The organism is Cyclobacterium lianum (genome assembly GCF_900143075.1).
GTDB lineage: Bacteria > Bacteroidota > Bacteroidia > Cytophagales > Cyclobacteriaceae > Cyclobacterium > Cyclobacterium lianum.
On record NZ_FRCY01000015.1, the window covers coordinates 57,552 to 115,222 of the forward strand.

Here is a 57,671-nt window from a genome sequence, read left to right on the forward strand (position 1 = left end):
AAAAGGCTTCCATCAAAGGCAAAAGGCGCCCCGTATGGACCAATTCCTGCTGTTCTTTCATAATTTTTGATTGAGCGGGTTATTGAACCGCTGGTTTCTAATAAATAAAACGCCTGCCTCAGGAATAAATTTCCCCTTTGGCTGCCTGAAGTGTGTTGTATAGCAGCGAAGCTATGGTCATGGGGCCCACCCCTCCAGGTACCGGTGTAATGGCGGAAGCCTTGTCGGCTACCTCATCGAAAACCACGTCACCTACTAACCGGAAACCACTTTTCTTGCTTTCATCTGCGATGCGGTGAATTCCGACATCAATAACCACCGCACCTTCCTTTACCATATCCCCCGTCACAAATCCCTGCTTTCCTATGGCCACAATCAATATATCTGCACTTCTGGCAATCTCCTTCAGATTTCGGGTACGGCTATGTGTCAGCGTCACGGTACAATTGCCTGGATAGGCATTCCTGCCCATCAAAATACTCATGGGAGAGCCTACGATATGACTGCGACCGATCACCACGCAATGCTTGCCAGAGGTTTCGATCTTGTACCTCTTAAATAACTCCAGAATTCCGTTTGGCGTAGCGGAAATATAGGCCGGCCAACCCAGGGTCATTCTGCCCACATTGGATGGAGTGAATCCGTCTACGTCTTTTTCAGGTCGAATTCTGGCCGTGACCTTTTCAACGGAAATGTGTTTTGGCAAAGGTAATTGCACGATAAGACCGTCGATATCCGGATCTTCGTTGACCCTTTCTACGGCGGCCAGAAGCTCCGCTTCCGAAACGGTGTCCTCCATACGGATCAGGGTAGATTCAAAACCCACCTGTTCGCATGCTTTTACCTTGGCTCCGACGTAGGTCTGACTGGCACCGTCATTACCTACCAAAATGGCTGCGAGGTGAGGTGCACGCATACCCTGCTTTTTCATCGCGGACACTTCCTCGGTAAGTTCCTCCTTTATGGTGGCCGAAACTGCCTTGCCATCTATTTTTAAAAATCCTTTTTTCTGTTCCATTAGTCATATTTTTTGCATCGCTAGGATGGTGTCGCCGCCCCTATGCAGAGCCAGACCAAATCCAACTGCCTATGGGTTTGGTGCTAGTCTAGCTTCAATACGGCCATAAAAGCCTCCTGAGGCACTTCTACGTTCCCAACCTGGCGCATCCGCTTTTTTCCTTTTTTCTGTTTCTCCAGCAATTTTCTCTTTCTGGAGATGTCGCCTCCATAGCATTTGGCCAATACGTTCTTTCGCAGCGCTTTTACGGTTTCCCTTGCAATGATCTTGGTACCTATAGCCGCCTGGATGGCGATTTCGAACATCTGCCGGGGCACCAACTCTTTCAGTTTCTCGCAAAGCCGCTTTCCCCATTCATAGGCCTTGTCCCGATGTACGATGGCAGACAGCGCGTCCACCGGCTCACCATTCAACATCACATCCAGGCGGACCATGTGTGATTGACGGAAGCCGATCAGTTCGTAATCCAGGGAGGCATATCCCCGGGAAATGGTTTTTAGTTTGTCAAAGAAGTCAAAGACTATTTCGACCAGCGGCATGTCGAAAGTAAGCTCAACCCTGTCTGAGGTCAGGTAGACCTGATTTTTTATCTGTCCGCGCTTGTCCATGCAAAGCTGAATGACCGGTCCCACGTAATCAGCAGCGGTGATGATGGCTACTTTTACATACGGTTCTTCGATGTGCTTGAACAAATTGGGTTCGGGCATATCGGAAGGCGCATTTACTGTACGGTATTCGTTATTGTTCATCATGGCCCTGAACTGTACCGAGGGCACTGTGGTGATGACCGTCATGTCGAATTCACGCTCCAGGCGCTCCTGGATGATTTCCATGTGAAGCATTCCGAGAAAGCCACACCTGAAGCCAAAACCCAAAGCTGCGGACGTCTCCGGCTCCCAGACCAGGGAGGCATCGTTTAGCTGCAGTTTCTCCATGGAAGCCCGCAGCTCTTCGAAGTCGGTGGTGTCTACCGGATAAATCCCGGCAAATACCATGGGCTTGACGTTTTCAAAACCTTGTACGGTAGTACTGCAGGGCCGCTTCACATGGGTGATGGTATCCCCGACTTTCACCTCTTTGGCTACTTTGATTCCTGATACCAGATAGCCCACATTACCGGCCTTTAGCTGAGGCTGCGGTTTTTGCTGGATCCCCAGAATACCAATTTCATCTGCCTCGTATTCCCTTCCGGTATTGACAAACTTGATCCGGTCGCCCTTGTTGATGGTCCCGTTGAAAATGCGAAAAAGTACCTCTACGCCGCGAAATGGGTTGTACACCGAATCAAAAATCATGGCCTGCAGGGGTCCTTCTTCGTCACCGGTGGGCGCCGGTATTTTTTCGACCACTGCGTTCAGGATGTCTTCGATGCCGATCCCTTCTTTGCCCGAAGCCAGAATGATGTCTTCCCGCTTACAACCAATCAATTCCATGACCTCGTCTGCCACCACCTCCGGCTGGGCTCCAGGAAGGTCTATCTTATTGAGTACCGGGATAATTTCCAGATCGTGGCCGATGGCCAGGTAAAGATTGGAAATGGTCTGGGCCTCGATGCCTTGTGAGGCATCCACGATCAGCAGCGCCCCTTCGCAGGCAGCAATAGATCGGGACACTTCGTAGGAAAAATCCACGTGGCCCGGGGTATCGATCAGGTTTAGGGTATATTCCTCGCCCTGATAAGGGTATTTCATTTGGATCGCATGGGACTTTATGGTGATGCCCCGCTCCCGTTCCAGATCCATGCTGTCCAGCAGCTGGTCTTGCATTTCCCGCTCGGTCACTGTATTGGTGAATTGCAGGAGCCGGTCTGCAAGGGTACTTTTGCCATGATCAATATGGGCGATTATACAGAAATTTCTTATTTTTTGCATGTTCATACTGGATGCAAAAATAGTAAATCCCCGGCGTTTTTATAGATTTTGCGGATATTAATTAGAAGCAGGCCTTTCCATTGCTTTACTACGGATAGGTGTGGATTTTCAACAATTTTCTCCCCACCGGATCAGTTTGAAACTACATCCCTAATAGATTTACCATATTCCATCCCATGACTTAGCAATGCAGGACCAATCGAAAAACCCTGGAAAATTTTGCTCGATCATATATTTACTTCAAGCCGTTAAAAACCCCTTCCTGGGCGGTCCTTTCTGTTTATGATTTCAAAAATAGCAGGGTTTGGGCACCAAACTTTACCCGCTCCTGATCTTTATATCTGTGCTGATCCGTACAAGCCTTCTCCCACCTTTTCAGGTTGCAATTGTATGCAGAATCGCAGATATTTGAGAAAAATTAATGAACAGATCGGAAAAAAGCGCGCTTTTCGTATTTGTATATTGCACCGAATAAATTGCGTGCGGGTCCGGGGGATCAGCTGCCTCAGGGAGAATCAGGGAATTTTATTGAAATGAATCGAAAAACTTTTCTATACCTGGCTGCAGGGGTTTTCATTTGTGGAGGCCTGCTTTGCGGGCACATTCCGAAAAGCCCACCCAAACGGGGGAAGGTAACGGTGTCGCCAAACCGCACATTGACCTGGGAAGATTTTAAGCAGGTAGATCTCATTCGTGGCAAAAGCAGCATCAATGCCATTTGTTTAAGCACCTGCGAGGTGGAGATTCTGAAGGTACATTCCTATTCGGATCATGTAAAGCTGGAAATCAACGCGAAAATTAACCTCCAAAAGGATCTTACCCAGGTCACTCGGGATTTTCTGGACCGCTCGGACCAGGTCAGAAGGCAACAGGTATTGCACCACGAAAACGGTCATTTTGCCATCGCACAGATCATCGGCTACCGCATAGTACGGGATGTAAATGGGCGGGAATTTGATCCCAGGCAGTACAAAGTCCAACTGAATGGCATCATCCGGGAAAATTTCAAGGATTGGAAAAGGCTGGACTCCCAATACGATGCCCAAACCACAAAGCCCGTAAATGAGGAAATGCAAAATCGATGGGACCACTTTTTCCAGTCGGAAATGGCTGCTGTCAAAAAAGAAATTTATCAATGAAAATATGAAGATCATAGCCGATAAGAAAAAGCAGGAAAATATTGTAGAATATATCCTGTACCTGTACCGCATGGAGGATCTCATCCGGGCTTACCATTTTGATATGCAGGAAGTCGAAAAATATGTGCTCGGCCACCAGAAGGTAGATGCAAGGGACCGATCCGAAAGCCTAAACTGGCTGAAGGGGATGGCCAGGGACATGAAGGAAATCGGTATTCAGGAAAAAGGTCACCTTCCTCATGTGCAGCGTGTTGTAGATCAGTTGGCCAGCATCCATTGGGAATTGATCCGCACAGATCCAACCTACTTTGCCCTATACAAAAAAACCCAGTCTCATTTGCTTTCGCTTATTTCCGAAGCAGGAGATGAGGATCCCGGGCATGAGGTGCAGCTTTATATACATACCTTATATGGCTTGCTGCTGAGCAAATTGAATGGCAGAAAAGCCGCGGAGGAAATTTTGGAAGCGGCAAGCTGCTTTGGTGATGCGCTCGCATACCTTAATGCCGTATATATGAAAGCGAAACCTAATCCCTCATTAAATTAACCCCCTGTGTACAGGTACTCGTATACGCTGTGATAGAGATCTTGTTCCTCCATATGATCCAAAAAGGATTGATAAAACGGGTGATGGCCGATGGTAGCACTGTCTCCGATCACGATTAACTTTTTTCTGGCCCGCGTAAGGGCTACGTTCATTCTCCTGGTATCTTTCAAAAAACCGATTTCACCATTCGGGTTTGACCTGGTCATGCTGATCAGCATGATATCCTTTTCCTGCCCCTGAAACCCATCGACAGTGCTTATGGTAATATGGTCTTTCATTTGCCTCAGGTATACCCAGGCATCGTCCTCCTGCAGCAGTTCCCTGAGCAGGTTTACCTGTGCCCGGTAGGGTGCAATCAGCCCAATCTCCCAGGGCTTTCCCCTTTCCACAACACGCCCTGTTCGCTTGAGCAGATCCTGCAACAGTCGCAGGGCCAATGCAGCTTCTTCTTTATTGCATATGCTCCCGGTTTCCTTCTCCTGATATTCCATAAATCCGCTGCCAGCGGTATCGACATATTCCATTACGCTCTCTGCGGGATTGAGGTAATGGGTCCGGGTATTGGGCGCAGCCAGTAATTTTCCGTGGTAAAAGGCATGGTTTGAAAAACCCATGATCGCTTCGGGCATGCGGTATTGCAAGGTCAGCATGTGTGCACTTGCCGGATTGTTCCTAATGGCCTTTTCAAACAGTGTTACCTGTAAGCCTTTTGCCGCTTCTCTGGATTTAATGGTCGGAGGTAGCTGACAATGATCGCCTGCCATTACCACCTTTTCGGCCTGCAATACTGGTATCCAGGATGCAGGCTCCAGGGCCTGGGCTGCCTCGTCTATATAGACCACCGGAAAAACCCGCCCCTGCAGCAGGGCTGAGGCAGCTCCCACCAGGGTACAGGCGATGACCTGGCTGCTTTCCAGGATGGTCTGAACCATATAATCGTGGAGTTGCCTGGCTTCACCAAAACAACGGTTTGCTTCATTCAGATCCATTTTCCTTTGTTCACGCTCAACGGGACCAAAATTTCTTTTGAACTTTCTTGCCTTTTTTCTGGCTTCTTCTCCGGACTTTTTGAGCTTCTTATAATCTCGGTACGCCGGATGGGCGAGGATTTTTGCATCCAGTGTTTGTTGGAAAATGCCATCATCTACCCGCGCTGGATGCCCCAGTCTCAGTACCTGGAGCCCCGCTGCCGCGAGCTTTTCTACGAGCACATCTACAGCAGCATTGCTGGGTGCGCATACCAGGACCTGAACCTGGGTCTGCAACGCAATCTCAATGGATCGAACAAGTGTGGTAGTCTTGCCCGTCCCGGGGGGGCCATGTACGATAGCAAGATCTTCTGCCCTGTGGATCATTTCCAACGCTTCTTGCTGACTAGCGTTCAATCCTGATGCCGGAAATTGCTGCTCTTCATTAATGATGGCAGCGGTTTTTCCCAGAAACACATTCCGCAGCCTTTCGAGCCGGTTTTTGTCTGCCTGAAGCACCTTCTCCAGGGCTTGGGCCATGGTCTTGTAGGAGGACTCATCAAACATCAGGTCCAGCCCCAGTTTGCCACTGTATATCCAGTCCGGCACCTGGCCAGTGTGCAGACTTACCGTCATTTGGTTTTTATGCACATGGTTGACAACTCCATTTACAAAACTGGCCCGAAGCTTGTTATCGTTACTGTTGGAAAAAAGACAAATGGATTTTCCTGATTGGAATTTGTGGCTATCGGGAGCCTGGTGCACGTTGATTTCGACAATCAACTGTTCGGTAAAGGCCCATTTCACCTTTACCAAATTCACTGGATACCAACACATTCCGGCACTGACTTTCTCATTGATGGATTTGCTATAGGTCAGGCTACGAAATTGTCTTCGATCTTCCTCCCATTCCTGCTGTAAAAGTCTGCTGGTATATGCTATTTCTTCTTCTATATTTGCCATCTGTATTTTCTTTTTCACAGGCCCAAGATTAGGAAAAACATTTCTATTTACTATCAAAACAGCCTAGAGACCGCATGAATTTTCTTGCACATGCTTATTTATCATTTGATCAACCCAAGATACTGGTAGGTAATTTTATCGGAGATTTTGTCCGTGGAGACCTGGAGCAGCAGTTTGAAAAAGAGATCGTAAACGGCATAATGCTACATCGGGAGATCGATGCGTTTACAGACTGCCACCCCCTGGTAAAGGAAGCCCAATCACTGCTCAAACCAATATTCAAACGGTATGCAACAGTAATCACCGACATGTACTTTGATTACTTTCTGGCCAAAAACTGGTGCAACTATGATGAGCGGCCATTGGAAAGCTTTGTTCAATGGGTATACGGTGTACTGAGATCCCACCAGGCCATATTGCCCAAAAAGTTTCTCTATCCCTTCAAATATATGCAACAGGAAAACTGGCTGGTAAATTATGGTACGATGGAGGGGCTTCAGCGCTCATTTACTGGACTATCCTACCGCACCGCATTTGAGTCAAAAATGGAAAAAGCTCCGGAATTTCTTACCTTGCACCATGATGAATTTAAAGATTACTTCCAGCTTTTTTTTGCCGAATTGACTTCCTTTTCAAAAGATACACTGGATCAAATCGCTCTATGAAATGGTAAGCTGTAAACCCAAAAGAAGTACCTATCTGGCCCTGGGGCTGGTAGTCGTCGTTCTCTTTGCCGGACTGAGCTTTCTGCTCTATGATTTCAATACCAGCCGGGAATTCCCATTTCTGTTCTACCTTTTGGGTAGTACCATCGTGACAGTGGTATTGTTGCTGGTACTGGTAAAAATGATGGCAGGCTACAAGTTTCTGGCAGCGGGAAAAGAAAAAATAGAGATATGGCTTCCACTCAAAGCCCAGAGACGAACATACGGGCTAACAGACCTTCTGGCCTGGCAGGAGGAAGAAATAAAAGCCAACCAACGCATATTCAGGCAATTGATACTGGTTTTTTCCGATAAATACTCCTTTACTATCAGTAACCACGAGCACCTGGGTTACGATGGGTTAAAAAAGTATCTGATAAAGAAGGTTCCCAAAAAGCGGGTAAAACCTTAAGGAATGCGTTGTTTCAACCCGTCCAATCAAAGGTATTCATTTCTTCCAGGCATGCTTTTAGCAGCCTGATACTTGCGGCCACATCAGATTTATGCGCCATTTCAATTACCTGATGCAGGTGCCTGGTCGGAATGGAGATGGCGCCTGCTATGGCTCCCTGTTTGCCCATCCTTTGCACCCCGGCTGTATCTGTACCTCCTGCTGTAAGAATCTCAGTCTGATAGGGAATGTTGTTTCTGCTCGCAGTCTGCTTCATGAAGGCTACCATTCGGTAATCGCAGATTGCAGAGGAATCCATAATTTTTATGGCTGTGCCCTTTCCCAGCTCGGTGATTTTTTCGTGAGACGCTGCACCGGGCAAATCGAAGGCGATGGTGGTGTCCAACGCAATCCCGAAGTCGGGATCAATATGATGGGCAGAAACCTGAGCCCCCCGCAAACCCACCTCTTCCTGAACGGTGAAGGTAGCATACAGGTCGAATGCCGGGGACGCCAGTTCTTTGAGCGTTTCAAGCAAAATGAACACTGCTATCCTGTTGTCAATAGACTTGCAATTGACGCAGTCGCCCATTTCTATCAGCTCTCTTTCTCTGGTAATGGGGTCTCCTACCTGAATCCACTTTTCTACCTCCTTTTTTTCCATGCCCAGATCGATGAAATAATCGGTAAGCTTCGGCAATTTGGTTTTTTCTTCCTGAGTCATCACGTGTATCGGCTTGCTGCCCATCACACCGACCAGGTCCTTTTTGCCATGTACGATCACACGCTGCGCCGTGAGCGTTTTGGGATCAAAGCCCCCCAGCGGGTGAAACCTTAAAAATCCATTCTCATCAATATGGGTGACAATAAATCCGATTTCGTCCATATGGGCGGCCACCATTACTCTTTTATTTTCCGGGTTATTTTTCCCCCTCTTGATGGCAATTACGTTTCCAAGGTTATCCACCCGCACCTCATCGGCAAGTTCTCTGGCTTTAACCACCACAAAATCACGGATTTTCTTCTCAAAACCCGGAGCCCCGGGCAATTCACAAATCTGTTTTAATAAATTTATATCAATCATTAATATGCTGTTTCCCAATAGTTACAATTAGTAAGCCCTGATTACTTTTCCTTCCATGTAGTTAACAAAGGCTTTATTGACCACCCTGATACCTCCATCTGTAGGAAAATCTCCGGTAAAATACCAGTCACCTCTATGAGCAGGACAGCTTAGTTGAAGGTTTTGTACCGTCTGGTAAATGACATGTACATGCGCCTCTATCTTTTCAGAAGTGATTATCTGAGCGATCTTATTGGAAATTTCCTGATCCGAAAATGGCGCATAAATTTCGTTGACAAAATTCACCCGTGCATCCGGTTCGGCAATGCATTTATCGTATACATCGTCTAAAACATGCTCCATACCTCTCTCCTTCAGCAGCGCCACCGCGGCCCGGAAAGCAATAAAATCTTTCATCCTGGACATGTCTATGCCGTAACAATCCGGAAACCTGATCTGGGGCGCTGAGGAGACGATAATGATCCGTTTGGGCTTGAGCTTATCCAGAGTGGTCAGAATACTTTTTTCCAGCGTAGTACCCCGCACGATACTGTCATCAATCACTACAATGGTATCTACACCGGAGCGGATCACTTCATAGGTAGTATCATATACATTGGAGACCATCACATCCCTGTCGGAATCGTTGGTGATGAAAGTTCTGAGTTTGACGTCTTTACTCACCAGCTTTTCTACCCTTGGCCTGAAATTCAACAGGTCTTCGAGATCTTCCAGGTGAGGCTTGCCTTCAATCAGAATTTCCCTTCGTTTGGCGCTGAGGTAGTCCTCCAGGCCTTCAATCATGCCATAATAGGCGGTTTCCGCGGTATTTGGAATATACGAAAATACGGTATTCTTCAAGTCAAAATCGATGGCCTTAAGGATCTGAGGCACCAGAGCGCGACCCAGATTTTTCCGCTCTTTGTAGATGTCCGGATCTGTACCTCGGGAGAAATAAATCCTCTCAAAACTGCATGACTTCTTTTCTCTGGGGGGGATGATTTCATGCTCTCCAAATGATCCGTCTTTATTAAAAATCAAGGCATTACCAGGCTGAATTTCTTTAATTTGTTGATAATCAATATTGAATGCCGTTTTAATGGGTGGTTTCTCTGAGGCCACCACGATGATCTCATCATCGGCATAATAATAAGCAGGACGTATGCCTGTAGGATCTCTTACCACAAATCCCGCCCCATTGCCTATCAGCCCGGCCATGGCGTAGCCCCCATCAAAGTCTCTGCAGCTCCTTCTCAATATTCTCGCCACATCCAGTTCCTGTTCAATGACCTCAGTGATCTCTCTGTTGGAAAAATGGCCCTTGTATTTGTCAAAAATCCTTTGGTTTTCCTCATCGAGAAAATGACCGATTTTCTCCATGACCGTAACCGTATCGGTCTCCTCTTTGGGGTGCTGCCCCAGCTTTACCAGATTATCAAAAAGTTCCTCCACATTGGTCATGTTGAAGTTGCCGGCCATCACCAGGTTCCTGCTCCGCCAATTGTTTTGTTTCAAAAATGGGTGGCAGGTCTCAATGCTGTTTTGTCCATGGGTACCGTACCGCAGATGTCCAAGCCAGACTTCTCCGCTGAATGCGGTGTTCTCTTTGATCCATCCGGCATCCATCAGGTCGTCCTCGGAACCCGCCTTTTTTGCCTTTTTGTATTTTTTATTGATTTTCTGAAATATTTTGGTAACTGCCTCTGATTCTACAGACCTGTACCTGCTGATATAGCGGGTTCCGGGAGGGGTGTTGATTTTGATATTGGCCAGACCTGCCCCATCCTGCCCCCTGTTGATCTGCTTTTGCATCAAAACGTAGAGCCTGTTGGCAGCATAAAAAGGTGTTTGATACTTATCGATATAATATTGCAACGGTTTTCTCAGGCGGATTAGCGCAATCCCACATTCGTGTTTGATCTCGTCACTCATAAGTACTAATGGGGTAAATTAAGACACAAAGTTAAGTTTTTTTTTCAGGAATAAACCCCTGAATCCCACCAAACTTAGCGAAGGAAATAAAAAAATCAACAGCCTCTCGGCTGACTATGCACACGATGAAAACCGCCAATCGCTATTCCCATAAGGGGTACTTCTGAAGTTTGATTTGTTTGCCAAAGAATAATTTGGTTGTCTCTTCAAAAGAAACAGTGTAATCGGAAACCAAAAACCGGTCTTCTCTGCCTGGATCTTTCCGGGCCAATAGCTGGTGGTATCCCAAAAAAGAGGCAACAGACCTGGCTACCGTTTCAGAGGCATCAATGAGATCAATTTGGTTTCGGTAAAATGCCTGTATTTGTGTTTTTATCAAGGGGTAATGCGTGCAGCCCAGAACCAATGCCTGAATGTTTTGCAAAATGGGTTGGGAAAGATAAGCAGCAATAATCTCGTGGCTGATATGCTCCCTGTGAAAGCCTTCCTCAATCATCGGAGCCAACAAGGGAGTAGCCAGGGACTTCAAGACAATTCCCACATCCAAATCGTTGATTTTCTGCAAATACACACCTGAGTTTACCGTCTGTTTGGTGCCGATCAACCCCACTTGCTGGCCGGGATGTACTTCCCTGAGGTAGTTTACCACCGGATCAATTACATTGAATACATGGGCTTTGGACGCAACATACGCCTTTACCAACTCAAATGCCGCTGCTGAGGCTGAATTGCAGGCGATCAATATCAGTTTGCAATTCTCCTTAAGCAGTACATCAGCTATTTTGATGGAGTAAGCCTGTATGGCTGCAGTACTTTTATCGCCATAAGGCAAATGCGCGGTATCACCAAAATAAATGATTTGCTCCTCAGGAAGCAATTTTTTTACCTCCCTTGCCACTGTCAGGCCTCCAATGCCGCTGTCAAAAATCCCTATGGGTGCCTGTGCCTTAATTCCCATTGAATACCATTTATATAACAAAGAAAAACCTGTCTACTCAGACAGATAAAAACCCCCGGATTCACGCATCCGGGGGCATGCAAGCGAAGCGTTTGAAGTTATACAATACCGGCAAAGTTAGCAAAGTTTTCTGAAGGTGCAATAGTTACCGATTTTCCGCAACATGGGTATAAAATACCCATTATCGGACCAGAAAGGGCAGCCTGCATCTGTAAAAGAGTGGCACAATTCCTGCAAGAGAAATTACAGATCAGTAAAGATTATGAGACGAAAGTTAACAGCAAAAGCCAGGGTAGGTGGAATTTCCCTACTGGTCATTTTTGGCCTTCTGGTGTATTATGGCACCCGGGTTGAAAAGATTGGTTCGGAATACGACAACCATTTTTTTCAATCCAACGTTAGTGCAGGTATAGAGATTGATACCGTGTCCATTATGGCAACGGAATTGCCTTCAAATGTAAAGCAGGTTATTCAGACAGACAGCCTTTTCAACGATTTGAAGATTACTGCGGTGAAGAAAATATCCAGAAAAGACAATGAATATTACGATGTCAGCTTCCTGGATACCGATGATTTCAGCATCATGGTGATGTATGACAAAAATGGTGGAGTCATCCGTCAGTAAAACAGGTAGAGGAAAATACAGCTAAGCCAACAATTACCGGAAAGCACTGATTGGGAAATCGGTGCTTTTATTTTATATTTAATATCGAACACGCGTTTGGAAAAATATTCATGGCAAAAATTCTCCTGATAGAAGACGATCTTACTTACTCCAAAATCATCAAAAATTTTCTGGAAAAGAATGGATATGAGGTTTTGAGTACCACCAGGGTAAATGATGGGTTGGGTCACTTTGAAAAACACAAAATTGCGCTGACCATCACGGACTACAGGCTTCCTGATGGTACCGGTATGGATGTGCTGGAAAAAATCATCCATCACCATCCCGATTCGCCGGTAATTCTCATCACCAACTATTCGGACATCCGTACTGCCGTCAAGTCCATGAAGATGGGAGCTTTCGAATACATCACGAAACCCATCAACCCGGATGAATTGCTCTTGACTGTGCAGCAGGCACTAAGAAAAGGCAGACCGGACAAGGCGCCTGCTAAAAAAGCGCAAAGGAGTACGGGCCAGGCCAGCGCCTCCTCAGAACTGGACTACCAGATTGGCCAAAGTCTCCAGGCGCAACAGGTAGAAAAACACATTGACCTGGTAGCGCCTACAGACCTGAGTATCATTGTTCTGGGTGAAAGTGGCACCGGCAAGGAGTACATTTCAAAGCGCATTCATCAAAAATCCCAACGTGCCAGCGGACCCTTCGTCGCTGTAGATTGTGGTGCCTTATCCAAGGAATTGGCTGGGAGCGAATTGTTTGGACATGTAAAAGGTGCTTTTACCGGAGCCATAGACCACAAAACGGGACATTTTGAAAATGCGAATGGTGGGACCATATTCCTGGACGAGATTGGTAACCTCAGCTACGACATACAGATCAAATTGCTGCGGGCCATACAGGAAAGAAGGATCCGCAAGATTGGAGGAAATAAAGACATCCCCATAGACGTGCGGATCATCGCCGCCACCAATGATGATTTACAGGAACTCGCCAGATCAGGGCAATTCAGGGAAGATCTCTTTCACCGGCTAAATGAGTTCAGCCTAAAAGCTCAGCCATTGCGGGAAAGGAAAGAAGACCTGATGTTCTTTGCAAAGCTTTTTATGGAAAAAAGCAATGCCGGTCTGGATAAGAATGTAGTAGGTTTCAGTCCTGAAGTGGAAAAAATCCTTCTGCAGTATCATTGGCCGGGAAACCTCCGGGAGCTGAAAAACATCATCCGCAGGGCTGTATTGCTTACCGGCGAAGGCCTGGTGCAGCCCGAGGTGATCCCCATGGAAATACTCGACAGCGAACCTCCTCAGCCGGCAGACATCCATTCTGCTAAGGATCTTAAGTCTTCTTTTGAAGAACAGGAAAAAATGCTGATCATGAAAACACTTGAGGAGCTGAAATTCAATAAATCGAAAACCGCCAAGGTCCTGAATATGGACAGAAAAACCCTTTACAATAAGCTTGAAAAATATGGTTTGGACTAATCGGCAAAGGCATATCCATACCTTTCGCCAAGATCCTCCAGCAAGCCATTTATTTTCTCGGTAAGGGCCCACACCTTTTCCTTCACTCCTTCGGTTTTGCCCTCTTTGAGATCACATTCAATGGCCTTTGCGAGGCTGCGTTCTTTGAACTTGAGCTGGCCCAACCTGCTGGATAGTTGGTGGGCGATGCCCTGTACTTTTTCGTAATCGCCCTCATCTACGGCTTTATTGATCCTTATCAAATCCAACCCCGTCTGGGTATAAAAACCCTCTAGAATTTCTTTCAGCAATGCTTCATCCCCCATACAGAACTTTCTGATTTCGGAGAGATCATATACACCGGGCTTCCTTTCCTCAGGGATGATCTCCCGCGACTCTGCGGAGTGTTCCGGACTCGTCCCGGTATTGACCAGTTTAACGGAGGAGCTGATTTTTTCGATCAAATCATTCTCATTAAATGGCTTTAACAAGAGGCCATCAAATCCAAATTTGATTAAATTTTCCTTTTCATTGGCAAATACATTGGCCGTCATCGCCAGAATAGGAACCTCCCGGTATTTTGGATTTTCTCTCAACAGCTCAAATACCTGGTATCCGTCGATTTCCGGCATCTGGATATCTAATAAAACCAGGTCAAAAAACTCCTCTTTGAAATTCTTTTTGAAGTCTATTCCACCGGAATAAGTCACGATGGTTGCACCCAGCTTATTGAGCATCAGCTCCACAAACTTTAAACCCATTTTGTCGTCATCGATCAGCAATATCTGCAGACCTTCCATCCTTTCGATTCTTGAAGCCGGCAGGGTCTGCTTTTCCTTTTTCTTCAACAATGTAGAAGGCAAACAGACCGTAATCTCTGTACCCTTACCATGTTCGCTATCTACCTTTATCTGCCCGTTTTGCAGGTCCACCAGCCTTTTGATGATGGCCATCCCAAGACCTGTACCTCCAAACCTTCTGGATACGCTTCCATCCCCCTGATTAAACTCTTTAAATAAATTCCGCTGTAAGTCAGCTGTCATCCCCATTCCTGTGTCTTTGACCTGCAATACCAGCGTACCTTTTTCTTCAGGACCGTGTTGTTCAAAATATACCCGAACCAATACCTTCCCCTCTTCTGTAAACTTCACGGCATTGGATAGCAGATTGTTCATGATCTGGTTAATCCTCAAATCATCCCCAAGCAAAAACTTGTTTTCAGGTAAAAGTACAGAAAAGTCCAATTTAAGGCCCTTTTCCTGGGCCTTTTGCTTGTAAAATGAATGCAGGTTTTTAAAAAACAATTCGGGATTGATGATGCCCTTCTGGATCTTTATTTTCCCGGCTTCCAATTTTGAGAAATCGAGAATGTCATTGACTATGCCCAGTAATGTGCCGGAGGCGAGCTGGATCATCCGTACATATTCTCTTTGGTCGGCATCAAGTGAAGTTTTGGCGATGGCATCGTTGTATCCCTTGATTACATGCAGGGGATTTCTGATTTCATGACTCATGCTGGCAAGAAAATTCTGCTTGGTTTTGGCCAGATTATCTGACTTTTTCTTCGCCTCGGCCAGCGTTTTCTGGTAGGACTCTGATTTTTTAATTTCCTTGATGATGCTGAAGATAAATCCTGAAGAACCGATCACCCCTATAATGATCAGCAGGCCGAGCAATAGAGAAAGCTTATAGGTGAGCTGGTAGGCGGAATTGTTTTCTGCTTTGGATTTTTGCAAAGCTTCGTGCTGCAGCGCAGCGACAATTTCCTGAATATTGATAATGAGGTTCCTGTTCTTTTCGTTCAGCTCCTGTTCGAGTGCACTGAGCCGCGAGCGGAGGTATTGCTCCTCATTATTGATATCCAAAACCATTTGCCGAACAGCATAAATAATCGAATCTGAACTGGAGAGCGTATGGGTATCCACCGGGTTGACTCTGTTCAGGTTTAACCGGAGCATGCCCAGGATTTTTTCCATATCCTCTTTACCTGCCCCGGCCAGTACATTCCCAAGGCTTTCCTGGCTGCTTGGCTGTGTGGGTTTTATCTCTGCTCTCGCATTGTTGTCGTTAGATGGGGGGTTTATGCCGATTCGGATCTTGCCCAGACTTTGCAGCCTGCTCAACTCCTCTTTTCTTTTTATCTTTCTTTCAATATTATTGAGCGCTTCTTTACTAAAGTTGCGGTTATACAGATTGGATTTGACGTCATCCAGACCTTTGTACACGACCATCAGTTCGTTGACACTGTAGTTGATGCGTTTAAGCTGACCAAGTTCTGCCGTGTCTGCCGCCATGCGTTCCAGCTTCTTGATCTCCTCCTGGATACGGTTATAAAAATTAAGGTCCTGACTACTGTCTTCCTCCACAAAAACACTACGAGATTTATCCAGTTGATAGATATCAGCCAGCAGCTCGTTGAGATTTCTGAGCTTTTGGTTGGGTTCAGCGAGGGACTCTACGGAATCGAGTAGTTGCGTTACACTGTAGTAAGTAATCACCCCGGCCCCTACAATCAGACATGTTGCCAGAAAAAAACCAAGTATAACTTTAATTCGTGCGTTGAATCTCATTGCTATCGCTATTTTAGATGGTTGGTGTTAACCTTGGTCGGGTTTCAAATGGCAAATGTAACCATAAAATACAGGTTTTTATATTTAACCTGTTGTAAATGAACCATATTTATACATTTACACTTCCTGCGGTCGATATTCAAGAGTAGAATTTACCTGCGAGAAGGTTAGGAGTTCAATCGTTTTCGACTGCCACCTGCCCGGTGATGGATTCAAAAACATGGTAAATTGCATAATAGGTCACTGGTATCGAAATAACCAAACCTATGCCAAAAAGTAAAGCGCCGGCGATATTTATCAAAGCCAGGAAAAATCCAAAAGTAAAGAATTTAAACCATTGCCGGTGGATTATTTTTCTGCTGTATTCCAGTGAGTTCCAGAAATCCAGGCCAAAAAACAGGCTGATCAATATCCCGAACATATAGGCCACCAAAAGGTATATACCAGGTAATACCAGCGCAAAGACACCGATTACGGTCAAAAACTGACCTACGATCCACACCAGTATGACCGGGATGTAATAGCCAAACCCCCTGAAGAAATCGGGGTACTGTATGGGCTCTCCCTGACTCACCTTATTGGCTACCAAATAAAAACCGGCAAAAAGGGGGCCTGCCAGAAACAAGGAAAAAACAAAAAGATATTCGGGCGCATACATCATGAATAAGAACTGGACGGAAATAATCAGTAAAGCGAATGAAACCGAATATATACCCACCTTCCGAAATGTATCCCAACCTTTCCTAAAAGCAGCTTCTATGTCAAAATCGTAATTACCGGCAGTGAGTTGATCCAGGTGTTTTTTGTTCATGTTACTCTCCTAATAAATATCAAGATTACCTGGTAATGGCCGCTAATATGTCGTGTTTGGTGATAATATGTACCCGGTGCATATCATCCCTTACCAATACAGCTTTTTCCTTATCGACCATAGAAGATAGTACGTCTAAAGTACTGTCGAGTGCGACAAAATGCATGGAGTCTTCCATAACCTCCCCCACTGGCCCATCTTTAATTTCAGGGTTTTCAATGATCTTTAACAGCAGTTTATTGTCCGTCAGGCTTCCTACCACCTGACCATCTTCCATAACTGGAATCTGAGAGACGCTCTTTTCGTTCATAAGTGCGATAGCGTCCTTTACCTTATCTGATTTCCGAACCACCACCAGTTGGTATGCTGCATTCCGGCTATTCACAATTTCCCTTGCCGACCCGAAGGTCTTGTTTTCCATAAACCCATGATTTCTCATCCAATCATCATTGTAAACTTTACCCAGGTATCTGGTACCATGATCCGGCAGCAAAATGACCATGCGATCTCCTTGCTTTAAATTTTCTCTGGCATATTCCAATGCACCGTGCACGGCAGATCCGCAGGACCAGCCCACAAATAAGCCTTCCTCTCTGGAAAGCCTGCGTGTCATCACGGCAGCATCTTTGTCCGTGACCTTGATAAAATGGTCAATTACAGAAAAATCAACGTTTCTTGGAAGAATGTCTTCTCCTATCCCTTCGGTCAGGTAGGGATAAATTTCATTCTCGTCAAACTCACCGGTTTCCTTGTATTTTTTAAACACCGAACCGTAGGTATCAATGCCCACCGATACCAGCGTTTCGGATTGCTCTTTCAGATACCTGGCAGTGCCCGACATAGAGCCTCCTGTTCCTACTCCGGCAGCGAAATGGGTAATCTCCCCATCTGTATCCCTCCAGATTTCGGGCCCTGTAGTTTCATAATGGGCTTTCCAATTGGACAGGTTGTCGTATTGGTTGGGGTAAAATGAATTCGGGATCTCCTCATTGAGTTTTCTGGCTACTGCATAGTAGGATCTGGGGTCTTCCGGTGAGACATTGGTGGGACAGACGATCACCTCAGCGCCTACGGCTTTCAGGATATCAATCTTCTCTTTGGATTGCTTATCTGCCATGGTGAAGATACACTTATAGCCTTTCGCTATTCCTGCCAATGCCAGACCCATACCCGTATTACCGCTAGTTCCTTCTATGATCGTACCACCCGGCTTCAAAATCCCGGCTTTTTCTGCATCCTCCACCATCTTTACCGCCATCCGGTCCTTCATGGAATTTCCCGGATTGAAGTATTCAACTTTCACCAGTATTTCACCTGCAATACCCTTATTCAATTTGTTGAGCCTTACTAAAGGTGTATTGCCGATCGTTTCTATTATGGAATTATAAATCATCATTTCTTTTTAAAGCAAGTTAGCAAAAAAGGCAAAAAGGAGGAACAAAAGTGCGCCTCCCTACCAAAAAGCAGGAATCTTCTTAGCCCTCACCGATTCTATCATTTGACGCTGGCCAGCAGGTAAAGCACTGCCATCCTTACTGCTACTCCATTTTCAACCTGTTGTAATATGATGGCGTTTTCAGAATCCGCCACATCAGAATTTAACTCCACACCCCTGTTTATCGGGCCCGGATGCATGATGACAATCTCTTTGTTCAGTCGATTTAACAGCCGTCTGTTGATCCCATAATACAAAGAATACTCCCTGAGAGATGGGAAATATTTGATCTGCTGCCTTTCCATCTGGATCCGCAATACATTGGCTACATCACACCATTGAAGCGCTTTAAACACATCGTGCTCCACTTTAACGCCGAGTGCGGCAACATGCCTGGGCATCAGTGTCAACGGACCACATACCATTACTTCCGCACCAAGTTTCTGCAAACAGAATATATTGGATAGTGCCACCCGGGAGTGAAGAATATCTCCGATAATGGCTACTTTCTTTCCTGCCACATCGCCCAACCGCTCACGAATGGAAAACGCATCGAGCAGGGCCTGGGTAGGGTGCTCGTGCGTACCATCGCCTGCGTTGATGATATTGGCGCGGATATGGCGGGACAGAAAATGAGGTGCTCCGGGGCTGGAGTGCCTCATGACCACCATATCCACTTTCATGGCCAGGATATTATTTACCGTGTCAATCAGGGTTTCTCCCTTCTTTACCGAACTACTTCCTGAAGCAAAATTCACCACATCAGCCGACAAGCGCTTTTCAGCCAGTTCGAAAGACAGCTTGGTTCGCGTGGAGTTTTCAAAAAACACATTGGCTATCGTAATATCTCTGAGGGAAGGCACCTTTTTAATTGGACGGTTCAGTACCTCTTTAAAATTATCTGCGGTTTCAAAGACAAGTTGTATATCTGATTCAGTAAGGCCTTTTATTCCGAGCAAATGTCTGGTGCTGAGCTGCTGCATGGGTATTATTTACTTTCTTTTTCAGTGATCCATATGGCATCCTCAGCGTAGCCCTGAGACTGCCATTCTACACTTACATACTGACTTTCCAGTGTATTGACCTGCCTCCCGTAATAGTTGGGCTTGATGGGGAAATCCCTGGTGTATTTCCGGTCAATTAAAACCATCAGTTCTACCTTCAGTGGTCTGCCATAGGCGATCATTGCGTCCATCGCAGCCCTGACTGACCTGCCTTTGTACAATACATCGTCTACCAATATGACTTTTTTGTTTTCAATCAAAAATTCTATCCTGGTCTCATTTGCTTTGAGCGGAATATCCCTGCGCCGAAAATCGTCTCTGTGAAAAGTAGCATCGAGGTATCCGTACTTCAGGGGAGATGGGTGGATTTCCCGCATGCGCTGTACGATCCGGTCCAGCACCATCGCTCCCCTCGGTTGCAGACCTAAAAGTACGGTGTTTTCAAAATCATCGTGATTCTCTATCAGTTGATGACAAAACCTGCTGATGATGATGGATATTTGCGTCTGATCAAGAACAAGTCTTTTCTGCATGTTTAAAATTTGAGGCAAATATATAAATAATTTATTTGGCCGAAACCGACCTAAATGAAATCGTCGACTTTTATCTTGGTGAAAAAATTTACTTCCCTGCTTTTCGCCCTCCCCTCCTCATCCTGATACCGTATCCGCTGCTTACCACTCAGCAGGTAATAATTATCGTACCACCATAAAAGTTGCAAGCTGTCATCCCGGGTGTCTGCAATCCGCTCATTCTCATTGATGAGTTCTATTTCAAAAGACTCATTTTGCATGACCACCTCTCCCCTCTTGATCTGACTGAGCAGGAGGTCGGATTCATCCAAATACATGTAAAAAAGATTGTCTCCCGTAAAGCTCATTTCCCCGAATTTTACAGGTTGGTCTTTGCTCGCATTGTCCAGGTTCAGGGTGTTGTCCCAGATGATGCTGCCATCTTCATCCAGTAGGATAAATTGTGCGGCCAGATATTTGTATTGGCTGGATACCTGGCTGTTTCTGAATCTGGGATCCATCCATAGCGGGTTATACAGGCCTCCATAGCCCCCCATCATGGGATTTAGCCGGTAAAAATTGCTGGCATACATCCCATCCCTGGGTATAGACCGCGAGCTGGAAGAAATAAAATGATCGTTATAAATCAAATAATAACCATCAGATGCATTGATTTCCCGTGTCACCACCACATTCCTGATGGGAACATTTTTTCCTCTGTTAAGCCTTCTTTCCATTTTTCGCAGCCTCCTTTCCCTGGTCTTGTCGGGGAGGTAGTTGTAAAAATTTTCAAAATCTGACACAGAATAAAATGTATTGTCGTATTCGCCAAACTGGTTGATTTTAGTAAAATACAAACCCTGATATGCTTCCTTTTTTCTGAGACCATAAGGTCCGATAAGGGCCTGTTTGTAATTGTGTGAGGAGGTCAGCAGGCCTTCTACTATCTCCATCGAAGGATCTTCAAGATCATTAATTTTTACTTCTCGCAACTTATCTCCATTGGCGTCAAAAGTCAGTATTGATACGATCTTTTTCTTGTAAAAATCCCTCCGGCTCATCACCACGTCAAAAACATTGAGTTCGGGGTCTTTTCTCATCTGAAGTATTCTGGCATCTTTTTCGAACAGGCCGGGTACCGTCACCACTTCCTTGCTGGGAATATCCAGGATTTGTATGACGGGCCGGAAATCATATTTGCCCATAAATACTGCCTGCTTGTTAAATACCAGAAAATCCTGCAGCTCCATTTCCAGAATGCTGGTGAGCGACATTTCATTCAGGGATTGGGTTTCCAGATTGATTTCAAAAATAGATTTCTCCGGATTGTACTGCGACCCCTTATTGAACAAGATATAAAGAAACTGCCCGTCCAGATCAAATCCGACCAGCTCGTGAAACTCTTCCAGCACAATTTGCCTGGCCGAATCAGCTTCCAACTGAAAATCGGCCTGCACGTATTCGAAAATATTCTTTGTCCCATAGCCGCTCTCAGACCTCATGCGGAAGGCAACCATTCCCCCATCTCTTGGCAGCACAAAAAAATCATCCTCCATCCATTTGGTCTCTAGCTCCAGCCTTTGGGTAAATTGAACCTGACTGTGGCCAAGCACACAAATAAATGACAAAATGAATGACAACAGCAGGGTTCTACAATTCATATCAGATGTATTTTAGTAAGTTCGCTCTTCCTCTTGAAGGAAAGTATGGTGCCGGGTAATCCGCATCAAGACTGTATGCCGTCAGGCATGCAGGTGTCGGGAACAAGACGGGACAGATTAGCTGCACCGACCCTGACACCGCCCCATGTCGGAAAATGTCCTGAATGTTTTTCGAATAGGAGACGCTCACACCGACCATTTTGGTAATAAAGCAAAGAAGCACAGCAGTCTATTCAGACAAACAAAAAACAAAGCGTCTAAATTCAAAGGCCTTCGAAATCTTTTGTTTCACCGATTCGTGCATGTGTCGCCGGCGATCAGGCACCTATCCTCAGAAGATTTGCATTGCCTGCACTGGAAAACAGCTTTTGCATTGCTTGCATAAGATAAGGCGAATGATTTTATTTTAAAACAAATATTATGGACATTTGTCCATTAAATACATCAACGAGACCTACCTTGGATAACAAAGAAATTGTACGTGTATTGAAGCTAACCATGCAGCTTATGGAACTGCATGAGGAAAACACCTTCAAAATTCGAGGCTACCAATCTGCCATCAATAGCATCGAAAGAGAAGGAAAGCCTCTTTCCGGATTGGATCAACGCCAACTGCAGGATTTCCCGGGAATAGGAAAAAGTATTGCTGAGGCCATCAGTACAATACAGGCAAGCGGCACCCATCCTCCCCTGGAAAAATTGCTTCGTGATACACCTGAAGGAATCCTGGAAATAATGGAATTGAAGGGCCTGGGGCCTAAAAAGATCATCACGCTCTGGAAAGAGCTCGATATCACTTCCACCCACGAACTGATGGAAGCTTGCCAGTCCGGCCAGGTAGCGAAAATCAAAGGTTTCGGCAAAAAAACTCAGGATAGCATCATACAGGCATTGGAATACCGCGCATCCAATAAAGGAAAATGGTTGTATGCAGATATAGCTGATCATGGTGAAAATTTGCGACGCGAACTGGCAAAGATTCTCGATGCAGATCATATTGCGGCCGTAGGGCCTTTTGGCAGAATGGCTGAAATAGTAGAAAACGTTTCTTTCCTTCTGAAAACTGATCAGGCGCGGTCTACGCTGGAGAAAGTCAATCGCATTAGCGGGATGAGGCAGGAAGAATCTCTGTCCAGCCCCTTCAGGTGGCAGGGATATTGGCAGGAACAAGACGTTCCGGTAATTATTCACCTGGCATCAGAAGCCAACTTTTTGCGCCAGAAACTCCTCAAAACTTCCAGTCCGGCACATCTTATGGTACCAACTGCCGATGGCACTCAACTGGGACAGCATTTTTACCAGTCAGATTATTTCTCAGAACCTGAAGCCTACGAAAAAGCCGGTTTTCCCTATATACCCACAGATCTGCGGGAAGGCAATGGAGAACTGGAGTGGATGCAGTCCCATTCTATGGAGGAATTATTGACATATGCTGATCTGAAGGGGCCCTTGCACAACCATTCTACCTACAGCGATGGCAGACATACTTTAAAAGAAATGGCCCAACACTGCCAGTCATTGGGTTTTGAATACCTGGGTATTGCAGATCACAGCAAGTCTGCATTTTATGCAAACGGTCTGGATGAAGACAGAATTATACAACAGCACACTGAAATAGACGAACTGAACAAGACACTTGCACCATTTCGCATTTTTAAGGGTATCGAAAGTGACATCCTGATGGATGGCAGCCTGGATTACGCGCCTGATGTACTGGCCTCATTTGACTATATAGTTGCGTCCATTCATTCCGGCCTGAGTATGGATATCCAAAAAGCTACTTCCCGGCTGATCAGGGCCATTCAAAACCCCTACACGACGATTTTGGGACACCCTACCGGAAGGTTGCTGCTACGCAGAGAAGGGTATCCTATAGACCATAGGGCTGTAATTGATGCCTGCGCGGCAAACAAGGTGGTCATTGAAATCAACGCAAATCCCTGGAGACTGGATCTGGACTGGCGCTGGGTACGGTATGCCATAGAAAAGGGGGTATCGCTATCTATCAACCCGGATGCACACGAGAAAAACGCAGTTACAGATATGAAGTACGGCGTGATTGCAGGAAGGAAAGGAGGCCTTACAAAGGCCATGACACTGAATGCAAAAAGCAGCAGTGAGTTGGCCGCTTTTTTTGATTCCCGTAAAAGAAAAGTCCAATGAAGTGGCAGGAAATGAACGTAGACAGCTTGCTCCAAAAATCTTTCCTTTTTGGAATGGCAGGGATCATTAGCTGTATGGTTCCGCTGACAGCCAATGCCCTGCAGTGGAGTGCGTACGGATATCTTTCGTTATTCACGGGTTTAGGACTGGCGTTACAATTGTTTGGGCTGAGTTTGTCCGTACTGGTATTGAGGAGAAGAAAGATCGGAGAAATCCAAAAGGAAAAAGCCAAAAAAATGGTTCTTGTACTTGCTGTAGCACTATTATTTTTTATTCTTGTCTGATGGTAAAAAGTTGGTTGAACGCCGGTCATCTCATTTGCCTGCTCCTGGCGGTCTCCTGCGGGGAAAAAAAAGATAATTTTGAGTGGAAGGAAGGCGACATCTTATTCCAGGATGGCGACTGTGGTACATTCTGTGATGCAATCAGAAAAGTCACCACCGCCTACGAAGGGCGTCATTTTTCCCACAATGGGCTGCTTGTAAAAGAAAATGGAGAATGGATGGTAATGGAAGCCATTACGAAGGGGGTAAGTCTGACTCCTCTGGACACCTTTCTCTACCGTCACGTGACGCCGTCGGGCAATCCGAAAGTACATGTGGGCCGGATCCGGAGGCGCCACCAGGCGCTTATACCCGAGGCAATTGAACAGGGAAAACAACTGCTAGGCAAACCTTACGACATGGCCTTTGATATGGAAAACGATGCCTTTTACTGTGCAGAACTCATTCATTTGATTTTCAAGGAAGCCAATGGAGGCAAGGGAATCTTTAAAACGCCACCAATGACCTTTAAGGATCCGGAAACGGGGCAACTTTTTCCCGCCTGGAAGGAGCATTTTAAAAATTTATCCCTGCCTGTTCCTGAAGGGAAGCCCGGTCTTAACCCGGGAGGCATGACCCGGGAACCGGTGATTGAAATGGTTTTGAATCTGGAAAATCCCTAAATTTCAGGCATTATTGCATAATATTTCCCGAAAATATAAACTTCCCCTCTGAAACGTCAACCAACAAAGAAACCCATTATGAAACGAAGATCGTCGCTAAAAAAAATGCTAACCATGGCAGGCGCGGGATTAGCTGCCCCTGAATTGCTCGCTTTCAATCGGCCTTTCTTTCCGGAGAAAAATGCTGATTCCGGTCCTTTATATCTGTTTACAAAAGTTTTGCAGTGGCTACCCCTTGACGAAATCCCCCAAACCGTAAAGGACCTGGGGTTTGATGGCATTGACCTTCCGGTCCGGAAAAACGGGTTTTTCGACAGAGATGAGATCAGGAGCAAACTTCCGGGCATCATCAGTGCCAGTGAAAATCTCAATCTGAGCCGTCCGGTACTTACTACAGACATGAACGTATATCAGATAGACGAGATGGATGAATATTTACGGATACTGGCGGGAGAAGGTATCCAGGATTACCGGATGGGATATTTGTCATTTAGCTCAAAAGATATCATCGGTGACCTTAATGCCCTGAATGAATCCATGCTAAAACTCGCTGAGCTTCATGAGAAGCATGGCGTAAACGGTCATTACCAAAACCATGCCGGCAAAAGGGTCGGAGGTTCGGTGTGGGAAATCTACCACCTCCTCCATGGTATCGATCCAAAACATGTAGGCGTGCAATTTGATTTGCGGCACGCTACTGTGGAAGGCTACCAATCCCATGAAAATGCCTACCGACTGATTGCCGATAAAATCAGAAGTTTCGATTTGAAGGATTTTGTTTGGGGTAACCCGGATGGAAAAGGCGACAGGCCGGTAAATGTACCTATGGGAGAAGGACATGTCAATTTTGAGCTACTCAAAGACCACCAGGGATTTGCCGGACCGCTCCCTAAAATCCTGCATGTAGAATATGATCTCGGAGGGGCTGAGCATGGAGACCGTCATCCAACCACTTCGGCTGAGGCGATCTTTTCCGCAATTAAAAAGGATGTAAAGGTATGCCGCTCCCTGATGGCCTGAATCACTAGGGGTTTAATGCCATTTGCAGCAGGCGTTTTGCCTGGGAGGAATGCGGCATTGAGAGGGCCAATTGCCTCCCTTTTTCAGACATCTTGTTCCAGGTTTTTTGAAGGATACTCACCAATTTGGTATCCTCATGTTTGTTTATAAAGGGATCGAAGTAATATTTCAAAAATACCAGACAAATGACATCCTCAAGGACCTGTGTGTCAGGTTCGGTTTTTAGCTTCCGTTTGTTTAGCAAATCGACTACTTTCTTTATCTCATCCGCGCCGTAGCCATTTTGCTGCATGATCTCCCCGGCTATTTCTCCATGGTATTGCTTGAGCCTGGTGCGCCATAGCAGGTATCCTTTTCGATCCATGGGATATTCCTCTCTGGGAATGGCCCAGCGCCTGATATGCTGACTCCTGGCAGCCAAACGAAGGAGTTCACCCGAATCCGGATAAGCCTCTTCCAGCATCTCTGACATTCGGATACCGTAGATCAGTTCTTTCGGTACGGGTTGTCCATTTACCAGTTCCTGATTTGGGTCTTCCCCATTTACGGCGTCAAATGCTGCCAGTGTTTTTTTCAGTCTGTCTTTCGTATTGTTGGTCATGATGTTGTGTTTTTTCGCAATTAAATGTACTAAAATTAAGCGGAACTCAAACCTGAAACCATCCGGGTTAAATCCGACTTTATCGTGCATGTTTAAGAAATTTGTTTAATTTTGCACCAATTTAGCCAAATGTAAACCACTTCAAAAAATCACAGCATGCCAAAAGACAGTAGCATCAAACATGTTCTTATCATCGGAAGCGGCCCCATTATCATCGGTCAGGCCTGTGAATTTGATTATGCAGGATCGCAGGCAGCCAGGTCCCTAAGGGAAGAAGGCATCACCGTGACCCTGATCAATTCCAATCCGGCCACCATCATGACCGACCCGGTAACGGCAGACAATGTTTACCTGTTGCCACTCGAAAAAAAATCGATTATTCAGATCTTGAAAGAACATCCGGACATCGACTGTGTGCTACCTACCATGGGAGGACAAACAGCTTTGAATCTCGCCATTGACTGTGACAAAGCTGGAATCTGGAAAAAATTCAATACCAGAATGATCGGTGTAGACATTGATGCCATAGACACGGCGGAAAACAGGGAAAAGTTCAAAGCACTGCTGGACACCCTTGGTATTGATGTGTGCATCGGACGTACTGCCACTTCATTTTTGCAAGGCAAAGAGATCGCTCAGGAAATCGGCTTTCCACTGGTGATCCGGCCTTCCTATACCTTAGGTGGCACTGGGGGAGGATTTGTAGACGGCCCGGAAAATTTTGAAAAAGCCCTGAGCGCAGGATTACAGGCTTCTCCAACCCACGAAGTGCTGATCGAACAAAGCATATTGGGTTGGAAAGAATACGAGCTGGAAGTACTGCGCGACAATATCGGCAATATGGTGGTCATTTGCTCAATAGAAAATTTTGATCCCATGGGGGTCCATACAGGAGATTCTATCACCGTGGCGCCTGCCATGACCCTTCCCGATACCGTCTATCAGAAGATGAGAAATATGGCCATCCGGATGATGAATGGCATTGGGAATTTTGCCGGTGGATGTAATGTGCAATTTGCCGTAAGTCCTGACAATCAGACCATCATCGGTGTGGAGATCAACCCCAGGGTATCCAGATCCTCTGCCCTGGCTTCTAAGGCAACGGGCTACCCCATTGCAAAGGTGGCTGCCAAATTGGCTATTGGATACAATCTGGACGAGCTCAAAAACAGTATCACGGGCAATACTTCTGCCTATTTTGAGCCGGCAATAGATTATGTGATTGTAAAAATTCCCAGGTGGAATTTTGACAAATTTAAAGGTTCTGACCGTAAGCTGGGGCTTTCCATGAAGGCGGTTGGGGAAGTTATGGGGATCGGCAGAAATTTTCAGGAAGCCCTGCAAAAAGCATGTCAATCACTGGAGATCAAAAGAAACGGCCTTGGCGCAGACGGCAAGGAGCTAAAAAACCAGGAAGAAATCCTCTACAGCCTGGCCAACCCTAGTTGGAACAGGCTTTTTCATATTTATGACGCCTTCAAATTGGGCATCTCTTTCCGAACGATTCAGGACCTGACCAAAATCGACAAGTGGTTTCTCAAACAAATCGAGGAATTGGTGCATCTGGACGATGTCATTGCGAATGAAACACTCGACAGCATCAGTTTTGACCTGATGAAAAAAGCCAAACACAAGGGCTATGCAGACCGGCAGATCGCCCACCTTCTGGGTTGCCTGGAAAGTGAAGTATTCCACAAGAGAAGAGAAGAAATGGGTATCAAAAGGGTGTTTAAGCTGGTTGATACCTGTGCGGCTGAATTTGAAGCCCAAACACCATATTTCTATTCCAGCTTTGGCGATGAGAACGAATCCATCGTATCTGAAAGAAAAAAAGTTGTGGTATTGGGCTCGGGGCCGAATCGCGTAGGCCAGGGTATCGAGTTTGATTACTCCTGCGTTCACGGCGTATTGGCCGCCAAAGAATGTGGTTACGAGACCGTCATGATCAACTGTAACCCCGAAACCGTATCTACTGATTTTGATGTGGCGGACAAGCTCTATTTCGAACCCGTTTTCTGGGAACACATTTATGAGATCATCCTGCACGAAAACCCGATAGGCGTGATCGTACAGTTGGGCGGCCAGACGGCCCTGAAGCTTGCCGAAAAGCTGGACAAATACAATATCCCCATTTTGGGAACCAGCTTCAAAGCACTGGATCTGGCGGAAGACAGGGGACGGTTCTCTACCCTGCTGAAAGATAATGAAATCCCCTACCCTGAGTTTGGCACCATTCACAGTACAGATGAAGCCTTGGAGCTTTGTAAACAAATCGGTTTCCCATTGCTGGTAAGACCTTCTTATGTATTAGGCGGGCAGGGAATGAAGATCGTGATCAACGAAAAAGAGCTGGAACAGCATGTAGTGAATGTACTTCGTGACATTCCAAATAACGAAATTTTGCTGGATCACTTTCTGGAAGGTGCCATTGAAGCCGAGGCAGATGCAATATGTGATGGCGAGCAGGTTTACATCATTGGCATCATGCAGCACATAGAACCTGCCGGTATTCACTCCGGAGATTCCTACGCGGTATTGCCTCCCTACAATCTGGGAGACCTGGTCATCCGGCAGATAGAAACGTATACCGAAAAGATTGCCCTGGCCCTGCAGACCAAAGGCCTGATCAACATACAGTTTGCCATCAAAAATGACAAGGTCTACATCATAGAAGCCAATCCGAGGGCGTCCAGAACAGTACCTTTCATCTGCAAAGCATACCAGGAGCCTTATGTCAATTTCGCTACCAAGGTCATGTTGGGCGAAAAGAAAATAAGCGACTTTACGTTTGCACCGGTCAAAAAGGGTTACGCCATAAAAGAACCGGTATTTTCATTTCACAAATTTCCCAACGTAAACAAGGAGCTCGGACCTGAAATGAAATCAACCGGCGAGGCCATTTATTTTATTGATGATCTCATGGACGATTATTTTCTCAAGATTTTTGCTGAGAGAAATCTTTATCTCAGCAAATAATACGGTTTTCATTCCATACACCCGGCCCGGATTAAACGGGCCGGGTAATTTTTCTCCGGACTCTTTTGAATCCCAACCATTGGCTTTACACAATTTTTCCATTAATATTGAATGGTAAAAAGGAAATTTCCGTTAATAGGATAGGCCAGTGATCGTACTCCGGTACGGTATCCGCATATTTTCTAAATTGTCATCATGATTTTAAAAATAATTATCTTCTTTATTGCTTTGGGTTGGATATTTTCCAGTTTGGTGAGGTACTTTTTAAACAGTAAACTTAAAAAGTTTGCTGATCAGGTACAGCAAGCCCAAAGAGAAGAAGCACGGAAAAAAAACAAACCCAGGGATGGAAATGTAAACGTGGACTTTGTACCCGATAAAGGCAAAAAGGGATCCTCAGGCAATATTTCCGGAGGAGACTATATCGATTATGAAGAAATAAAAGATTAATTTTTATGGCGGAACATTATTTTTAGAAATTTGCCCGAATCCATTTTACCAGATCGTTATTTTTATTAATTTCAGGAATTCATCCTGAAAATGCGGGCTTTTCTTTCCATACTGTTATTATCTTGCTTCCTGGTCTACCACTTTGGGTTCTATGTCTTTCACCGGGTGTATCAATTCAAAATAGAACAGGATTGGGCGGAAAGGGTATACCAGGAAGATTTTCCCAATAAAAAAATACTGAAAATCCCCATGAAGCTGCCCTACGCTTTCGAAGAAGAAGGTTTTCAACTGACCAATATTCCGTTCTCTAAAGAGGGAAAAGCATACCGGGCCATTCAGAAGCGGTTTAAGGACGATACCTTTGAGTTGGTCTACGTGCCCGATATGGCAAAAATCAAATTGGAAATCAAAACCAGAAATTGGGTGCTTTCACTTATTCCGGAAAACCGGTCTGATAGTCAAAACGACCAAATCATCTCGCAGGCCACAGTAAAGGATTATATCAAGCCTAATTTTCAATTTGAGTTTCTGCAGGCATTTTCTAAGCAGAAAAAATGGAAACCAGCCATTCCTCTTGCTTTAGAAGAAATGCTTCTTCCCAATCCCTCCCCACCCCCCAGATGGGCTTAACTTTTCGAACAACATCAGGAATATCGTCCAATTGGATGCCTGAACACCTATCTGCAATTTCCTGATTTATCTTGTACGGCATGCTCTGTCGATCATACCGCATTGCTGCGAGTATATTAAAAGGTCGCTATAGCATATCGTGTAGAAATGGCAATGTCTCATCATCAGGATATGGCTACCTGCGTGAATCACCCTGAGTACGATCCGGTATAAGGATGCACCTTATCCGGACAAATACCACCGGTGACTTTTCACTGCACCAGCATAACTGGTGTAAGCCAGGCTCTACCTGATGATCACTTGCAGGAAAGTTAAGAATGGATAAATAAAAGCGTAAAAAACACAAATATCTGACCGATGAATAACAAATACATAATATATCTAATAGTTGCATGTCTTTACTGCTTTGTGGCAGTAAACCAACTTATGGCACAAGGATGTGTGGCCATCAGACAGTTTTCCGGAGTAGGGAATGCCCTGAATCAGGGTGAGTTGCTCCAGAAAGGGGACTGGAATATTGTAAGCAATTACCGGTATTTCCGCTCGTTCCGGCATTTTAAAGGAACCCACGAAGAACCGGACCGAGTAGCCAACAATACCGAGGTGATCAATTGGTCTCACGCAGTAGACCTCAACCTCAGCTATGCTTTCAGCAATCAATTGTATGGGGTCGTTTCCCTGCCATTTGTTTACAATGAGCGGAGTTCTCTCTACGAACATGGCAGGTCCGAAAGACACGTTAGCTATTCCCAGGGGTTGGCAGACATGAGATTGGGTTTGGGTTATTGGCTGTTTAAAGGTGAAAAGGCCCGGAATGGAAATATGGCTTTCGGTCTCAATCTTAAACTCCCCACAGGCAAATATGATGCGCGCAGCACCTTTTACAACGTAGGACCGGAGGGAGCTCCCGAAAGGCGGCCGGTTGATCAATCCATACAACCTGGCGACGGGGGAGTCGGCCTTATTGCAGACATGCAGGGACTGCGATTTCTTGGAAATGAATTTGTATTCTTCTACGATGGATTTTACCTGATCAACCCGAGAGAGACAAATGGCACCAGGACCTTCCGGGAGACATTGAACCCCATACTCTCCAATGAGTCCATCATGGCCGTACCCGACCAGTATGCGCTGCGGGCAGGTGTCTTCAAGTCTATGTTTGTACATGGGTTAGGTTTTTCCCTTGGCGGCAGAGTAGAGGGAATACCGGTACGAGATCTCGTAGGAGGAAATACAGGATTCAGGCGTCCCGGCTATGTGGTTTCTATTGAACCGGGAATCAGCTACATGATCAATAATTTTACGTTGAATGTAAATGTTCCGGTAGCGCTGCATCGCAACCGGACAAGGAGCGTGACCGACATCGCGGCAAGCACTCCTCAGAACTACCGCCATGGGGATGCGGCGTTTGCGGACTACCTGTTGAATGTAGGTCTGGCCTGGAGAATCGTGAAGAAAGAACCTGCAGTATTCGGAGAGTTTTAATCCATTCCTGCCCCGACCATTACCGGGGCAGGAAATTTACCTTCCCCCATTTGCCCTGAGATCATTCCTGCAATTGTCGTCCAACTCAGGCACATCGTTTTGCATGAAGTTGAGAATATTGCTGGTCTCCACTGCCCAATACATCAGGCAATCTTCATTGTCACAGTGGTATTTATGGTCCTCGTCCGGATCTTCATGCGGAACGACCATATCCGTTCCAATATTTACCAGGCCAAGCAGATGTCCCAGTTCGTGCAGCGCCACGGTAGCTTCCAGATTTCCCCTTCCCGGCCTCCTGAACCCTCCGGTATTCTCTGCGATTCTTTTTCCAAAAAGCACCATACTTGTGTTTCTGTAGGCTGCTCCTATGGTAAAATATTCCTCTTCATTTTGCATAAAATATCCGTCCACCACCAGCAAAAATACAGATACGGTGTCACCCTCATTGTAACTTTCACGGTACTGATCCTCCAGTTCTGCGATGGCTGAGGTGGTATAAAACTCTTCGCCTCCCGCAGGAATTTCCTTTTCAACGATCCGGACCCCAGCTGGTTTCAGGGCTACTTCTCCAAGGAAGTTTGTCATCTCGCTCATCATGAAATTGGTAGGCCTGAACCCCTCCATGTATGCGATTTCAAGTTCCAATGCAGTGAAACGATCATCCGAAAGTATAAAATTGGCAGATTTGCCCACATCCCAGCGGGCCGCCCCCAATCCGACAAAGGGATCCTCACGAACAGGTTCCTCGCAGCCATGTAAAAGGATAATCAGAAAAAATATACCCGTAATTCTAAATAATCTCATTTACCCTGTTATTTTTCATATTTTGGTGAAAATTATCAAGACAAGTGGCCCCGATTTTTGTACCTCCTGGCTTACAACTTTTTATACCTGGCTGAACTTCAAAAATAATCAATACTCCGGTTACCCTGCAGGTCCAGGCTTTACCTGGTAAAGATAAGTCAAAAACCATGAGGAAACACAGAAAGTTTATCCTGTCCTGACACTTCTCACCTTTCCCGCTATACTGTGGAATAAAAAATGCACTGCAGCGTTTACTACTGTGGTACAAATCTTGTTAACCAAGTAGAAATTTTAAGTTCTCAATTTAATTTACAGCACATGAAAAAACTACTGATCATCGTATTTCTGTTGGGGTTTGGACAGCTAAACGCCCAGGTTTTGTCAATCGGTCCCAAATTTGGAATCTCCCAGGGGGACGTAAAGGTAATGGAGGGATTTAAGGGGGAGGATTCCAAAATGGGCTATCATCTTGGTGCCTTTGCCAGAATTAATCTACCTATTATATATTTGCAGCCGGAGGTTCTGTACACCAACACGGGTGGATCATTCTCGGACAACACTTTCAATTACGATGTCAGTTTTGACCGCTTAGATGTTCCCTTGATGGTCGGCATGAAACTGGGAGGAATCTTCAGAATACAGGCGGGACCGATAGCGAGCTACCTGATCAATGGTGACATGACTGCCGACAATGGGAGCGTTCAAAAAATAATCCCCCCAAAAGAAGAATTTACTTTCGGCTACCAGGCAGGCGTGGGACTGGATATCGGTAATTTCCTGATGGACCTGAAATACGAAGGAGGGCTAACTAACTCAGTGAACAATTTCGGTCAGGTGCCCACCGATCAGCGGCAAAACCAGCTTGTCCTGTCTCTGGGATTCAATCTCTTCTGATAACCATAAACCGGCATCAATCCACCGTTAATTGCCTACAGCCAATTAACGGTGGGACCGGTCTTTCATACCACAGCTTTTTCTTCCTTTTCTTTGATCAGACTTTTTCTGGCCAAAACGATCAAGGCAATCGACAGCAAAAACAAAATGGCAGCTATTACAGACAAGACATAGGCATCTTTCTGGAAATTTTGCCATGCAAAAAGGCCCAGAGAACTTAGCGTCACGGTAAACATAAAAAACATGGGTATGGTAACGAAAGTTGGGTTAATTTTTTTCCTGATCAGCCAAACAGAGATGGTCAGTAAGGCAAGGGCTGCCAGAAGTTGGTTGGCAGATCCAAAAATCGGCCACAATGTAGCAAAGCCTCCACTGCCCAATAGCAGGACCGAAAGCACCACCACCACAGTGGTGGACAGGTACCTGTTTTGAGAGATCTTATTCCCAATAGGCTGCTCCACATCCTCAAAATATTCCTGGAGGGTAAATCTGGCCAGACGGGTACAGGTATCCAGCGTAGTCAGCGCAAATGCTGATACGGTCAGCGCCACAAAGCCTATTGCAAATGGACCGGATACGCCCATAGAGGCGATGATATTTCCCAGGCCATCGGCAAACAAGGGCACGGGCCCTTCTTCTCCCAGCCGGGACAAATAATCGGTCCTGCTCAGCACCACTACAGCTCCTACTGAAATAATTGCTAAAAAAGACTCGATCAGCATACCTCCAAAACCCACTATCTTTGCATCTCCCTCCCTGTCAATTTGTTTGGAAGTGGTACCGGATGCCACCAGGGAATGAAAACCACTGATAGCTCCACAGGCGATGGTGACAAAAAGTACAGGAAACAAATAACCGAGATTTTCATCCGTAACATGCATTTGCGTATCCATCACTATGGTGGGATTGGCTACAAAAACTCCGACAATAGCCGCCAGGATCAAGCCATACAACAGAAAGGAATTGAGGTAATCCCTTGGCTGCAGCAGCATGGAGACAGGAGTGACGGAGGCAATGAAGGCGTAGATAAGCAAGATGTATATCCAGGTCTGGTAGTTCAGCACAAAAGGCAACTGCATGCCGAGATATACAAAATAATACATAACCGCAATACCTATGATCGAAGCTATCAGAAAAGCACTTTTTTTATTTCTGGTAAATTTTGTAACAAAACCAAAGGCGACAGCAAGCCCGATAAACAATATTGACGCCGAGGCTACCCCCGGGTTGCTGACAAATGTTTTGGCAATGATGTCCGCAAAAACAGCAATGATCAGAATTAGCGTGGAAAAACTAAATAAAATGAACAGCCGCTTGCCCTTTTTTCCAATATTGTTTTGAATGATCACGCCGATAGATTTGCCATCGTTGCGCAAGGAGGCTACCATACTTCCCAGATCATGGACAGCACCAAAGAATATCCCACCAATCAGAATCCAGATCACGGCAGGGACCCAACCAAAGGTGATGGCAATAATGGGTCCCACGATTGGACCTGCCCCTGCGATGGAGGCAAAGTGATGCCCGAGGACGACGATCGGTTTGCTCGGAACATAATCTACCCCATCGTTTAGCCGGTGGGAAGGCGTTAGATTGTCATTATTAATTCTGAATTTCTTAAATACATATTTGCCATAAATAAAATAGGCAGCAGTGAGTATGACGGCAGAAAATACAAACAGGTAGGTGAGTTGCATGACGTTGTTTTAAATTAAGATCAAACCAGAAAGAGGCATCAGGAGTTCTTATTCAAACTGATATTGTTTCAAAATCAGTCACTTCGACGTAGATCTTCATCGCACCATAATGGTAGCTTTCAGATATGCCTGACATTGATACAAATTCTGCCTTTCCCGATGACCGGGAAAAGTGCTTTAGAAACCTAATGGATAATCCGGGTTAAAGTTAATGAGAATATTGATTTTATGTTTCAATAATTTGTCTTTAAGTGGCCACATATCCGTCGGGAAGATGCCAATCGGACGAAAAATCTTCGCCTGTTTGATTATAGTCGCCCGATGTGATGTACCCTTCATGTCCTTCTGAGTCTGGACAGGCCCGATTTCATCAGAATTAAACCCTAATTTATAATTTAAGGAAGTTTTGCCCTAATTTTCATGCTTTTTGTCAGGTAAAAAACTTAATTTAGCTTCCTTTACTCCAACACCCTCATCAAATTTAAGGCATGGAAAGAGAAAACCTTATTTTTATTGGTATCGCACTTGGGCTTTTGGTTTTCAGTCACGTTTTTCTCTGGCTCCTGTTCCCCAGGCTGGCAAACCTCGTGTACAAACCCAGGTCTGAAAAAGGCAAAAGATCAATACGGAAGTTTTCAAATGCATTAAAATGGGGTCTTTTCTTTGCGATATTTCCCATTATCGAACCGTTTTTTTCTCCTCCTGACCTGGATTACCTTGGTCAAAAGCCTTTCTTTATTGTGTTGGCAATCATTACCATCTCCTGGATCATCATTGAGTTTTCCAATGTGCTCAGGCATGCATTTCTGGAAAATTTCAGTTCAAACAAGGAGGACAATCTCAGAGAAAGGCGAATGCTCACTCAGGTAGCCTTTATCAGGAAACTTTTTATCATTCTGGTGGTCATTGTAGCAATCTCCGCGATACTGATGAATTTTGAATCTGCACGCAAGCTGGGCGCCGGTCTGCTTACTTCAGCCGGAATTGTGGGCATCATTGTGGGCCTGGCAGCGCAGAAGTCCATTGCCAACCTCCTTGCAGGCTTTCAAATCGCTTTCACCCAACCCATCAGAATTGACGATGTGGTAGTAGTCGAAAATGAATGGGGGAAAATTGAAGAAATCAACCTTACCTACGTGGTCGTGAAGATATGGGACCAGAGAAGGCTGGTGCTGCCCATAAACTACTTTATTGAACAACCTTTTCAGAACTGGACCAGGACCACTGCTGATATATGGGGGACGGTCTTCATGTATGTGGACCATACGGTCCCGGTAGAAAATTTAAAAGTAAAGCTCAAAGAGATATTGGAAGGTAGTCCGCTGTGGGATAAAAAAGTCCAGGTGCTCCAGGTAACGGATTATACGGAAAAAACAGTGGAAATACGTTGTCTGATGAGTGCAAGAGACAGCCCTACTGCCTTTGACCTCAGGTGTTTGGTCAGGGAAAAAATGCTGGAGCACCTACAGCAACAATATCCTGAATCATTGCCCAAATCTCGCGTATTACTGACCCGGGAGGAAGAAAAAACCGCGGAGGAAAACCGGTAATCGGCAGGAGAATGCAGATTTTGGTTTTATTTGCCGGATAATACCCATAAATTTGAAATCTCAAATTACCTTTGGGATAATTTAAACAAAACTTTATGGCTTGGTTTAAAAGGAAAGATGCCGGGATCAAAACCTCCACAGAGGAAAAGAAAGACACCCCAGACGGATTATGGTACAAAACCCCAAAAGGAAACATTATCCATACCCGGGAATTGAAAAACAACTCCTATGTCTGTCCTGATGATGATTACCACGTAAAAATCGGATCAAAGGAGTATTTTGAAATTCTATTTGATGACAACCAGTTTACAGAGCTGGACAAGGACATGACCTCAGGAGATCCGCTTAATTTTGTGGACAGCAAACCCTATACTACCAGAATAAAAGATACCATAGCAAAGACCAAACTTAAGGATGCCGCCCGCACCGGCGTGGGCAAGCTCAATGGACTGGACATTGTAATTACCTGCATGGACTTCAATTTTATTGGTGGATCAATGGGATCAGTAGTGGGAGAAAAAATATCCCGGGCGATTGACTACGCATTGAAAAATAAGATCCCATTCCTGATGATTTCCAAATCCGGCGGAGCCAGAATGATGGAGGCCGGATTCAGTTTGATGCAAATGGCAAAAACCTCCGCGAAACTCTCCCTTCTGGATGAGGCAGGGATTCCTTACATTTCCCTGATGACCGATCCTACCACCGGAGGAGTCACTGCTTCCTACGCCATGCTGGGGGATTTTAATATTGCGGAACCAGGAGCACTGATAGGATTTGCCGGCCCCAGGGTAATTCGGGAAACAATCGGTAAAGACCTGCCGAAAGGTTTCCAGAGTGCCGAATTTGTATTGGAACATGGATTTCTAGACTTTATCATCGACCGGAGACAGTTGAAAAACAGATTGTATACTTTGCTAAACTTATTGCGAAGCTAGGCAGTTGTAATGGTAGATCTGTTGGATTAAAATACTTCCACATTGCGGTGGATTTGCCGAAATATAATATATTTGTGGCAATCATTTACCGGTCAAAACATACTGATAAAATAAAATTTCATTAAATGAGTTCAGTAATCATCACTTCGATAGTAGCATTCACCTTTATTATTTTGCTGCTGGTTTTCATACTTCTTTTTGCCCAATCCAAGTTAGTGGCCTCCGGGGACGTTAAGATCATTATCAATGGAGATGAAAAAAATCCGCTGACTGCATCTGCAGGATCCACTTTACTGTCTACCCTGGGAAACAAGAAAATCTTCCTTCCCTCTGCCTGTGGAGGCGGTGGTACCTGCGCCATGTGCAAATGTACGATCGAAGAAGGAGGAGGTGAGGTCCTACCCACAGAGGAGGGACATCTCAGCAGGGCAGAAAAGCAAAACAATGTCCGACTTTCCTGCCAGGTGAAAGTAAAAAACGACATGAGAATCCGCATTCCTGAAGAGATTTTTGGCATCAAAAAGTGGGAATGCGAAGTGATTTCCAATTACAACGTATCGACATTTATCAAGGAGTTTAAGGTAAAACTTCCTGAAGGAGAAATATTGGACTTCGAGCCGGGAGGATACATTCAAATTGATGTCCCGCAGGTGGTTGTCAACTTTAAAGATATGGACATCACTCCCCACCCTGAGCTGGGTCACCCCGAAGATGTATACCAAAGCGATTGGGATAAGTTTGGCTTGTGGGACCTTGTGATGAAGAATGACGAGGAACTGTTCCGTGCCTATTCCATGGCTAACCATCCGGCAGAGGGAAATATCGTCATGCTTACTATCAGGATTGCCACTCCTCCCTGGGATAGGGCGAATAACAAATGGATGGATGTAAATCCCGGGGTCTGCTCTTCTTATGTATTCTCCCGTAAGCCAGGCGACAAGGTGACCATCTCGGGCCCTTACGGTGAATTCCACATCAACCCTACGCAGCGGGAGATGATATACATTGGTGGTGGTGCAGGTATGGCCCCATTGCGATCCCATCTGTTTCACTTGTTTCACACAGAGAAAACCGATCGCAAAGTCTCCTATTGGTATGGCGGAAGATCCAAAAAAGAACTGTTTTACACCCCTCATTTCAGAGATATAGAAAAAGACTTTCCCAACTTCAGCTTCCACATCGGCCTATCGGAGCCGCTTCCTGAAGACAATTGGAAAGTGAAGAAATCACTGGACGATAAGGAAGGGGATGGATATGTCGGCTTCATTCACCAGGTACTTTATGACAACTACCTGAAAGATATCGAAGAGCCGGATGAAATTGAATATTACCTCTGCGGACCTCCATTGATGAACTCAGCAGTACTCAAAATGCTGGACGATATGGGAGTGCCCAGCGAAAACATTAGGTTTGATGATTTCGGCGGCTGATGCGAAAGAAAAATTGTCCCGTTACATGTTAACGGGACTTTTTTTATGCATGCATTTTAGGTAACTTTGGTATTGAATTTTAACGTTTATCCATGGATCTTGAGGCATTTTTCGAACCCATTTCGCCAGAAATCTTAACTGAAGCCTATGGTCACAATGCATTTTTTCATCACATCCATTGCCACGGGGAGAAATTTCCGGATATCAATGGCATTCAGATAGCTCTGATCGGCTTAGAAGAATACCGGGGCAGTGCAGATCCGGAATTGCCAAACAACGCGCACACAAGCAGTGAGATAAGAAAGAAGCTTTACCCGCTGAAAAAGGGTCAAAACAATTATAATATAGCTGACCTGGGCAATCTAAAATTGGGCGTTACCAGGGAGGAGACACTTTCGCTGGTCAGTTCCATTGGGGAAATACTGCTTAAAATGGAGGTGCTCCCAATCTTCTTCGGCGGCAGCCATGACCTGGATATGGGACAGTACCTCTCCTATCAACACATGAAAAAACTGGTCAGCCTGCTTACGGTAGACGCCAGAATGGACATGGAGGACCAGGGCAAGCCCGCTGATATTCATTCCAGGGACATCATATTGAACAAACCAAATTACATGTTCAATTATTGCCACCTTGCCTACCAGAGCTTTCTGACAGACCAGGAACTGGTGACTACATTGGAAAAGTTATATTTCGACCATGTACGCCTGGGGAAATTAAGAGATAATTTTAAGGAGGTAGAGCCGCTGATCAGGAACACTGATCTGCTGAGTTTTGACCTTTGTGCCATACACTCCTCAGATGCCCCCGGATCCATAGAGGCCCAGCCCTTTGGCCTTACCGCAGAGGAGGCCTGCCAGATTTGCTGGTTTGCCGGAATGAATGAAAAATTAAGTTCTCTGGGTCTGTATGGATACCATGCCATACTGGATGATAGCCGGTTTAAGACAGCTTCGATTATCGCCACTATGATCTGGTATTTTATCGAAGGCTTTTACCAGAGAAAAGATAGTTTATCTTTTAAAAGCACCGATTACATCAAATATACTGTATCTTTAGACTCCAAGCCCTCAATTTTACATTTTTACAAGAGCAAGTTAAGCGGTAAGTGGTGGATGGAAATCCCAAGTAACAAAAATGAAAAATTTAAACGAGATACCATTATCCCCTGCAGTTACCAGGATTACCTTACCGCCCAGCAAGGGGAAATTCCCGAACGATGGGTCAACTCGCAATTAAAGCTATATTGATTTGATGCAGGTTTGGAATCAAGGCAAGATAAATTTGTAAGCTGGAAAATCATGATTCAAATTTCCAAAAACCAATTGGCGCTGAGAAATGGCCAGGACAAACCCGAAGTATGGATCGCTTTCCGAGGCAAAATCTACGACCTCTCCAGCTCCCGACTCTGGAGATCCGGCAGACATTACGAGCATTGGGCAGGCCAGGACCTCACAGCAGAGTTGGAAAACGCCCCCCACACGGCACATGTTTTTGATAAATTTGAACCAATTGGCTATCTTAAATAAATGATTCTAATCGCAGACAGTGGTTCAAGCAAAACCGACTGGAGGGTAATCCGAAATGACGGAAACATCTCTCAGTTCAGAACAATTGGTTTCAACCCCTACTATCAGACCCAAGAAGATATGATTTCAGGGCTGAATACCCCTTATCTGCTTGAGTTGAAAGCTGAGATCAGGGAGGTATATTTTTACGGGGCGGGTTGTACTTCCACAGCCAACAAGGAGGCCGTAAAGCAAGCCATTCAAAGCATCTTCCCAATCGATGCGATCTATGTGGATCACGACCTGATGGCTTCGGCGCGGGCCACCTGCGGGCACCAGGCGGGAATCGCCTGTATTCTGGGTACAGGCTCAAACAGTGGGGACTATGATGGAGAGCGCATTATTTCCAGCAGGCCCTCACCTGGATATCTGCTGGGCGATGAGGGAGGCGGCGCCTATATTGGGAAGCACTTTCTCCAGGATTTTATTTATGACGACATGCCCCCGGAGATACGTACAGCAGTCCTCCGCATTTATAACCTCTCCATCTTTGAAATTCAGGATAACGTTTACAAAAAACCCTTTCCCAACCGCTACATGGCGGGGTTTTGTCAGTTTATTTCCCAGCACAAATCCGATCCTTACTGCTACAATCTGATATATAATGCTTTCAGGGATTTCTTCCACCGGCATGTGATGCGTTATGAAAATTATCAGGACAAAAACGTTAATTTTGTTGGGTCCATCGCCTTTTACAACAACGATATCCTCAGAAAGGCAGGGGCGGATTTCAACATTCAAATCAATACCATCATTGAAACCCCGATTGCGGGGTTGACGCTCTATCACCAACAGAAAATATGAGTACTACCGAAAGCGCATCCTATTACGACCACCTGGAAAAAATGTCGGTACGCGAATTACTGACCAATATGAATAAGGAGGACCAAAGTGTCCCCCTCTCGGTAAATAAAGCCTTGCCCCAACTGGAGGCTTTGGTAGCTGCCATCGTGCCACGAATGGAAAAAGGAGGGCGCCTTTTTTATATTGGCGCTGGTACCAGTGGGCGCCTGGGGATCCTGGATGCTTCGGAATGTCCTCCTACCTATGGTGTCCCACACAATATGGTGGTTGGCATCATTGCCGGAGGAGACATGGCCATCAGAAAAGCTGTAGAAAATGCGGAAGACGATCAGCAGCAGGCCTGGAAGGATATTCAGGCCCATGGATTCAACGCCTGGGATACCGTAATTGGTATCGCTGCATCGGGCACTACTCCCTATGTCATTGGGGGGGTCAAATCTGCCGGATCGGCGGGTTTGCTCACTGGCTGTATTACCTGTAATAAAGATAGTCCCCTGGCTGCGGCCAGTCAATTTCCGGTGGAAGTGGTGGTCGGGCCCGAATTCGTCACGGGAAGTACCCGAATGAAATCCGGTACTGCCCAAAAATTATGTCTGAACATGATCTCTACAAGTGTGATGATCAAACTGGGAAAGGTCAAGGGAAATAAGATGGTCGACATGCAACTATCCAACAAAAAACTGGTCAACAGAGGTACAAAAATGATCATGGAGGCGACCGGGCTGGACGAGACTGCAGCCAACGACCTGCTGATCAGGTATGGATCCGTAAGAAGTGCGGTTGCTGCCCACGAACAAAACCGCGATAGCTGAGTCACTTACACATAATCTTCGTCTATTTTTTTGGCATCGGTGACGTAATTCCTAAACTTCTCTTCCTCACCAAGTTTACATATCAAGAGCACATTGTTGCTATCACTGATAAGGTAATCCGTCAAACCCTGGATGACCACGAGTTTGTCCTGAGGAAGATGAATATAACAATTTTCGGTATCATAGAGCAGCGCTTTGCCTTTTATGGTATTTTTTTCGCCGTCCTTTTCCGATATGTCGTATAGGTTTTGCCAGGAGCCCAGGTCTGACCAGCCAAAATCGCCCAACACCATAAATACCTTGTCTGATCTTTCCAAAATCCCATGGTCAATGGAGGTGTTTTTGATGAGGCTATAGGCCTTATTGAGAAATTCCCGCTCCTTGGCGGTACAAAAATATATTTCTCCTTCTTCAAATACCTCGGCCATTTCAGGCATGTATTCCTCAAAAGCTGAAATAATGCTTTCATTTTTCCAGACAAAAGTACCTGAATTCCAAACGAAATCGCCGCTTTCCAGAAAAGTGTTTGCTAGAGACAAATCGGGCTTTTCAGTGAAGGTTTTTACCTTTTTTACCGGATTTCCGTTTTCGTGGAAATACTGGATATACCCATAACTGGTATCCGCTCTGTTTGGTCTGATCCCAATCGTCACCAGGTTACCTGTCTGGCTGGCACCTTCCATAGCCAGGTCCAAGGCCTCAAAAAACGCCTTTTCGTTAAAAATCAACTGGTCTGAAGGACTGATCAAAACTTTGGCATTGGGGTTCAGTTTTTTGATCTTGTAGCTGGCGAGGGCAATAGAAGCCGCCGTATTTCGTCGGAGCGGTTCCACCAGTATTTGATGGTCTGGGATCTCAGGCAATTGTTCTTTTACCAAACCATGGTATTTTTTATTGGTCACTACTATAAACTGGTAGGCCTCAAAAATATTTTTAAACCTGTCGAAAGTCATCTGCAGCAATGTTCTGCCCGTACCAAGCAAATCCAGAAACTGCTTGGGCTTGTGGTGTCGGCTGACAGGCCAGAATTTGATACCGATACCCCCGGCAAGTATCACGACATATTTGTCTTTAACATCCATATTAAACAATACCTTCTTTCATCAAATCATGAATATGAATAAAGCCTACTACTGTTCCTGCCGCCAGCACTACCAATTGGGTAATGTTATGTGCTCTCATCAAACCCAAGGCGCTAACGGCATAATCATCCACTTTTATTACTTTTGGCTTGGGCGTCATGATGTCCCGCGCTTTTATCGTGGAGAGATCTGCTGCCCGTTGAAGCATTCGTCTGAGATCCCCATCAGTAATGATCCCTTTCAGTTTTCCTCTCGGATCCACTACTGCTGTGGCACCCAGTCTTTTGCTGCTGATTTCTATGATCGCATCTTTCAAAGTGGCGTCCTCTGACACGATGGGAAGCAGGGAACTGTCCATTACATCTCCTACCCTCATGTAGAGCTTTTTGCCCAGCGCCCCACCGGGATGAAACCTGGCAAAAGATTCTGCCGAAAACCCCCTGGCACTGAGCAGGCACACGGCAAGGGCATCACCCATGGCCATTTGGGCCGTAGTACTGGTAGTAGGCGCCAGGTTATTGGGACAAGCCTCTTCTTTAATCCCGGCATACAATACATAATCTGCCTGCTTGCCCAGGTAACTTGTTTCATCTCCGACAATCGCGATCAGCTTGCTGCCCAACTGTTTGACAAGAGGGATAAGCACCTTGATTTCCGGTGTATTGCCGCTTTTAGACACGCATATTACAAAATCTTCTTCTTTAATCATACCCAAATCTCCATGAATAGCATCGGCGGCATGCATAAACAAAGAAGGAGTACCTGTAGAATTGAGTGTAGCCACAATTTTATTGGATACGATTGCACTTTTTCCAATTCCCGTGACTACCAGACGGCCTGAGTTCTGTAAAATATCTTCCACACAAGCCTCGAAATCTGCTCCTATATGGGGTATTAAGTCAATCAGCGCATCGGCTTCGTTTTGAAGAACATTTCTTGCCGTGGTTTTAATATTTTTTAGTAAATTCAATTTTACAGTTGTTAATTGTTAATTTTGTATAAAGGTAGGAAAGTTTTACCTTAAACTTTAATGATTGACGAAGAGCAACTCATTAAACTATTTGTCTGGTGGATAACGCAGTAAAAGATAATCTGAAAAATATTTTTGGTTTCAATCAGTTTAGAGGAAACCAACAGTTCATAGTAGAAAACATACTCAAAGGGAAAAACACATTTGTGATCATGCCTACCGGTGCAGGCAAATCACTTTGTTACCAGCTTCCCGCGGTGTCGAAGGAGGGGACAGCAATCGTCATTTCGCCATTGATCGCCTTGATGAAAAACCAGGTTGACCAACTGAACAGCTTCGGGATCAATGCTCATTTTCTCAATTCAACGCTCAGCAAAGCTGAATCCAACAGGGTAAAAGCGGAGGTCACTTCAGGCCTTACCAAACTGCTGTACGTGGCGCCTGAGTCATTGACCAAGGAGGAAAACGTGCAGTTCCTGAAAAAAGCTGACATCAGTTTTGTGGCCATTGATGAGGCACACTGTATCTCTGAGTGGGGGCATGATTTCCGGCCGGAGTACCGCAAAATAAAATCTATCATTGCTCAGATCGGCGACAAGCTCCCGGTAATTGCCCTGACCGCCACAGCTACACCCAAAGTCCAGCAGGACATACAGAGAAACCTCCAGATGGAGGAGGCCGACCTGTATAAATCTTCCTTTAACCGAACCAACCTTTACTATGAAGTTCGCCCCAAGGTAAAAAATGAAACCAAAAAGGAGATCATCAAATACATCAAGGCCCATAAAGGAAAGTCCGGTATCATCTACTGCCTCAGCAGGAAGAAGGTGACGGAAATAGCAGACCTTTTAAAAGTAAACGGGATCAATGCAGCCCCCTACCACGCAGGACTTGACGGACATGTTCGGGTAAAAAATCAGGATGATTTTCTTAATGAGGAAGTGGATGTAATTGTAGCTACCATCGCATTTGGTATGGGTATAGACAAACCGGATGTCAGGTATGTGATTCATTACGATGTACCCAAGTCACTCGAAGGCTACTATCAGGAGACCGGCAGGGCGGGGCGGGATGGCCTGGAAGGACACTGCCTGATGTTTTACCGTTATGAGGATATCGTAAAGTTGGAAAAGTTCAATAAGGACAAACCTGTCAACGAACGCGAAAATGCCAAAGTACTGCTGCAGGAGATGGCAGCCTATGCGGAAAGCTCCGTCTGCAGGAGAAGGTTTTTACTACACTATTTCGGAGAAAACCTGGGCAAAGATTGTGGGTATTGTGACAACTGTAAAAAAACAAAAGAAACCTTCGATGGACAGGAGGATATCGTTACTGTGATCAAAGCGGTCAGGGAGACCAATCAGAGGTTCAGCATGGATCATATCGTCAGCATGATCCGGGGGGAAAGAGATGAATACATAGAAAGCTACGATCACGACAAGCTCTCCACCTTCGGTTTAGGAAAAGACAAAGATGCAGTACACTGGAAGACGGTAATTCGTCAAACCATGATCTATGGCTTGTTGGATAAGGATATTGAAAATTATGGTGTCCTTTTATTGTCCGATAAAAGTGAATCTTACCTCAAGGACCCTTATCCTGTCAAGATCAGTAAGAATCATAATTTTGAAGAAATGGCTGAAAATATATCTTCCGAAGAGCTAAGCAACATGGGCACGGCTTACGATGAGAAGCTTTTTGAATTACTGAAGGCAGAAAGAAAGAAAGTAGCAAAGGCCAAAAACCTCCCTCCTTACGTCATCTTTCAGGATCCCTCGCTGGAGGAAATGGCCACTGTCTATCCCACGACCAGGGAAGAACTCGCTCAGATTAATGGAGTTGGTCTTGGCAAAGTGAACAAATTTGGCGGCTCTTTCCTGCGCCTGATCGAAAATTATGTAGAAGAAAACGAGATCATTACCGCCTCTGATGTAGTTGTAAAAACGGCAGGCACCCGGTCCAAGGTAAAGATTACTATCATTCAGCAGATCGACAGAAAAATTGACCTGGATGAAATCGCCAATAACCTGAATATCAGCATGGGTGAACTGCTGCATGAAATAGAACAAATCATCTACAGCGGAACAAAATTAAATATCAACTATTACATTCAAAATATCATGGATGACGAAAGAGAAGAAATTCTCCATGACTATTTTATGACGGCCGATACTGACAAAATCCGGGAAGCCATGGCGGAATTGGAAGATGAAGATTTTTCTGAGGAAGAAATAAGGGTGTACAGGATTAAGTTTATTTCAGATCACGCCAACTAAAAGAAAAACAACAAATGAACATATTGCTCATTGGAAGCGGTGGCAGAGAACACGCATTTGCCTGGAAAATAAATCAAAGTCAACATTGTGAGAAGTTATGGATCGCACCGGGAAATGCCGGAACAGAAGCTTTAGGGGAAAATGTTGCCCTATCCGTAAATGATTTTGAGGGAATAAAACAGTTTTGCCTGGACCATGAAGTTCACCTGCTTGTAGTAGGTCCGGAAGAGCCCCTGGTCAAAGGTTTGAGAGATTTTTTGGCACTGGATCCGAAAACTGCTCAACTACCGATAGTTGGGCCCGGTATGGCAGGTGCCCGCATGGAAGGTAGTAAAGATTTTTCCAAGGCCTTCATGAATCAGTATGGCATCCCGACTGCCTCACATGCCACCTTCACACAAGCCAGCATACAGGAAGGCATGGCTTATCTAAAGAAGCAAAAATTGCCTATCGTGCTGAAAGCAGACGGATTGGCGGCAGGCAAAGGTGTTTTGATCTGCAACAGTATTGCCGATGCTGAAAAGAACTTTTCAGACATGCTGGAAGGCGAAAAATTCGGGGCAGCCTCTTCAAAAGTAGTAATCGAAACATTCCTTGATGGGATAGAACTGTCTGTATTTGTGGCCACAGATGGAGAAAGCTACAAAATCCTCCCCGAGGCAAAGGACTATAAGCGGATAGGTGAACAGGATACAGGACCAAACACCGGCGGCATGGGTGCCATCAGTCCGGTACCCTTTGCTGACCCGGCCTTCATGAAAAAAGTAGAAGAAAAAATCATTCAACCCACGGTTTCAGGACTGAAAGATTCCGGTATCGATTTCAGAGGCTTCCTGTTTATCGGCCTCATGAACATGGACGGAGAGCCTTTCGTGATCGAATACAACGTACGGATGGGCGATCCGGAAACTCAGGCTGTCCTGCCACGGATTGAAAGTGATTTTCTGGAATTGCTGCAGGCAATCGCCGACAAAAAATTAAACCAATATGAACTAAAAACCGCAGCAACAAGTACTGCTACTGTAGTGATGGTGGCAGGTGGGTATCCGGAGGCCTACGAAAAAGGAAAGATCATATCAGGATTGGAAAAAAATTCCGATGGGCAGGCCATCACTTTTCATGCAGGCACGAAATTATCAGCCCCGAAGACCGTTGTCACCAATGGTGGCAGGGTATTGGGGATCACAGGATTGGGAAACACCGTGGAGGATGCGATAAAGCATGCCTACGAAAGAGTAAACCAGATCAATTGGGAAAAAGTAAATTACCGAAGGGATATCGGGCAGGATATCCTCCAATTTGGAAATTGAAAAACCCTTTTCACGAGGAGGAAACTCCCTAAAATATAGATGGAATATGTCAGGATGTACAAATTGTAGCACCGGGACAAGCGCCGTAGGTGGCTGCCAGAACAATGGCAGTTGCGGGACTAGCGATTGCAACAAAATGAATGCCTTTGATTGGTTATCCCACATGGGCATTCCCGAAGTAGATAAATTTGATATAGTAGAAATAAAATTCAAGGGCGGCAGAAAAGATTATTTCAGGAATACGGGACTTTTACCCCTCACTACCGGAGATCCGGTAGTGGTAGACGTGCCCAATGGACACCACATCGGATATGTGTCCCTGCAGGGTGAACTGGTACGATTGCAAATGCAAAAAAGGAAAATCAAAAATGATGACAATATCCTGGGCATTTACCGGATCGCCACCGAAAAAGACCTGGAAAAATGGCAGGAAGCTAAAAACCGGGAAATCCCTACCCTATACAGAAGCAAGCAAATCATAGAAGAACTGAAATTGGGGATGAAGCTTTCTGATGTGGAATACCAGGCGGATAATTCCAAGGCCACCTTTTATTATTCTGCAGATGACAGGGTCGACTTCCGCGAATTGATCAAGGTACTGGCATCGGAGTTTAAGATACGGGTGGAAATGAGGCAGATCAGCCTCAGGCAGGAAGCTGGCCGCCTCGGTGGCATTGGTGTCTGCGGCAGAGAGCTTTGTTGCTCCACCTGGATCCATGACTTTAAGTCCGTGACCACCTCCGCTGCGAGGTATCAAAACCTATCCCTGAACCCGAGCAAATTATCCGGTCAATGCGGGCGCCTGAAATGCTGCCTAAATTTTGAACTGGATAGTTACCTGAGTGCACTGGAAGACATTCCCAATGTAGAGAAACCGCTGCTTACCGAGGCAGGCTCCGCCAAGCTTCAGAAAACGGACATATTCAGGCGCCTCATGTGGTTTAGCTACAACGATGATAACAACTGGCACTCCATCGATTGTGACCGGGTCAAAATGATCTTAGACCAAAATGCGAAGGGCATAACGCCATACAATTTACAGCAAGACAAGCCATTCGAGGGCGAGTTTGACCAGAATAAAAACAATCAGGACCTCGAGCTTTTAGATAAAAAATTTGCGCAGGGTAAACGAAAGAAAAAACGGAAACCCAAATCTAAAAAGCCCTACGCGGCCTCAAGAGAAGGTGGAGCACCAAACCAGGAGCCACACGATAAAAGAAACAGAAATCAAAAAAACAACAGGAACCCGAAAAAGGGCAACAGAAACCAGAACCCGCAGGAAAATCCTGCTCAGGCACAGGGCAGGGCTGGTCAGCAAGCCCCAAAAGGTAAAAACAAGGGCCAGTCGAATAAAAGAAGAAGGCCAAATCGAAACCGAAATCCAAAGAACGATCCTAACAAAGGGAAATCTGATGGCCAGTAAACCAATGACAGCAATCCGGTGCCTGGTCATTTCTTTGATTTTGCTCTCAGGTTGTAATGGAAACAGGATTTATGAGTCGTTTGAAGAGTTTCCTGACCAACACTGGTTAGTGGCAGACACGGTCTCATTTACGGTAGACTCCTTACCAGCAGCAGGTCCCAAATTGCTTTCGGTAGGGATCAGGTACAATGACAGCTACGAATACCACAACCTATACATGCGTTTCCTGCTCAGAGATAGCCTGAACAACATCCAGCTGGACTCCCTTATAAACCTGCAATTGTTTGACCCCAAGACCGGTCAACCTCTTGGTTCAGGCTTTGGTAACAGGCGGGTACTCTATGACACCCTACCTTCCAGCCAGTTACCAGTTTCTGCCAGAGTACAATTTATTCATTACATGAGAAAAGACACCCTAATGGGTATTGAGTCTGTGGGATTTAAAATTGCTGCCCTCGAAGAATAGCGTTCTTGAAAGGAATCCGGGTTTTCAGACAGGCGGCTAATTTTTCTCGGATTGGTTAAAATTTGCCTGGGCAATTTTGGTTTGGAGCAGATCCTCCCGGTCCAGCCAATATTGCCTGCTAAATAAGAAAACCATGTTCCAGTTTCTAGCAGTCAATAGCTGAGGATGATATACAAAGGCCTCCTTCGCCGTTTTGCTTGCAAAAAACCGTTGATCGTCTGTGAGTATCGCCGCGAGGGCCTTGTCGTTTTCCTTTACCTCCAGATCCATCACTTTCACATATGGATTCTCTGTCACTTCATGGTTGCCATAGTTACCCATTAAACGGTCCTTTAATGACCAGGAATTGTGAAAACCTGCTACATGCAATTCGGATTTAACGGGATTGTTGCCGTTTTCGATGTCGGAAGCATAGGCAATGTACTTGCTCAATAAGCTGATTCCCGGATTTTTCTGATGCCTTTCCCTGAAGTCCGCTGTGCTAAGGCTGGTAATCAAAATATTTTCTTTCCTGGCTCTCGTCACTGCTACATTCAAACGGTTTTCACCTCCCTTGCGGGACAGCAATCCAAAATTTGCAGTAAACTTGCCATCCTGATTCTTTGCATAACCTACAGAAAAGATTACCCGGTCATACTCATCTCCCTGCACATTCTCAATGTTTTTTACTTTGATGTATGCATCGGTTCTCAGAGATTCATCCTCTTCTATCAAGGTAATGATCAGGATCATCTGGTGATAGTTGAAAGTAATAACCCCCAGGGAATCTCCGGGATGCTGGGCCCTTAGCTTGACCAATTGCGTCAACACCTCCCGGGCCTCAACAGGGTTGGTTTGGTTTTGCCAAATCCCATCTGTGGCAATCAGTTTGATGCCCGGGTCACGGCTATTCAATACCTTCCTGTCTGGCAACATGTATAGTCGCTCTTCGTAGAAGTGGACATTCGAAAAATGAATCAGTGGCAAAGTAGCGCTCCGATAATGGGTACTGAGATGAAAAGTGGGAAAAAACTTGCTCGCCATATCCAGAAGCGCGTCAATTTCCAGCTCTATAGCTTCTTCCTCAGATTGAATTCTTGTCTGATAAAGATCGTAAGGTTGGAGTTGCTGAGAATCACCGGCGATGACGACCTGTTTTCCCCTCAGCATCATGGGCAACCCTCTCTCAAAATAGCATTGGCTGGCCTCGTCAAAGATCACCAGATCAAAATCCTGCTCCAGCGGAAAAAGAGCAGAGGCAGTCTCCGGAGATGCCAGCCAGCAGGGTACCAACCGAAACAATTCCTCTTTGTAAAAGGCAATCAGTTTTTTAACGGACCATATCTGCTTTTTTTTGCCCACCTGATGGGCCAGTTCCCGATAAGTGATGAGGTTGTTCAATCTATTGTATTCGAGGTCCTGACAAACCCTCTCGCGAAGCCGCATTTCTACAATGAAGCGCGCCGTCTTTAATTTCTCCTCCACCGACAATTCGAAATCTGCAATATAACTTTTGATCTGCGGACCGTAAATCTCTTTCAACACCGGAAACTTTGCTTCCAGATGTCCTACCCAACTAACCTTTAAACTGGATAGAAAAATTTGCTTTAACTCAGAAAAGTCCTTTTCGGGAAATGCATCCATCATCTTCTCAGCTACTTTTCTTTCAATCTCATGCATATGATTTCTGAGCCTGTCAAACCGTATCAACTCATCTACATCCCTGGAAAGATTTTTACTTACACCCTGTAACTTTTCTTCATCAGAGGAGCTTAACAAATGTTTGATCTGGATCTCACTGAGATATTTCCTCCAATTGCCAAAATGATCTTCTACCCAATCATTGATTACGGTGACGCCCTCTAAAAGTGTCTGAAAGTGTTGGTAGGAAAATTGAGGCTTATAGAAGTAAGATGCCAGAACACCCAGGTCCCGCATGATAAACCGGGCTTTTAGAGCCTTGATCAAAATGCCTGATATTTGGTTGAAAGTTTGGATCGTAAAGGGCTTTTCCGGCATTTCTATCCAGGATTTTTGAGCCAATAATGTGTACTGGTGGTTGAGGTTCATCCTGTTTTCCAGTTTCTGGATCAATACCCGGACATCTTCCTTGCTCTTCTTGAATCCGTTCCTTTCCAATAGTGAAATGATTTCACCATATTTATTACTGTCAAGACTTACTGCAACCTTACCATACCAGGATTCCATTTTCTTTGCGGCTTGTACCGCCTTCTTCAGTACGCCCTCTACTTCAGTATCGCCTATATTCCATTCTACGCCCTCATCCGCAAATAATTTCCGGACCATATCCACTTTGCTTTCCAGCCACAAATGGTCCAGTGTGGCCGCGTCATGGGCCATAAAAGTTTTGAATTTCTCGTATATTTCCGGACTATTGATGGTTTGCACCAACTCCTCTATCTTTTCCTTTTGCTGGAAGGATTGATAAATCAACCCATACTCAAACGTGTCTGCCAGCATGGTATCCAGATCCTTTTTGGCCGTCAATTTCACAGAAGAAAGTTCCTGAAAAGTGGCTTGGACCCCATTTAAGGCTTCTGGTCCAAAGGCCGAAAAGTCCACCCTATGCAGCCAGAAAGAAGAAGAAACCTGAAACTTGTTATAGAAAAACTGATACTGTTCAAAATTCGAGATAAATCCATCCAATTCGTCCAGCCTGAAATGCCGGTAAAATTGAGTCATATCCACTCCTTCCTCGCCGTAATCTGAAGTGAGGTATAGCTCCTTTGCGGGAACGCCACAATCGCTTACATCGTATAGCGCTTCCTTATATTCATCAAAAAAATCAGTATACTTTTCTATATTTCTGCACATTTGCCCGAATGTCCGCTCGAGTTGAATGGCATCTAAAGAATTGTTCAGGCTTTGGTAATTTTCCAAAGAGCTGATCTGGTGATCGATTTTTTTATACAACTCCTTCCTGTCGCCCCGGTAATCATGCACAAGAGCAGAGAAATTAGCCATTCCCTGTCCCGCCAGACGGCTGTACACCACGTCCAGGGCTGCCCGTTTTTGGGAGACGACCAATACTTTCTTTCCCCGCGAAGTAAAATCTGCCACCAAATTGCAGATGAGCTGGGATTTGCCTGTTCCCGGAGGTCCCTGCACCACACAGGATTGGCCCGCCTTCACCTGCCTGATCACTTCCTCCTGGCTGGCATCCATCGGAAACGTATTGTACAGGTTACTTTCCAGGCTGAGTTTGTTGGTTTCCGGCACCTTCCCAAAGGTATCCGCAAATAAATCCTCCAGGCGCTGCTGACTGGTCTGCCTGATCAATTGTTCATAATCATCCATCAGAAAGGAATTTTTCTGCGAAAACTGTCCGAGTATGGCATAAGGCTGAAGCCGCAGCAATCCGGTCTCTGAGTAGTTGGCCAAATCATCCCTACTCAGATCCGGGAAAAACTCCAGTTTATCCTGATAAATTTCCCTGTTGAAATTAAGCTCTACCTGATTTTTCAGGTAATGGTACAGATCCGTACGAAAGCCCATGGGTTCCTTGCTAAAATCCTCCATCGACAATTCCAGCCACTCTTTGTCAAAAGGCCTACCCATGGCCTGGCTGTAGGCAAGCAAAAAAGAGGGATTGAGAAAGGGAAGCTCACCAGGGCTTTTTCTCAGAAACCAGGTTTTGTCTTCCAGAACCAGGTCTACCGGAAAAAATATCAGCGGGCAGCGGATCAATTGCTCATTCAATAACCTGCCTTCAACAAATGGCCAGCCCACGAACAAACTTTTCTCTCCGGTTTCTTCTACTGCAAAACGAACGTGGTATTGCAGCCGCTTAAGTCGGGTGGAGAGCTGGTTGACATTTTTGTCACGGGAATCGAGTTCCTGTATCAATGGGATATTTCGCTTCCTTCCCAACAATTCGTTGATGTAAAAAAAAGAAGGGTGATTGTTCAGAAAATGAAAGTCTTTCAGATCAATCATTTGGCTCTGAATGACTCTGGGGAGAAAAATAGACCGGTTATTGGAAGAGAGGTCTACCAAACGGTTTAAATATACCTTAAAAATTTCTTTCAGCATGAAGTTCTACTTAAAGGGTGAATCTTTTTCTCTGGCCATGTGGTTGTACACCACCTTGTCCATCAGTCCAGGTACCCATTTGTTTAAAAATGATGCCAGTTTGCCCTGGCGTGTAAGCACCAGATCCCGTTTCTTTTTTCGGAGGGCTTTTAATATTGCTTCGGCCACCTCTTCCGAGGTCATCATTTTTTCTTCATCCCGGGGCGATTCTTTCTGTTGACTCCCATCTGCCATTAAGGCATTGTTCCGGATATTGGATGCAGTAAATCCGGGACAAACCACCAGCACGTGTACGCCCAGTTTCATCAGTTCCGTTCTCAGGGACTCGAAAAAACCGTTCATGGCAAATTTGCTGGCGGTATATGCAGTCCTGGCAGGGGTCCCTCTAAATCCATTGATAGAGGATATACCGATGATCGCTCCCTTGTTTTTAACGATTTCATCCATGCAATATTTGGTTGCATAGACGCTACCCCAAAAATTGATATCCATCACTTGATGAAACACCTTTAAGTCCAAATCTCTGAACAAGGCTCTCATGCTGATACCCGCATTGTTTATCAGGATATCGATGGTCCCAAATTTATCCTTGACATCTTTGGCCATTTTTTCATTTTGTGCCGGATCAGAGGCATCGCAGAGTCCTCCTGCGCAGGTGACACCCTCTTTCTGAAGCATCAGCAGCGTTTCGTCCAGTTTTACCTGACTCCTTCCGGTAATCCAGATTCTTGCTCCTGCCTTACCAAAAACCCTGGCACAGGCAAGTCCGATTCCCGAAGTAGCTCCCGTAATGATTACAACTTTGTCTTTTAGATCCATATGTACTTTTTATCAAGGTATGCAAAAACCTGAAACCATTCAGGACAAATTTAATCCCTTTGGTCTAAAATGATTAATTTTGCAACCTATGTCAAGAAAAATGAAGAATAAGGTCCTTCAAAGGCTGAAAATAGAGAGAATTGCAAGCGAAGGAAAGTGCGTGGGGCACCATGATGGAAAGGTAGTTTTTGTAAGCAATGTAGCTCCAGGAGATGTTGTAGATGTAAGGGTGACCAAAGGGAGGAGCAGTTTCCTGGAAGCGGAGGCCATAAAGATTCATGAATATTCAGACAATAGGGTGAGCCCCTTTTGCGAACATTTTGGCACATGCGGAGGCTGCAAATGGCAACATATCTCTTATGAGCTCCAAATGACCTACAAAAGACAGCAGGTGGTGGATCAATTCCAAAGAATTGCCAAAGTCCCTCTACCGGAAGTCATGCCCATTATCGGTGCCAAAGATACCCGGTATTACAGAAACAAACTTGATTTTACCTTTTCCAATAACCGATGGCTTACCCGGGAAGAAATCGATTCTGGTGAAAATTTCGAAAGGAATGCCCTGGGTTTTCATGTACCAAAAAGATTTGATAAAATAGTTGATATAAACCATTGTTATCTTCAAGGGGGTATATCCAATGAAGTCAGAAATGAATTGAGAACTTTTGCTCTAAAAGAAAACCTGACTTTTTACGATATCATCAACCAAACCGGACTGTTGCGAAACCTCATTATCAGAAGCACCGCAGATGGTCAGACCATGGCCATTGTGCAGTTCGGTGAAGACGATCCTCAGGGAATAGACAAGGTCATGTCCTTCCTAAATAAAAAATTTCCTGAAATCACCTCCCTGCTGTACATTGTCAATTTGAAAAAGAACGAAACCTTTCTGGACCTGGACGTGCATACTTTTGCCGGAAGAGATTATATAGAAGAAAACATGGAAGGGTTAAAATTTAAGATCCGGCCCAAGTCGTTCTACCAGACCAACTCTCAACAGGCGTACCGTCTGTATCAGGTAGCGAGGGAGTTTGCCGGGCTCACCGGCAAAGAGACGGTATACGACCTCTACACCGGAACGGGTACCATTGCCAATTTTGTAGCAGGAAGGGCCAGACAGGTGATTGGCATTGAATATGTGGAACCCGCAATAGAGGATGCCCGTGAAAACGCGCGCCACAATCAATTGACAAACACCCAGTTTTATTCCGGTGACATGAAAGATGTATTGACTGACGATTTTGTCAGCCAACACCAAAAACCTGATGTGGTCATTACCGATCCCCCGAGAGCGGGAATGCATGAAGACGTAATTCAAATGCTGCTGAAATTATCGGCTCCGAAAATCGTATATGTCAGTTGCAATCCGGCAACACAGGCAAGGGATGTGGCACTGCTTTCAGAAAAATACCAGGTAAGTCGCATACAGCCGGTGGATATGTTTCCGCAGACCTACCATGTAGAAAATGTAGTTTTACTTGAACTAAATTGAAAAAGATGATCAGCAACGAAAACGACCCGGAATTGAGCGGGAAATATCTTGGCACCATCAGCAGCGATTTTGTAAAGATCTGTGAGAACCTGAAAGAGGCTTCCTATCAGGTAAGAAAACGAGGTTTCTCAGAATATCCTATCTTCCCGATCAGCAAGACGGACCAGCCCATCGGTCAGCTTTTTCTCAGCAGAGAAGAAAAACCAATCGACTGGAATTATTACATCACCTACCTGGATGAGTTTATTCAGAGAAAACTTGTACAGGAAGATGCGCTGGAACAGTTTAAAGCGAGCTACAAAGATCCCGATGAATTCTGTTGCCTTTTCGTGGTGGATGAAAGCTTTACCAATTTTCTCTATATCCCCTACCCGAATGAATAAAGCCCGCGGGGCAGGTATCCGAATGCGAAACGCTAAAAGTGCTGCCATCCCTGGGCCTTTAACGGTACAGCGGAACCACTTTTGGTGACCAACACCTTACCATCACCCGCAGCGGTCACGTGCCCGATAAAATGGATATCGGGGTGCTTTTCCAAAAGTTTGAAATCTTTCTGATTGATGGTAAACAAAAGTTCATAGTCTTCCCCACCATTCAACACACAGGTAATCGGATCCAGGTTGAATTCCAAAGCGGTATCGTAGGTCTGTTTGTCTATAGGCAATTTGTCCTCGTATATGGCTACGCCCACTCCTGAAGCCTTGCAAATGTGAAACAGCTCAGAGGCCAGCCCATCGGAAATATCCATCATACTGGTGGGCACCACCTTCAGCTCCCTAAGCTCATGGATGATGTCCATTCTCGCGTCGGGCCGGAGTTGTCTGCCGGTGATATAAGGGTATTTATCCAATTGCGGCTGCATTTTCGGATCAGAAAGAAACACCTGTTTTTCCCTCTCCAAAACCTGTAGCCCCACAAAAGCACCACCCAGGTCTCCGGTAGCACAGACGATATCGTTTTGCCTGGCGCCTGAACGGTAACTGATCTCCTCCTCGCCTACTTCGCCGATAGCCGTTACGGCTATGATCAATCCTGCCCTGGAAGAGGTGGTATCTCCTCCTACCAGATCGAGATTGTAGTGATTGGCCGCAAGGTTGATGCCCTCGTACAACTCTTCTACTGCCTCAACTGAAAACCTGTTGGACAGCCCAAGACTAACCGTCACCTGAGTAGGAATGGCGTTCATGGCAGCCACATCGCTTACGTTTACAGCAATGGCTTTAAAGCCCAGATGCTTTAGAGGCGTATAGGACAAATCAAAATGAACCCCCTCGAGCAGCATATCTGTTGTGACCACCCGCAGTTTGTCACTAGGGCCCAATACAGCGGCATCATCTCCGATCCCTTTTAGTGAACTGGCCTGTTTGAGCTGTACCTGTTTATTGATCTGGTCTATAAGCCCAA

49 protein-coding genes (2 of these 49 cut by a window edge) are annotated in these 57,671 nt (G+C 45.4%); 28 read left to right on the plus strand and 21 right to left on the minus strand.

What is annotated here, in order from left to right:
- From BUB19_RS19205 to lepA, 3 genes are all read right to left on the minus strand, one after another.
- Window positions 1–61, minus strand: partial view of a 7-carboxy-7-deazaguanine synthase QueE gene (locus tag BUB19_RS19205; protein ID WP_073096909.1) — the 5' portion only. It extends 569 nt beyond the left edge of the window; 61 of the gene's 630 nt are visible here — the first part of the coding sequence; its start codon is at window positions 59–61; the stop codon falls past the left edge of the window.
- A gap of 57 nt (window positions 62–118) precedes the next feature.
- A complete protein-coding gene (locus tag BUB19_RS19210; protein WP_073096910.1) occupies window positions 119–1,018 on the minus strand; it encodes a bifunctional 5,10-methylenetetrahydrofolate dehydrogenase/5,10-methenyltetrahydrofolate cyclohydrolase in 900 nt (299 codons plus the stop codon).
- Between the two features lie 83 nt (window positions 1,019–1,101).
- Entirely contained in the window at window positions 1,102–2,895 is a 1,794-nt protein-coding gene (gene lepA, locus BUB19_RS19215) for a translation elongation factor 4 (protein WP_073096911.1), read from the minus strand.
- 527 nt (window positions 2,896–3,422) lie between these two features.
- On the opposite strand from lepA, the gene BUB19_RS19220 reads away from it, so the two are divergent.
- Window positions 3,423–4,028 (plus strand): DUF922 domain-containing protein, encoded by a 606-nt coding sequence (locus BUB19_RS19220; RefSeq protein WP_245802907.1) that lies wholly within the window; start codon window positions 3,423–3,425, stop codon window positions 4,026–4,028.
- A 4-nt stretch (window positions 4,029–4,032) separates the two neighbouring features.
- Window positions 4,033–4,575, plus strand: coding sequence for a DUF4924 family protein (locus BUB19_RS19225; RefSeq protein ID WP_073096913.1), 543 nt, complete (start codon window positions 4,033–4,035; stop codon window positions 4,573–4,575).
- On the opposite strand, the gene BUB19_RS19230 is transcribed toward BUB19_RS19225, so the two are convergent.
- The gene (locus BUB19_RS19230) at window positions 4,572–6,524 is read right to left on the minus strand and encodes an AAA domain-containing protein (protein WP_317041599.1); all 1,953 of its coding nucleotides are present in this window, start codon (window positions 6,522–6,524) and stop codon (window positions 4,572–4,574) included. The two genes, BUB19_RS19225 and BUB19_RS19230, sit on opposite strands and share 4 nt — an antisense overlap.
- A gap of 56 nt (window positions 6,525–6,580) precedes the next feature.
- Here BUB19_RS19230 and BUB19_RS19235 point away from each other — a divergent pair, with 56 nt between their 5' ends.
- On the plus strand, window positions 6,581–7,171 hold the full coding sequence (locus BUB19_RS19235; RefSeq protein ID WP_073096915.1) for an acyl carrier protein phosphodiesterase: 591 nt from the start codon (window positions 6,581–6,583) through the stop codon (window positions 7,169–7,171).
- A 1-nt stretch (window position 7,172) separates the two neighbouring features.
- Window positions 7,173–7,622, plus strand: coding sequence for a hypothetical protein (locus BUB19_RS19240; protein ID WP_073096916.1), 450 nt, complete (start codon window positions 7,173–7,175; stop codon window positions 7,620–7,622).
- A 13-nt stretch (window positions 7,623–7,635) separates the two neighbouring features.
- Here BUB19_RS19240 and BUB19_RS19245 read toward each other — a convergent pair whose 3' ends face one another.
- The 3 genes from BUB19_RS19245 to murI form a co-directional block, all read right to left on the minus strand.
- Window positions 7,636–8,685, minus strand: a complete 1,050-nt coding sequence (locus BUB19_RS19245) for a M42 family metallopeptidase (RefSeq protein WP_073096918.1) — start codon at window positions 8,683–8,685, stop codon at window positions 7,636–7,638.
- 27 nt (window positions 8,686–8,712) lie between these two features.
- Window positions 8,713–10,596 (minus strand): amidophosphoribosyltransferase, encoded by a 1,884-nt coding sequence (locus BUB19_RS19250; RefSeq protein ID WP_073096919.1) that lies wholly within the window; start codon window positions 10,594–10,596, stop codon window positions 8,713–8,715.
- Between the two features lie 142 nt (window positions 10,597–10,738).
- The gene (gene murI / locus BUB19_RS19255; RefSeq protein WP_073096920.1) at window positions 10,739–11,554 is read right to left on the minus strand and encodes a glutamate racemase; all 816 of its coding nucleotides are present in this window, start codon (window positions 11,552–11,554) and stop codon (window positions 10,739–10,741) included.
- 262 nt (window positions 11,555–11,816) lie between these two features.
- Here murI and BUB19_RS19260 point away from each other — a divergent pair, with 262 nt between their 5' ends.
- On the plus strand, window positions 11,817–12,179 hold the full coding sequence (locus BUB19_RS19260; protein WP_143156103.1) for a hypothetical protein: 363 nt from the start codon (window positions 11,817–11,819) through the stop codon (window positions 12,177–12,179).
- A gap of 110 nt (window positions 12,180–12,289) precedes the next feature.
- Complete coding sequence (locus BUB19_RS19265) at window positions 12,290–13,657, plus strand: sigma-54-dependent transcriptional regulator (RefSeq protein WP_073096923.1); 1,368 nt, start codon at window positions 12,290–12,292, stop codon at window positions 13,655–13,657.
- On the opposite strand, the gene BUB19_RS19270 is transcribed toward BUB19_RS19265, so the two are convergent.
- From BUB19_RS19270 to BUB19_RS19295, 6 genes are all read right to left on the minus strand, one after another.
- Window positions 13,654–16,206 carry an ATP-binding protein gene (locus tag BUB19_RS19270; protein WP_073096924.1) on the minus strand — a complete coding sequence of 851 codons (2,553 nt, stop codon included), beginning with the start codon at window positions 16,204–16,206 and terminating at the stop codon, window positions 13,654–13,656. The two genes, BUB19_RS19265 and BUB19_RS19270, sit on opposite strands and share 4 nt — an antisense overlap.
- Window positions 16,207–16,381: 175 nt before the next feature.
- On the minus strand, window positions 16,382–17,017 hold the full coding sequence (locus BUB19_RS19275) for a DUF2189 domain-containing protein (RefSeq protein ID WP_073096926.1): 636 nt from the start codon (window positions 17,015–17,017) through the stop codon (window positions 16,382–16,384).
- A 25-nt stretch (window positions 17,018–17,042) separates the two neighbouring features.
- Entirely contained in the window at window positions 17,043–18,410 is a 1,368-nt protein-coding gene (locus BUB19_RS19280; protein ID WP_073097011.1) for a pyridoxal-phosphate dependent enzyme, read from the minus strand.
- A 101-nt stretch (window positions 18,411–18,511) separates the two neighbouring features.
- Window positions 18,512–19,435 carry an aspartate carbamoyltransferase catalytic subunit gene (locus BUB19_RS19285; RefSeq protein ID WP_073096927.1) on the minus strand — a complete coding sequence of 308 codons (924 nt, stop codon included), beginning with the start codon at window positions 19,433–19,435 and terminating at the stop codon, window positions 18,512–18,514.
- Between the two features lie 5 nt (window positions 19,436–19,440).
- The gene (pyrR, locus tag BUB19_RS19290; protein ID WP_073096928.1) at window positions 19,441–19,989 is read right to left on the minus strand and encodes a bifunctional pyr operon transcriptional regulator/uracil phosphoribosyltransferase PyrR; all 549 of its coding nucleotides are present in this window, start codon (window positions 19,987–19,989) and stop codon (window positions 19,441–19,443) included.
- 50 nt (window positions 19,990–20,039) lie between these two features.
- On the minus strand, window positions 20,040–21,629 hold the full coding sequence (locus tag BUB19_RS19295; protein ID WP_073096930.1) for a transcriptional regulator: 1,590 nt from the start codon (window positions 21,627–21,629) through the stop codon (window positions 20,040–20,042).
- Between the two features lie 459 nt (window positions 21,630–22,088).
- Between BUB19_RS19295 and BUB19_RS19300 the strand changes: the two genes are divergently transcribed.
- From BUB19_RS19300 to BUB19_RS19315, 4 genes are all read left to right on the plus strand, one after another.
- Complete coding sequence (locus tag BUB19_RS19300; RefSeq protein ID WP_073096931.1) at window positions 22,089–23,792, plus strand: helix-hairpin-helix domain-containing protein; 1,704 nt, start codon at window positions 22,089–22,091, stop codon at window positions 23,790–23,792.
- Complete coding sequence (locus BUB19_RS19305) at window positions 23,789–24,076, plus strand: hypothetical protein (protein ID WP_073096933.1); 288 nt, start codon at window positions 23,789–23,791, stop codon at window positions 24,074–24,076. Before BUB19_RS19300 ends, BUB19_RS19305 begins: the two co-directional genes overlap by 4 nt.
- Entirely contained in the window at window positions 24,076–24,738 is a 663-nt protein-coding gene (locus BUB19_RS19310; protein ID WP_073096936.1) for a YiiX/YebB-like N1pC/P60 family cysteine hydrolase, read from the plus strand. Before BUB19_RS19305 ends, BUB19_RS19310 begins: the two co-directional genes overlap by 1 nt.
- Window positions 24,739–24,816: 78 nt before the next feature.
- Window positions 24,817–25,758, plus strand: coding sequence for a sugar phosphate isomerase/epimerase family protein (locus tag BUB19_RS19315; RefSeq protein ID WP_073096938.1), 942 nt, complete (start codon window positions 24,817–24,819; stop codon window positions 25,756–25,758).
- Window positions 25,759–25,762: 4 nt separating this feature from the next.
- Here the strand turns inward: BUB19_RS19315 and BUB19_RS19320 are convergent, their stop codons facing one another.
- Window positions 25,763–26,449, minus strand: coding sequence for a DUF4202 domain-containing protein (locus tag BUB19_RS19320; RefSeq protein ID WP_245802908.1), 687 nt, complete (start codon window positions 26,447–26,449; stop codon window positions 25,763–25,765).
- Window positions 26,450–26,515: 66 nt separating this feature from the next.
- Here BUB19_RS19320 and carB point away from each other — a divergent pair, with 66 nt between their 5' ends.
- The 4 genes from carB to BUB19_RS19340 all read left to right on the plus strand — a co-directional run bounded on the left by carB (window position 26,516) and on the right by BUB19_RS19340 (window position 31,900).
- A complete protein-coding gene (gene carB, locus BUB19_RS19325; protein WP_073096940.1) occupies window positions 26,516–29,335 on the plus strand; it encodes a carbamoyl-phosphate synthase large subunit in 2,820 nt (939 codons plus the stop codon).
- A gap of 195 nt (window positions 29,336–29,530) precedes the next feature.
- Window positions 29,531–29,785, plus strand: coding sequence for a DUF4834 domain-containing protein (locus BUB19_RS19330; RefSeq protein WP_073096941.1), 255 nt, complete (start codon window positions 29,531–29,533; stop codon window positions 29,783–29,785).
- A 90-nt stretch (window positions 29,786–29,875) separates the two neighbouring features.
- Window positions 29,876–30,415 (plus strand): hypothetical protein, encoded by a 540-nt coding sequence (locus BUB19_RS19335; RefSeq protein WP_073096942.1) that lies wholly within the window; start codon window positions 29,876–29,878, stop codon window positions 30,413–30,415.
- Window positions 30,416–30,841: 426 nt separating this feature from the next.
- On the plus strand, window positions 30,842–31,900 hold the full coding sequence (locus tag BUB19_RS19340) for a hypothetical protein (RefSeq protein ID WP_245802909.1): 1,059 nt from the start codon (window positions 30,842–30,844) through the stop codon (window positions 31,898–31,900).
- Window positions 31,901–31,936: 36 nt separating this feature from the next.
- Here BUB19_RS19340 and BUB19_RS19345 read toward each other — a convergent pair whose 3' ends face one another.
- Window positions 31,937–32,704, minus strand: a complete 768-nt coding sequence (locus BUB19_RS19345; RefSeq protein ID WP_084097484.1) for a hypothetical protein — start codon at window positions 32,702–32,704, stop codon at window positions 31,937–31,939.
- Window positions 32,705–33,022: 318 nt separating this feature from the next.
- On the opposite strand from BUB19_RS19345, the gene BUB19_RS19355 reads away from it, so the two are divergent.
- Window positions 33,023–33,598, plus strand: coding sequence for a porin family protein (locus tag BUB19_RS19355; RefSeq protein WP_073096946.1), 576 nt, complete (start codon window positions 33,023–33,025; stop codon window positions 33,596–33,598).
- A 65-nt stretch (window positions 33,599–33,663) separates the two neighbouring features.
- Here the strand turns inward: BUB19_RS19355 and BUB19_RS19360 are convergent, their stop codons facing one another.
- On the minus strand, window positions 33,664–35,295 hold the full coding sequence (locus tag BUB19_RS19360) for a carbon starvation CstA family protein (RefSeq protein ID WP_073096947.1): 1,632 nt from the start codon (window positions 35,293–35,295) through the stop codon (window positions 33,664–33,666).
- Between the two features lie 488 nt (window positions 35,296–35,783).
- Here BUB19_RS19360 and BUB19_RS19365 point away from each other — a divergent pair, with 488 nt between their 5' ends.
- The 7 genes from BUB19_RS19365 (at window position 35,784) to murQ (ending at window position 42,397) form a co-directional block, all read left to right on the plus strand.
- Window positions 35,784–36,845, plus strand: a complete 1,062-nt coding sequence (locus BUB19_RS19365) for a mechanosensitive ion channel family protein (protein WP_073096949.1) — start codon at window positions 35,784–35,786, stop codon at window positions 36,843–36,845.
- A 95-nt stretch (window positions 36,846–36,940) separates the two neighbouring features.
- Window positions 36,941–37,783, plus strand: coding sequence for an acetyl-CoA carboxylase, carboxyltransferase subunit beta (gene accD, locus BUB19_RS19370; RefSeq protein WP_073096950.1), 843 nt, complete (start codon window positions 36,941–36,943; stop codon window positions 37,781–37,783).
- A gap of 125 nt (window positions 37,784–37,908) precedes the next feature.
- Window positions 37,909–39,213, plus strand: a complete 1,305-nt coding sequence (gene nqrF, locus BUB19_RS19375) for an NADH:ubiquinone reductase (Na(+)-transporting) subunit F (protein ID WP_073096951.1) — start codon at window positions 37,909–37,911, stop codon at window positions 39,211–39,213.
- A 92-nt stretch (window positions 39,214–39,305) separates the two neighbouring features.
- Window positions 39,306–40,463, plus strand: a complete 1,158-nt coding sequence (locus BUB19_RS19380; RefSeq protein WP_073096953.1) for a formimidoylglutamase — start codon at window positions 39,306–39,308, stop codon at window positions 40,461–40,463.
- A gap of 51 nt (window positions 40,464–40,514) precedes the next feature.
- On the plus strand, window positions 40,515–40,742 hold the full coding sequence (locus BUB19_RS19385) for a cytochrome b5 domain-containing protein (RefSeq protein ID WP_073097015.1): 228 nt from the start codon (window positions 40,515–40,517) through the stop codon (window positions 40,740–40,742).
- Entirely contained in the window at window positions 40,743–41,585 is an 843-nt protein-coding gene (locus BUB19_RS19390; RefSeq protein WP_073096954.1) for an N-acetylglucosamine kinase, read from the plus strand. It abuts the gene before it with no gap.
- Complete coding sequence (murQ, locus tag BUB19_RS19395) at window positions 41,582–42,397, plus strand: N-acetylmuramic acid 6-phosphate etherase (protein ID WP_073096955.1); 816 nt, start codon at window positions 41,582–41,584, stop codon at window positions 42,395–42,397. The genes BUB19_RS19390 and murQ overlap by 4 nt, the downstream gene beginning before the upstream one ends.
- Before the next feature lie 5 nt (window positions 42,398–42,402).
- Here the strand turns inward: murQ and BUB19_RS19400 are convergent, their stop codons facing one another.
- Window positions 42,403–43,479 carry a mannose-1-phosphate guanylyltransferase gene (locus BUB19_RS19400; RefSeq protein WP_073096957.1) on the minus strand — a complete coding sequence of 359 codons (1,077 nt, stop codon included), beginning with the start codon at window positions 43,477–43,479 and terminating at the stop codon, window positions 42,403–42,405.
- 1 nt (window position 43,480) lies between these two features.
- Window positions 43,481–44,449 (minus strand): KpsF/GutQ family sugar-phosphate isomerase, encoded by a 969-nt coding sequence (locus BUB19_RS19405; protein ID WP_073096958.1) that lies wholly within the window; start codon window positions 44,447–44,449, stop codon window positions 43,481–43,483.
- 98 nt (window positions 44,450–44,547) lie between these two features.
- Between BUB19_RS19405 and recQ the strand changes: the two genes are divergently transcribed.
- The 4 genes from recQ to BUB19_RS19425 all read left to right on the plus strand — a co-directional run bounded on the left by recQ (window position 44,548) and on the right by BUB19_RS19425 (window position 49,924).
- Window positions 44,548–46,725 carry a DNA helicase RecQ gene (gene recQ, locus BUB19_RS19410; RefSeq protein WP_073096960.1) on the plus strand — a complete coding sequence of 726 codons (2,178 nt, stop codon included), beginning with the start codon at window positions 44,548–44,550 and terminating at the stop codon, window positions 46,723–46,725.
- Between the two features lie 14 nt (window positions 46,726–46,739).
- Window positions 46,740–48,035: a phosphoribosylamine--glycine ligase gene (purD, locus tag BUB19_RS19415; protein ID WP_073096961.1), complete on the plus strand. Its 1,296-nt coding sequence runs from the start codon at window positions 46,740–46,742 to the stop codon at window positions 48,033–48,035.
- Window positions 48,036–48,171: 136 nt separating this feature from the next.
- Window positions 48,172–49,458, plus strand: a complete 1,287-nt coding sequence (locus BUB19_RS19420; protein ID WP_073096963.1) for a PSP1 domain-containing protein — start codon at window positions 48,172–48,174, stop codon at window positions 49,456–49,458.
- A 4-nt stretch (window positions 49,459–49,462) separates the two neighbouring features.
- The gene (locus BUB19_RS19425) at window positions 49,463–49,924 is read left to right on the plus strand and encodes a gliding motility lipoprotein GldH (RefSeq protein WP_073097016.1); all 462 of its coding nucleotides are present in this window, start codon (window positions 49,463–49,465) and stop codon (window positions 49,922–49,924) included.
- A 36-nt stretch (window positions 49,925–49,960) separates the two neighbouring features.
- Here the strand turns inward: BUB19_RS19425 and BUB19_RS19430 are convergent, their stop codons facing one another.
- A complete protein-coding gene (locus tag BUB19_RS19430; protein WP_073096965.1) occupies window positions 49,961–53,956 on the minus strand; it encodes an AAA domain-containing protein in 3,996 nt (1,331 codons plus the stop codon).
- Between the two features lie 6 nt (window positions 53,957–53,962).
- A complete protein-coding gene (locus BUB19_RS19435) occupies window positions 53,963–54,775 on the minus strand; it encodes an SDR family oxidoreductase (protein WP_073096967.1) in 813 nt (270 codons plus the stop codon).
- An 88-nt stretch (window positions 54,776–54,863) separates the two neighbouring features.
- On the opposite strand from BUB19_RS19435, the gene rlmD reads away from it, so the two are divergent.
- Together rlmD and BUB19_RS19445 are read left to right on the plus strand one after the other, a co-directional pair.
- The gene (gene rlmD, locus BUB19_RS19440) at window positions 54,864–56,267 is read left to right on the plus strand and encodes a 23S rRNA (uracil(1939)-C(5))-methyltransferase RlmD (RefSeq protein WP_073096969.1); all 1,404 of its coding nucleotides are present in this window, start codon (window positions 54,864–54,866) and stop codon (window positions 56,265–56,267) included.
- Window positions 56,268–56,272: 5 nt separating this feature from the next.
- Window positions 56,273–56,650: a hypothetical protein gene (locus BUB19_RS19445; protein WP_073097017.1), complete on the plus strand. Its 378-nt coding sequence runs from the start codon at window positions 56,273–56,275 to the stop codon at window positions 56,648–56,650.
- 32 nt (window positions 56,651–56,682) lie between these two features.
- Here the strand turns inward: BUB19_RS19445 and thiL are convergent, their stop codons facing one another.
- Window positions 56,683–57,671: the 3' portion of a thiamine-phosphate kinase gene (gene thiL, locus BUB19_RS19450; RefSeq protein ID WP_073096970.1), read on the minus strand. The gene runs 43 nt beyond the window's last position; only the last 989 of its 1,032 coding nucleotides appear in the window; its start codon lies beyond the right edge, outside the window; its stop codon occupies window positions 56,683–56,685.

Excerpts from the sequence above, each read along its gene's own strand:
- BUB19_RS19210 (WP_073096910.1), bottom strand. The coding sequence starts at position 1,018 with ATGGAACAGAAAAAAGGATTTTTAAAAATAGATGGCAAGGCAGTTTCG.
- lepA (WP_073096911.1), bottom strand. The coding sequence starts at position 2,895 with ATGAACATGCAAAAAATAAGAAATTTCTGTATAATCGCCCATATTGAT.
- BUB19_RS19220 (WP_245802907.1), top strand. The coding sequence starts at position 3,423 with ATGAATCGAAAAACTTTTCTATACCTGGCTGCAGGGGTTTTCATTTGT.
- BUB19_RS19225 (WP_073096913.1), top strand. The coding sequence starts at position 4,033 with ATGAAGATCATAGCCGATAAGAAAAAGCAGGAAAATATTGTAGAATAT.
- BUB19_RS19235 (WP_073096915.1), top strand. The coding sequence starts at position 6,581 with ATGAATTTTCTTGCACATGCTTATTTATCATTTGATCAACCCAAGATA.
- BUB19_RS19240 (WP_073096916.1), top strand. The coding sequence starts at position 7,173 with ATGGTAAGCTGTAAACCCAAAAGAAGTACCTATCTGGCCCTGGGGCTG.
- BUB19_RS19245 (WP_073096918.1), bottom strand. The coding sequence starts at position 8,685 with ATGATTGATATAAATTTATTAAAACAGATTTGTGAATTGCCCGGGGCT.
- BUB19_RS19250 (WP_073096919.1), bottom strand. The coding sequence starts at position 10,596 with ATGAGTGACGAGATCAAACACGAATGTGGGATTGCGCTAATCCGCCTG.
- murI (WP_073096920.1), bottom strand. The coding sequence starts at position 11,554 with ATGGGAATTAAGGCACAGGCACCCATAGGGATTTTTGACAGCGGCATT.
- BUB19_RS19260 (WP_143156103.1), top strand. The coding sequence starts at position 11,817 with ATGAGACGAAAGTTAACAGCAAAAGCCAGGGTAGGTGGAATTTCCCTA.
- BUB19_RS19265 (WP_073096923.1), top strand. The coding sequence starts at position 12,290 with ATGGCAAAAATTCTCCTGATAGAAGACGATCTTACTTACTCCAAAATC.
- BUB19_RS19270 (WP_073096924.1), bottom strand. The coding sequence starts at position 16,206 with ATGAGATTCAACGCACGAATTAAAGTTATACTTGGTTTTTTTCTGGCA.
- BUB19_RS19275 (WP_073096926.1), bottom strand. The coding sequence starts at position 17,017 with ATGAACAAAAAACACCTGGATCAACTCACTGCCGGTAATTACGATTTT.
- BUB19_RS19280 (WP_073097011.1), bottom strand. The coding sequence starts at position 18,410 with ATGATTTATAATTCCATAATAGAAACGATCGGCAATACACCTTTAGTA.
- BUB19_RS19285 (WP_073096927.1), bottom strand. The coding sequence starts at position 19,435 with ATGCAGCAGCTCAGCACCAGACATTTGCTCGGAATAAAAGGCCTTACT.
- pyrR (WP_073096928.1), bottom strand. The coding sequence starts at position 19,989 with ATGCAGAAAAGACTTGTTCTTGATCAGACGCAAATATCCATCATCATC.
- BUB19_RS19295 (WP_073096930.1), bottom strand. The coding sequence starts at position 21,629 with ATGAATTGTAGAACCCTGCTGTTGTCATTCATTTTGTCATTTATTTGT.
- BUB19_RS19305 (WP_073096933.1), top strand. The coding sequence starts at position 23,789 with ATGAAGTGGCAGGAAATGAACGTAGACAGCTTGCTCCAAAAATCTTTC.
- BUB19_RS19310 (WP_073096936.1), top strand. The coding sequence starts at position 24,076 with ATGGTAAAAAGTTGGTTGAACGCCGGTCATCTCATTTGCCTGCTCCTG.
- BUB19_RS19315 (WP_073096938.1), top strand. The coding sequence starts at position 24,817 with ATGAAACGAAGATCGTCGCTAAAAAAAATGCTAACCATGGCAGGCGCG.
- BUB19_RS19320 (WP_245802908.1), bottom strand. The coding sequence starts at position 26,449 with ATGCACGATAAAGTCGGATTTAACCCGGATGGTTTCAGGTTTGAGTTC.
- carB (WP_073096940.1), top strand. The coding sequence starts at position 26,516 with ATGCCAAAAGACAGTAGCATCAAACATGTTCTTATCATCGGAAGCGGC.
- BUB19_RS19330 (WP_073096941.1), top strand. The coding sequence starts at position 29,531 with ATGATTTTAAAAATAATTATCTTCTTTATTGCTTTGGGTTGGATATTT.
- BUB19_RS19335 (WP_073096942.1), top strand. The coding sequence starts at position 29,876 with ATGCGGGCTTTTCTTTCCATACTGTTATTATCTTGCTTCCTGGTCTAC.
- BUB19_RS19340 (WP_245802909.1), top strand. The coding sequence starts at position 30,842 with ATGGCACAAGGATGTGTGGCCATCAGACAGTTTTCCGGAGTAGGGAAT.
- BUB19_RS19345 (WP_084097484.1), bottom strand. The coding sequence starts at position 32,704 with ATGAGATTATTTAGAATTACGGGTATATTTTTTCTGATTATCCTTTTA.
- BUB19_RS19355 (WP_073096946.1), top strand. The coding sequence starts at position 33,023 with ATGAAAAAACTACTGATCATCGTATTTCTGTTGGGGTTTGGACAGCTA.
- BUB19_RS19360 (WP_073096947.1), bottom strand. The coding sequence starts at position 35,295 with ATGCAACTCACCTACCTGTTTGTATTTTCTGCCGTCATACTCACTGCT.
- BUB19_RS19365 (WP_073096949.1), top strand. The coding sequence starts at position 35,784 with ATGGAAAGAGAAAACCTTATTTTTATTGGTATCGCACTTGGGCTTTTG.
- accD (WP_073096950.1), top strand. The coding sequence starts at position 36,941 with ATGGCTTGGTTTAAAAGGAAAGATGCCGGGATCAAAACCTCCACAGAG.
- nqrF (WP_073096951.1), top strand. The coding sequence starts at position 37,909 with ATGAGTTCAGTAATCATCACTTCGATAGTAGCATTCACCTTTATTATT.
- BUB19_RS19380 (WP_073096953.1), top strand. The coding sequence starts at position 39,306 with ATGGATCTTGAGGCATTTTTCGAACCCATTTCGCCAGAAATCTTAACT.
- BUB19_RS19385 (WP_073097015.1), top strand. The coding sequence starts at position 40,515 with ATGATTCAAATTTCCAAAAACCAATTGGCGCTGAGAAATGGCCAGGAC.
- BUB19_RS19390 (WP_073096954.1), top strand. The coding sequence starts at position 40,743 with ATGATTCTAATCGCAGACAGTGGTTCAAGCAAAACCGACTGGAGGGTA.
- murQ (WP_073096955.1), top strand. The coding sequence starts at position 41,582 with ATGAGTACTACCGAAAGCGCATCCTATTACGACCACCTGGAAAAAATG.
- BUB19_RS19400 (WP_073096957.1), bottom strand. The coding sequence starts at position 43,479 with ATGGATGTTAAAGACAAATATGTCGTGATACTTGCCGGGGGTATCGGT.
- purD (WP_073096961.1), top strand. The coding sequence starts at position 46,740 with ATGAACATATTGCTCATTGGAAGCGGTGGCAGAGAACACGCATTTGCC.
- BUB19_RS19420 (WP_073096963.1), top strand. The coding sequence starts at position 48,172 with ATGAATGCCTTTGATTGGTTATCCCACATGGGCATTCCCGAAGTAGAT.
- BUB19_RS19425 (WP_073097016.1), top strand. The coding sequence starts at position 49,463 with ATGACAGCAATCCGGTGCCTGGTCATTTCTTTGATTTTGCTCTCAGGT.
- BUB19_RS19430 (WP_073096965.1), bottom strand. The coding sequence starts at position 53,956 with ATGCTGAAAGAAATTTTTAAGGTATATTTAAACCGTTTGGTAGACCTC.
- BUB19_RS19435 (WP_073096967.1), bottom strand. The coding sequence starts at position 54,775 with ATGGATCTAAAAGACAAAGTTGTAATCATTACGGGAGCTACTTCGGGA.
- rlmD (WP_073096969.1), top strand. The coding sequence starts at position 54,864 with ATGTCAAGAAAAATGAAGAATAAGGTCCTTCAAAGGCTGAAAATAGAG.
- BUB19_RS19445 (WP_073097017.1), top strand. The coding sequence starts at position 56,273 with ATGATCAGCAACGAAAACGACCCGGAATTGAGCGGGAAATATCTTGGC.